Below are 53,798 nucleotides of genomic sequence, written 5' to 3' on the forward strand. Positions count from 1 at the left end.
CCGGGAGCCTCCCACTACGAGGAGAATTACCGCCGACGCATCCTGACTAATCTCCAGCGGAGGGCAAAGTCGCTTGGGTATGTCCTACAGCCCGCGCCAACGCCCGCCTGATTGTTTCTTAGGAATGCCGCAAATATGCGGCCGACAGCGACCTTCTCCATATCGCCAAAGTCCGCTAGCGCCTCAATTGCGTGCTCGCCAGCCGACATGGCATAGCTATCCATCAGGCCGTCGGGGCGCTCTTCGAGATACTGCCTGACCATCAAGGCCAAAGCACCGAGGTTCAGGCATTCTTCCGTTGCGTCAAGCGATTAACGCAGCGGCCAGACGGCAATCAGCGTCGGCACGCTGACAATGACGATCACCACCGAGAGCGGCAGGCCGAGGCGCGGATAATCACTGAACTTGTAGCCGCCGGGGCCCATGACCAGCGTGTTGCACTGGTGGCCGATCGGGGTCAGGAAATCGCAGCCGGCACCGATCGCCACAGCCATGAGAAAGGCTTCGGGGCGGTAACCGAGCGTGGTCGCAAAACTGGCGGCGATCGGCGCCATGACCAGCACGGTCGCGGCATTGTTGAGGAACGGCGTCACCGCCATCGCCGCAAGCAGGATCAGCGTCAGCGCGCCGGCAGGCGGCAGGCCTGCGGCAACCGTGCCGAGCCAGCTGGCGATGACGTCGGTGCCCCCCGTGGTGCGGAGCGAATCGCTGACCGGGATCAGTGCTGCCAGCATCACCAGGATCGGCCCATCGACCGAGCGATAGACGTCGCGCAGCGGAATGATGCGGAAGACGACCATGGCAAGGGCTGCGGCGAAGAAGGCGATCGGGATCGGCACCAGGCCGACGGCGGTCGAGCCCATGGCGGCGGCGAGAACAAGAAGCGGCAGCGTCGCCTTGCGGATGGTGCCGAGCAGGATCTCGCGCTGGGCGAGCGGCAGGCAGCCGAAATCCTGCAGGAACGACGGCAGCTCGCGGCGCGCGCCCTGCAGCACGACGATGTCACCGGCCCTTAAGCGGATGCTGCCGAGCCGCTGCTTCAGTCGTTCGCCCTGCCGGCTGACGGCGAGCAGGTTGATGTTGTGGGTGTTGAACAGCGCCAGGCGCTGCGCGCTCATGCCTTCGAGCGGCGAGCCGCTGACGATCACCGCTTCGACAGCCTCGATCTCCGCACCGGTCTTGTCGCTCGACGACGGCGAACGGTCGCCGGAGATCTTCAGCTTGGCCTGCGAGACGATGCGGTCGAGCGCGTCCGGGCCGCCTTCGAGCAGCAGGATGTCGTCGGCCTCAAGCTTGATGTCGGGCAGCGGCGCCACATGCAGGCCGCGCCGGAAGACGGCGATGACGACCGCGCCGCCATCGCCGATCTTGACGAGGTGGCTGAGCGATTTGCCGATGACGGGAGAGCCGGCCGCGACCACCGCCTCCGAGGTATAATCGGTGATCTCGATCGCCGCCTGCACCGAGACATGCTGGCTCGTTCGCTGTGGCACCAGCCTGTAGGCAAACAGCAGGAAGACGACGCCGACGGCAGCAAGCGTGGCGCCGACGGGGGTGAAATCGAACATGGTGAAGCTCTCGCCCGTCAGTTCCTGGCGCACGCGCGAAACCACGATATTGGGCGACGTGCCGACCTGGGTCATCAGCCCGCCGATCAGCGAACCGAACGCCATCGGCATCAGGAACACCGAAGGCGTGACGCCGGAACGGCGGGCGAACTGGAAAGCGACCGGGATCATGATCGCCAGCGCGCCGATATTCTTGATGAAGGCGGAGAGGATCGTGACCGTGATGACGAGCAGCGCCAGCTGCGCCCGGACCGAGGATATATTCGGCAGAAAGCGCTGGATCGCCGCATCCACGACACCGGAGCGCGCCACCCCGGCGCTGACGATCAGCGCGCTGCCGACGATGATGACGATATCATCGCTGAAGCCGTCGAAGGCGTGATCGAAAGGCACGATGCCGACGGCAACCGAAAGCATCAGGGCGGAACAGGCAATCACGTCATATCGAAACCGCCCCCAGATGAAGAATGCCATCATGGTGCCGATGACGATAAACGCGAGTGACTGTTCGGCGGTCATGCAATACCTGTTGGGCAGAAGGACTGGGCGGTGGCACCGAGCACGCGACAGGCGCATGGGCCTAACGCGCAATCCGCGGGGAAGTTCACCCAAGGACTACCGCATGTTTCGCCAAATCGGAATTCGCCCCGGCGACAAATCTGGGTATGAGGGCGAAACGCCCCGTGGCTGGCGGGCAACCTCGGGGCCGGCCCGAACGCCAGAAGAGCCGGATCGGCAGATGCAACGATCCACAGACGGCCTTCCGCCCGCATCCCTTATAACACACGCTCAATACACAGGATTCCGGCACAAGACCGGAATGAGGGGGAACTGGATGAGCCTCTCGTCAAACGGGCATTCTCAAGATTTGTCAGCAATCTCAGGGCCGGGAGATCCCCTCTCCCGGCCCTGTCTCTGGTTGAATGCCTCCTGCGTGGCTCGCCGCGCGATCAGTTGGCGGTTTCCGCAGCCTTCTCGATGAGATCGGCGACGGCCTTGGGATTGGAGACATAGATGGCATGACTGCCGGGCACTTCGACGACGGTGGCGCCTGCGCGCTTTGCCATCATCAGCTGGGCGGCCGGCGGGATCATGCGATCCCCACCCGCAACCAGATAGTAGCTCGGCTTCGTCTTCCAGGCCGGGTCGGTCACGGCACCGGCCAGCGCTTCAACACCCCACGGAACCTGGGAATCGGCCATGAATGCAGCCGTCTCGGCATCGACGTCCGCGGCAAACGATGCGGCGAACTTTGCCTTGTCGAGGAACAGGAAGCCATCGACCGGGGGCAGGATCGGCGGCACCGGCGCGCCGGCCGGCGGGTTGGCGATCAGGGAGGAGACAGACTCGCCCTTATCCGGTGCGAAGGCGGCGATATAGACAACCGATTGGACCTTCTCATGGGTGCCGGCTTCGCTGATGACGACGCCGCCATAGGAATGGCCGACCAACACGACCGGCCCCTCACTCTTGTCGATCGCCTGCCTGGTGGCCGCAACGTCGGCAGCAAGCGACGTTGTCGTGTTCTGGACGATGCTGACGTTGTAGCCGTCCTTCTTCAGGATGTCATAGACCCCCCTCCATCCGGTGCCATCGGCGAAGGCGCCATGAACCAGAACGACATTCTTTGCCCCCGCCTCTGCGGCGAACGCGGTGGTGCCGGTAGCGGCCAATGTCAGCGATGCGGCGGCGGCAAGCAGAGTCTTCTTCAACATTTGCGCAACTCCTTAATTTGTTAGCGCGACAATCATTATCGCGATAATTATTAATTACGCCTCGCTGAACCGGCTGTCCAGCATTTTATTATCGCGATAATGGTTTTCGTGCTAAGCTGATGAAAAGCCACGGACAAAATTGGAGATGACCGATGACCACCCCGGCGCCGCTTCCACTCGACAGCCAGCTCTGCTTCTCGATCTACTCAGCTGCGATCGCCATCAATCGCGCCTACAAGCCGATGCTCGACGCACTCGGCGTGACCTATACGCAGTATCTCGCCGTCAGCGCGCTGTGGGAACAGGACGGCCTGAGCATATCGGCGATTGCCGACCGGCTCGGTTTGGAGCCGAGCACCATCACCCCCGCGGTCAAGCGGCTCGAGGCGGCGGGCTTCCTTTCAAGACGAAGAAGCACGGCCGACGAGCGGCTGGTCGAGGTCTTCCTGACTGAGAAGGGCAAGGAGCTTCACCCCAAGACCGCATGCCTCACCGACACACTGCTGCGTCGGTCCGGGTTCACCGTGCCGGAGATGATCGATCTCAACGAAAAGGTCCAGATGCTGCGCGACGGCCTGACACGGGAAGAAGAGCCGAACATCCGCGGTTAGGTCTAGGGTCAGGACCTATTAAATTCATCCATTCTGTTCAGGTCCATGGGATTGGATGGAAGGAAACAAGCGCAAGGCAAGACCCGAAGGTCTTGTCGAGCATTGTTTGCGATCAGACGGCCCATGGAGCTGAACCCGAAGGGCGAGGCGGATTTCGCGCCTGACCGCGTCGGAAAGATTTGAAAATGTTCACGCATTTCCTGCATCTTCCCTCCTTGTCAGACACGAAATCCACCACGCAGAATGAATGAATTTAATAGGTCCTGACCCTAGCTGCGCGGCGCAAGGAGGCAGTCATCACCGGCAACCGCGCACTCCCCGAACTTGGAAATTTCCTTTGGCGCGCTACACTTTAGAGAACGGTGTTGGACAAACGCCCGCGAAAGCGGGAATAAATCGCGCGCCCTGAGAGTCGCACATGGCGTCTGGCAGAAATCCATTCCGCATCCTGCATCATCGAGGATCGTCGACATGAAACACGCCCTTGCCGCCCTTACCGTCGCCCTGCTTCTCAGTGGCTGCACCACCGGCGTCCAAACCTATGGCTACTCGCCGAACCTTGAGCCCATCCCCGGCAGCATCACCTATGGCGGCCAGCCGCGCACCAAGCTGACGAAGGCGCCGGTCGGCAGCATCGTGCCGCACCAGTTCTTCGACCAGTTTGGCCGCCAGGTCTTCGAGACCTATGTGATCGAACCGGATCGTTCTTTGCGCCTGACCAGCCGGCGCTGGAGGAACATCGACGTCTTCGGTGACTTCGACTGAGCTTCACCATGCTCGCCACGACCAGCTGGGGAACCCGTCCCCCGAGCTGAGCCCTGTCGCAGCCGCGTGCTCTTTTTAACCGCGGCTATGCGGCTTCAACGATTCCCGCCCTTGAACTGCTGCAGTACCCAATCCCTAAGCACCTGCGTTGCCGGCCTCTCGGCCGCCCGCGGACTATAGACGAAATCATAGCGGTAGCTTTCGAGCGACAGCGCAAAAGGCTGGACGAGAATGCCGGAGGCGAGCTCCTCGGCAACCAGTGTCAGGCTCAAAAGTCCGATGCCCTGCCCGGCAACGACCGATTGCACCGCATGGATCTCGTCGGTGAAGGACAGGCCGCCAGCCGGGTCGATGCTGCCGACGCCGGCGCGCTCCAGCCATTGACGCCAGACGGGCGCCCGCGCGTCGTCGCGCCGGGCCGGCCCCCAATCGAAATGAACGAGCGTCGCCTCTCTCAGTGCATCAAGAGACGCCGGCACCAGCCGCGGCGCGCAGACCGGCGCGAAACGATCGGCAAAAAGCGGTTCGCAAAGCAGGCCGGGATACTGCCCGTCGCCATAGCGGATGGCCGCGTCGGCATCCGCGTCGAGGTCCACCGTCCTGTTCGAGGCATCAAGCCGCAGGTTCCAGTCCGGATGGGCATCGCGAAAGCTGCCGGCGAGCGGCGCCAGCCGCTTCGCGACGAAGGCGACGGTGGAGGTCAGCCGCGCCACATTGGTGTCGCGGTTGCGCCTGACTTCGCCGATCGCCTGCTCGAAGCGGTCGAGCCCGTCGCGCAAGACAGGAAAGAGTGTGTGCCCAGCCTGCGTCAGCCGCACCTGGCGCGTGCCGCGCTCGAACAGCTTCACCTCCAGCAACTCTTCGAGCTGGCGGATCTGATGGCTGACGGCGGTCGCCGACACGTTCAGCTCGTCGGCCGCCTGCTTGAAGCTCAGGCGGCGCGCTGCCGCTTCGAAAACCCGCAATGCGCCCAGCGGCGGCAACTTCCTCATGATCCCCTACACATGATCTGAATTCATCTGTCGGCTGAAAAATGGTCTTTTGTCAGCCGGGCAAGACCTCATCATATTGGGCTCAACAGCCAAGGCAACGATGCCGAGCTGAGAAAAACTCAAGCATAGAGGGATAAGCCCATGTTTCTCGAACAGGTCATCACCAAGCCAGATCCTTACGCGCCGTTCCTGCTGTCGCAGGCCATCAAGGCCAACGGTTTCGTGTTCGTCTCCGGTCAGGCCGCGATCGGCGACAACGGCGAAATCGTCGGCGAGGACGATTTCGACCGACAGGCCGAGCGGGCCTTCCGTAACCTCGACCGCGCCTTGACCGCCGCCGGCTCCGGCCTTTCCAAGGTGGTGAAGGTGACGATCTTCCTGCGTTCGATGGAGAACTTCGGGAAGATCGTCGAGCTGCGCCGCAAATGGTTCTCAGCGCCCTATCCCGCCGACAGCATCATCGAGGTCTCCTCGCTTTATTCGCCGAAGGCGATGATCGAGATCGAGGCGATAGCGCTGGCTGAGGATCGCTGAGATGAACGCACACAGCACTGTCACCTCGCCGGTTCTGACCGGCACGACGCTCAAAGGGCTGACTCTTGCAAACCGGCTTTCCGTCGCGCCGATGACCCGCATCAGCGCCACTATTGCCGGCGTGCCGACCGAAAGGATGGCGCGCTACTACCAGCGCTTCGCCAAGGGTGGCTTCAGTCTCCTGACCACCGAAGGCATCTATCCCGACAAGGCCTATGCGCAGACCTATAAGGACCAGCCCGGGCTTGCCGACCGGGAACAGGCGGAAGGCTGGAAAAGGATCGTCGATGCCGTGCACGCTGCGGGCGGGCGCATCTTCGCCCAACTGATGCATGGCGGCGCGCTTGCCCAGGGCAATCCCTTTCGCAGCGACACCATCGCGCCCTCGGCACTGAGGCCGAGAGGCCAGCAGATGGTCTCCTACTACGGTGCGGGCCTCTATGCCGTGCCGCGGGAGATGGACGAGGCGGATGTTGCCGAAGCGATATTAGGCTTCGCGCAGTCGGCCACACTTGCCATCGAGGTCGCCGGCTTCGACGGTATCGAGATCCATGGCGCCAACGGCTATCTCCTCGACCAGTTCTTCACCGATTACACCAACCGGCGGCAGGACCGTTGGGGCGGCGACATCGGCAAGCGGTTGGGTCTCAGTCTCGCGGTGTTGAATGCGGTGCGCAGCGCCGTCGGCGATGCGGTGCCTGTCGGCATCCGCCTGTCCCAGGGCAAGGTCAACGATAACAAGCATAAATGGACGGAGGGCGAAGAAGGCGCCGCCATCGTCTTCAAGGCACTGGCGGCCAGCCCCGCCGACTTCGTGCACCTGACCGAGTTCGAGGCCTGGCAACCGGCCTTTTCGGCGGGTGGCAGATCGCTGGTCACCCTTGCCCGCCAGCATGCGCCGGATCTGTTCGTCATCGCCAATGGCGGTCTGCACGATATGGCGCGTGCCGAGCAGGTGCTGCAGGCCGGCGCCGACATGATCGCGCTTGGCCGCGGCGCGCTCGCCAATCCCGACTGGCCGCGCATCGCCGCCGGGAAGCGCGAGGCGCGTCCGCTGGAACTGGAAATGCTGTCGCCCATCAGCGACATCAAGGACGGCGAGCTTCAGCTTTGAGACGACAAAGGGCGGCGCCACTAGGTGGCGCCGCCTCGGCCTTATGGCAATCGAAAAGGCCTGCTTTGAGCGCAGGAACATCGTCGGCATGCCCCCCCTCATCCAACGTTGGGCCGGTGCGTGTAGAGGCAACCGCGACCTCGCCCTGCCCCTACGACCCCGCCACGAAACGATAGCTGGCGCCGTTCCGCTCGGCCCGCCCGATGCCGGGATAGCTCCAGTGGTAGCCGAGCAGCGTCAGTTTCTCCGTGGCCGCCCGGTCGATCAGCGTCTTGCGGGTCTTGAGCGCCAGATCCGGCTCGGTATCGAAGCCGAAGTGCCAGTCCGGGTGCTCGAAGAAGACGATGTTGCTGGTCGCCGCATCACCTGAAATCACGAGCCCGTCGCCGCCGGCAAGCTCCAGCGAGATATGGCCCGGCGTGTGCCCGCGCGTGTCGAGCACCTGCATGCCACTCACGATCTCGTCGCCCGGCTTGACCAGCGTCAGCCGCTCCTTGACCGCGAAGAGGTCCCGCTGCGCGCCGCGGGCAAAGCCATGCAGCGCCTTCGGCATGACCTTCTCGTAGTCGGGGTTCGTCCAGAATGCCCATTCCCGTTCCGAGACGAAATATTGCGCGTTCGGAAAGGTGAGTTTGCCATCTGCCCCGACCGTGCCGCCGGCATGATCGGGATGGACGTGGGTGAAGACCACCCTGGTCACATCAGCCGGATCGATGCCCGCTGTTGCCAGATTGGCGGAAAGTTTGCCGGCGCTCGCCTGAAAGTTGCCGCCCGATCCGTTGTCGACGACGATCAGGTCGTTGCCGGTGCGGATAAACGGGATGTTGGTGTGGAAGGGCGCGCCCTCCGGCGTGCCGCCGAGCCGGCGCATGATCCCGTCGCGCTCCTCCGGTGCGGCATCCGGCAGCACGATACTGACCGGTAGCGTCAGGAAGCCGTCGCTGACGACGGCGATATCGAAATTCCCATGGGTGAAGCGGTGGGTGTCTGCGGCGTAAACGCCCTTCGGCAGCAGCGGCAATGCGGCGCCCGCCACCGAACCGGCGAGAAAGGAACGGCGGTCAAGGCTCGAGGGCTTTTCGTCAATGCGGGTCATGGATCGGTTCCTTCTGCTGTGACGGAGAACGACCGGCCGGTGGCACTTTTCGGCGGCACCGGCCGGCACCAAGAGGTTCAGGACCGGGCGAACTCGAGCAGGTCGGCGTTGAGCTGGTCCTTGTGGGTGTCGGTGATGCCATGCGGGGCGCCGGGATAGACCTTCAAGACCGCGCTTGGCACCAGTTGCTTCGAGGCGCGGGCGGCCGCATCGATCGGCACGATCTGGTCGTCGTCGCCATGGATGATCAGCGTCGGCACGTCGAACGTCTTCAGGTCCTCGGTAAAGTCGGTCTGCGAAAAGGCGACGATCGAGTCATAGGTGTTCTTGTGCCCGCCCATCATGCCCTGCAGCCAGAAACTGTCGATCATGCCCTGCGAGGCGACGGCACCCGGCCGGTTGAAGCCGAAGAACGGACCCGAGGCGATGTCGCGATAGAGCTTGGAGCGATCCTTCAGGCTGGCGGCCTGCAACCCGTCGAACACCTCCTTCGGCAGGCCGCCGGGATTGCTGTCGGTCTTGACCATCAGCGGCGGCACCGCCGAGATCAGCCCGGCCTTGGCGACGCGGCTCGTGCCATGGCGGCCGATATAGCGGGTGATCTCGCCGCCGCCGGTGGAGAAGCCGGCGAGGAAGATGTCCTTCAGGTCGAGCGCATTGATCAGGTCGGCGAGATCGTCGGCATAGTGATCCATGTCGTTGCCGTCCCAGGGCTGGGAGGAGCGGCCATGACCACGGCGGTCGTGGGTGATGACGCGGAAGCCGTTGTTGGCGAGATGGAAGGCCTGCGCCTCCCAACTGTCTGATGACAGCGGCCAGCCGTGGCTGAGCACGACCGCCGGGCCATCCCGACGCCCCCAGTCCTTGTAATAGATCTCGACGCCATCGCGAGTGATGATGCGGCTGCCCATAACTGTTACTCCCAGAGTGTTGGTTGCGGCGGTTGTGTTGGCGGGTGTGGTTTCGGCTTTCGCCGGACGAACGGCCGGAACGGCAGCGGCGGTCGCCGCAGCGCCAAAGGCGGCCGAAAGAACTGTACGGCGCGAAAGGCCAGTGGAAACTGCTTTTGCTTCAATCATTGTCCTGCCCTCTTCCATCTCGGTTGACCGGCGATCTCCGCTCCGGAGCGCTGGTTGAATTGATAGAATGACCGGCCTAACCTCTCGACCGGCAAAGCTGACAACGATGGGGGCAGAAGTGACAAAACCACTCGAAAGCGAACCGGCGGAGATCGGCATCGTCGTCTATCCGCGGGCGCTGAAGTCGGCTGTCCATGGGCTGACGGACATGTTTCAGGTGGCTGGCATGCAGGCGACAGAACAGGGCGGCGCCAACGCACCGCGGATCCGCATCACCCACTGGCAGCTTCAGGAGGATGGCTCGGTCGAAAGGACGCTCGACACCCATCCCGGCCCCTCCTCCGGTCTCGTCGCGCTGATCCTGCCGCCGACACTGGCGGAGCTGCCGGTCGGCGGGCGCATGGGCCAGCTGCCCGCCTTCGTGCGCGAACAACATGCCGGCGGCACCACCATCTGCTCGGTCTGCGGCGGCGCCTATCTGCTGGCGGAATCCGGGCTTGCCGCCGGCCGCACCATCACCACCCATTGGTCGCACCAGGACCTGATCGCCGATCGCTATCGCGATGTGCGCATCGACACCGACAAGCTGCTGATCGACGAAGGCGATATCATCACCGCCGGCGGCATGATGGCCTGGATCGATCTGGGATTGAAACTCGTCGACCGGTTCCTCGGAACCAACGTGATGCTGGCAACCGCCCGTTTCATGATCATCGATCCCGGCGCCCGTGAGCAGAGCTACTACAGCGTCTTTGCGCCGAAGCTCGACCATGGCGACAGCACCATCCTGAAGATCCAGCACTGGCTGCACGGCGCCAACACCAAGGGCGTAACGCTGCAGATGATGGCCGAGCGCGCCGGGCTCGGCGACCGCACCTTTCTCAGGCGCTTCCAGAAGGCGACCGGCTTCAACCCGACGGAATATTGCCAGCGGCTGAGGATCGCCAAATCGCGCGACCTGCTTGAGCGCTCGCACCTGTCGATCGAGCAGGTGGCCTGGCAGAGCGGCTACGACGATACCAACGCCTATCGCAAGATCTTCCGCAAGATCCTCGGCCTGTCGCCGCGGGAGTACCGGTTGCGCTTCTCGGTGTCGGACGGCACGCGCCGCCCGGCCATGGCGGGCCTTGCCTCCGCTGTACCCGCCTGATCAGCCTGAAACCAACGACGGCAACCTTTCCGCGCGCCGTTAATCGGCGCTCGGCTTTCGCCCCAGGATCTGCCGCCTGCCGCTCTTTAAAAATGGCTGCACCAACTGGCCGATAAAGCTGCGCGATACTTTGCCGATGATGCCGATATCGGCAGAAGACGGCCGGTCGGGATTGAAGTAGGTGCCGAACAGCTGATCCCAGAGCACGATGTTTTCACCGTTGCTGTTGGCCGTTGCCGGAAATGCGCTAATCCTCGTCTTGCGGATAGTACCGCTCCATCAGCTCGTCGCAGGTGCGGGCGTGGCCATCGCTGAAACGACCGTCGGCGCAGATCCTCCGCCGCCGCTCGGCCCAGCTCACCCCTTCCCGATGCCTTCGCCAAACGGGGTCGCCGCCGCTCTCTTCGAAGCGGCTGTGTTCCATCTGGGACGGCACCCCGAACAGGTGACATGCCAGCAGACCGATTCTGAGAAGACACATGGGATGACGCCAATCCTCATTGTTGGAGCATTGGCGGCAAACTCGACTGATTTCATTACACCAGCATTGCACTGACCCACGCTGCCGGTTTCGCCCGTGCATGCCTTGCCGTTGGCCCGACCTGCCCTTCGAGCATGGCGATTGCGGTTCAGGCGCTGGCCATCACCCGACAGGGACGCGATCAGGCATCGTCGATCGCGACGGCCCGCCCTAGCACATGTCGCGCAAAAGCGCGCAGCGGCTTTTCGATAAAGACATACATAAAAACAATAGCTTAAGGTGCTTTGAGCGAATCTGAAGGATCGTGCAGCGCTTTAGATCCAGCGGTCGATCTGCGCCGTGCGCTCGCCACCGGCATGGCCGGTGTTGAGAACGCCACGCGGTTCGATCAGCAGCAACCGCACCTCGCTCTCTGCGAACGGCTTGTGCTCGACGCCCCGGGGCACGACGAACATCTCGCCCGGGCCAAGCCGCACGGCGCCATCGCGGAAATCGATCCGCAGCACACCGTCGAGCACGATGAACGTCTCGTCGCTCTCCGGATGGTCGTGCCAGATGAAATCGCCCTCGATGCGCACCAGCTTGAACTGGTAGTCGTTCATCTCGGCGACCACGCGCGGTTGCCACAGTTCCGCAATCATCTCCAGCTTCTCGGAAAAATTGATTGCCTTGCGATCGATCGTCTCGATGCTATCCGTCATGTCGTTCCTCCTGTCGATGGAGCGCCAGCATGCATAAAGCACAGATGCAGATCTTGAACGATCGTGCGCGTGGCGGTTCGGTGTTTGCGCAAACACGCGCCGCAGGAATGGCTCACATCGCTCGGCGACCGGCGCAGGCGAATATTTCCGTATTGCCCCGTATCTCGACTGATGTATCCTCTCCTCTTTCGGCATTGGCTATGAACGTCCATGAAGGAGGTTCTAATGCATGATCTCCCGCAGGCTTCGGGCAGAGAATTGAGTCCGGATGACATCGAAATGCTGCAGCGGGTATTCGACGCGACCTGCTTTGCCGCACGCGTCCCACGCCGCGGCGAGCGCGCCAACCGGCTGGCCAAGTTCATCATGGATGAATTTCGTCTCGGCAACGGCGACGAGCGCCGGCTGCTCGAATGCGCGCTGTGGCGCGAACGGCGCAGGATACCGCCTAAGACAGAAGAGATGGAAACGGTCGACATCTGGGTCGCCCGACCCGCTCGGCGCAGCCCGCATCACCGCTGAGGCGGTGACAAAAAAATGCGGCCTCTCCGTGGATAAACGAGACCGCATTCAAGATAATGTGTAATAGCGCATTCTATTCCGATCTCGCTCGCAGAACCACAACTGCAACGGGCCGTGTGTGGCTATTTCTGGCCTACCGCAGAAAATTCTCGACAACCGTCAGTCGCGAGGCTGCCTCCGCAGACGGATTTTCACCGAACACAAGGCGACGCGTGCTGTGCAGGCGCCTCCGCTGCACCGCCTGATGCCGCACCCATGATCTCAGGCCGTAATCGCCCTCCAGCAAATCACTGCGCCATCCTCCGCATCCGCGCGCTGCGCCTACTGCATGTTTCCTTAAATCGTAGCCGATTTAAGGACAAAAACATGCAGCAATTCAAAGTGCTACAGCGACCTTTGCGCGTCTGATAAGACGCGCGGCGCTGTAGCCTCCCACCCCGGAGGCGCGGTGACGAAGGGTCCGCCGTCCGGCCCTGCTGCGCCGCGGGCAAGATGGCGCTCCGCGCATCGAGAGCAGGGTCTGAACGCATTTTGAGACGGAATTTTCAGTGCAGTGGAACCACCGTTCGCATCGTGAATTTATCCTCCAGAACGGGAGGTTCATTATGTTTGCGTCAGACACGAAAGGACAGTTCGGCCGAGTCGTCAAAAACTGGAACACTCGATACGATCTGGAGGAGTTTATCGCCGCCTCCGGCCTACCGCCGCTGGAGGCCCGTGAGGTTTTCGCGAAGCACGGACCGTATAAGACGGACCTCGACCAGCTAATACGTCAGCGCGCGCCGATACGAGCCGACAAGGCAAAGTAAGAACCGCCGCAGTCGCCCATGGGAGGTTCAAATGCAGCATCATTCCAAGCGTCTGGACTGTGCGTTCAGCCCGGCTGAGATCGCCATGCTCCAGCGTGTCCTCAATACCGCCTGCCTTGCCGCAAGGATGCAACGCACCGACTATCGCGCCGATCGCCTGGCGAAATTCATCATCGGCGAATTTCGCTGCGGCACGCGTGACGAGGCAGCCCTGTGCGAGCGGGCTTTGTGGTTCGAGCGCAGAAGCGCGCCATGGTCGGTGGCACCCGACCAGTGATGCGGTCGAAGCAGCAAGGACGATCGGCGCCGGCACGAATTGCAGGCGGTTCGCCTGCCGGCTCACCGTTATCAGCATCACGACGTGCAAAAGAGGCCGGGGTTGCAAAGCAACCCCGGCCGCACCTATCCTATTGTATGGTAATCGCCTTTCGGCCTATCAAGACGTCAAACCGCCCTTGCCTGACCAGCCGCGCAAATGCAGCCTCCCCACACAGGCAAAGGCCAGGGACCGTCACAAGATTGGTTCGCTCACTCAGGACATGTTATAAACGCTCATGACCCAAACAGAAGAAGACCTCGAGCTTTCGGAATTGTCCGGCGAGTTTGCCGACGACGACGTCGTCGTCCATATCCGCATATCACGCCCGACGGGCTCCAATCTCGACTGGACGCTCGAGGTAATCGACGAGGAAGGCTACTCCACCGTATGGGAAGATTCCTTCCCCACGGACCGAGAAGCCTATGAAGAGTTCCTCGCCACCATCGAACGCGACGGCATCCACACCTTCACGGAACACCCGGTCCAGACGCTTCACTAGGCTGCGCGTAGGTTGGGCCAGTCCCGATCGAACCACTCGGCTACTCATCTCGCCCGTTGACACCGTCCGGCCAAGGCGAACCAGTGCCCGCGGACGCCGCCGTCACCCCTTGCCGATAATGACCAATACGATCCGCCTTATCGCCTCCGCGAAGCTGACACCCAACGCCATCGCTGCAATACCGGTGACGCCGAGCGCGCCGATCCCCATCGCTTCACGTCGTGCTTATGCTGTACCAAAATCGAATATCAAAACGGCTGTCTCGTTGAACACTCAGTTTCAGAGACGTCACTAACCTCATGAGTTTTAATAACGAGGTCAGAACGAGGGTAGGTTTCAACAACGACAAAGCCCATTCTCTGACAGGCTGCGACGCACCGCGTCACATTTGGAGGCGGGCTCTTATCTTGTCCGAGAATGCCCACTCCATAAGTTCCACTTGAGCATTCAGCGGTTGCGCGATCGGAAGCTCGATGCATTATGACGCTGTCGAACGTCTCCCCCACACAACCGGCTAACGTGATCACCGATGCACTAACGATTACAAAACTAATCCCCCTCATTGAACAGTCCCGCCTCATTTTAAAGCCATTTTCAGATTTGCGTGTTATGCCGCTTTGAGCTTTCCATTCTCTGAATCCGCCACGTAGTGTTACGAATTCTCGTATCTACCCCTTCCCTATGATGACGAACACAATCCGCCTTATCGCCTCGGCGAAGCTCACTCCGAGCGCCATGGCGGCGATGCCGGTAACGCCGAGTGCGCCGATGCCCATCAGCTTCCAGCGCTTGACGTCGTCGGTGACGGGCTTCATTTCCGCCACGTCACCACCGAGCGTGGAAACGGAGGTCTCCAGATCGCCGACACGATCAACCAGCTGATCCATGCGTTGATGGACGCCGGCCCGGCTGCTCGTCGCCTTGTCTTCGGCACGCTGCGCGCCCTCCTCGATCCGGCGGATCGATTCCTGCAGGCCGCGCATGCCCGCGACCAGTTCGCCGAGTTGGCGATGCACGCTGACGTCGATGTCAGCGGGAGACATTCTGACGCCCTCCATGCCGTGCGCAGTCCGCCTTTGACCAGACAGCCGCCGCGCACAGTCCGACGACTGTCCTGTCTATCTTGCGTTGGTCTACCGGCGTCGCGCCGCGCGCGCCGACAAGGTCGACGCCGACGACGCTTTTAAGGCCGATGGCATTTTCCGGCCCCGAAATCCCACAGCCCGCCAGCATCAAGACAGGAATCGTAATCAAGGCGCTTCTCCTGAGCGCGGTTCGCAGCGTCATTGTTCTGCCTTTCGATCGCGTGAAGAACGGACCGGGCGCCATCCGCCCGGATCTCGAGCACGGCCCAGGTGATGGCAGCGAGCATAAGCCCGCCGAAAAGGATCTTCGGCCAGGCGATCATGCCGGATCGAGCCGCTTGCGAAGGAAGAGGAAGGCGCCGATGGCGAAGGCAACGGCAATGATGCCGGCAAATGCCCATTGCAGCGGGCCACTGCCCGTAAACGCGAAGCCGAGCGAGGAAAGAATGCCGGCGAGCCACGAGATGTTCTCCTTGCTCACCACTTCGGGCGGATTCGGCGCGGCGGTAACGGTGTTGGAGGCAACGAACTCGCCCTTGGCCCAAAGCCCGGCTTCAGCAGACCGGCGATTGACCAGTCCCTTCACCCGCCTGCCGCCGGCATTGACCCATTTCATCAGCTCCAGCGGCACGGCGTCGTAGTCACCGGCATTCAGCCTTTTGAGCAACGTTGATTTGCCGAGCCTGCCGGTGTTGAAATCGAAGGAGACAAGCACGGCGAACTGGTTGTCGGTAAGCGGCACCTTGACGAGGCGCGACACCCGCTCTTCGAATGTCGCCAAGTCCGTCCTCAAGATTTCCTCTGCCTGCGCCTCGGTGATCGCCATTCCCGGCTTCACCATCGGAGCGCCCGCAGCGCTGGTGTGGCCATAACCGATGGTCCAGATGCCGGCGATGTCCCGATAGGTCTTCGTCTTCAGGCCTTCCCACTGTTTGACGAGCGAAAGGCCCGCCACATTGATGCGTCGGTTCATGTTCATGTCGTTTGTCCTGTTTAGATTGGGAACCAGAAGCAACGGTAATGCGTTGCTAGGCGATCAAAGGGGAGATTTCGCCATGATGGATGCCGCATTCGTGAAGATGACCGCACTGGCCATCGTGCTTGTCAGCTGTGTCGTTATGGTACAGCCCTACTGACACGCCGGAGCTCGTAGGCAATACCTTTACAGCGCCGCGCGTCAAATATGACGCGCAAAGGACGCTGTAACGCTTTGGACTTGCTGCATAAGTTTCTCCTTAAATCGGATCCGATTTAAGGAATTATGCAGTCGCGCGCGCCGCGCTTCGCGCAGGCGCCATGGGCAGCCGTGTTCGATTGGATGGTGGGTAGAAGCCGTCCGTCTAGAGCATTTCCAGGAAAAGTGCGAAGCGGTTTTCCGTCAGGAAATGCTTAAAAACAAAGAGATAGAGCGTTTCCGCGACTCCGTCTAAACCGGAAACGCTCTAGGAAACGGACGGCGGCTTTGGTGGCGACAACGAACCCAACAGCTTCTTGAGACTTTCGCTGTCGGCGAGGTGTTCTTTCTCGCCGCGGTCGTCGCTACATCTCGAGCGCAGGCCACGCAGAAACAGGGCGACATCGGAGAGTTCGCCGACCTCCACGCGCACCTGCGCCTCGATCGTCCTGTAGATTTCGTCCAGCGCCGATGCTTCATCAGCGTCGACGGAGGCGGAAAGGGCCGAAACCCTCATCTTGAAGTCGTCCAACAACCCGTCGAACTCGCTCGCGTCGCGCGCGGCTTTCGCCTCCAGGCTTGCAATCAGCATGTCGAGAATATCCAGGTGCCTGCGCTCCACCGACTGCATGTCGAAGGCCGCGCGCAGGTCCTTGCGGGTGCGTTCGCCCTTGCGCAGATGCGCCTTGAGGCGCACGCCGTTCTCCGCGCAACGCTTCCTGATTTCATCGATGGAGAACTGCCCCTCTGCCAATTGGTCGAGAAAGGGCCGGATAAGCGCCGGCGGTACCGTGACATTCAGTGCGGCCGAATAGAGGGCCAGGTCGATCGAAGCATCCGGCATGCGCTACCTCCGCCTCATATGAGCCACATGACGCCAGACTAGCAGCATACAGAATGCGGAAGCATAGTTTTGTCGACAATGCTTTCCTATTTGTTAAGCAGAATCGCCGATCGTCCGCGTCACGATATAAAAGTCGGCGGAACAAGACGATGAGCTACGATTGGACCGGCGCACGCCGTCGCCGCATCACAGTGGCTATATACGGAGCCGCCCTCCTGATGGTCACGCTTCTGGCAATGCTTGCGATCAGAATGGTGTGGATCTGATAGGGTACGGCTTGGAGCAGGCGCTCCAGGGACACCCACGCTATCCGCCTTTTGACGAGTTGGGCCGCCACAAGCTTGCTCGTTCGGTCAGTTGCCACCAAAAGGTTAAGCTTGCCCTCGGGCGCCTGCACTTCGGCGATAGCGATGTGAAGGAAGCCGATGGGATAGCGTTTGAACCTTTGGCATTTCGGCTTGTCGCCATCCACCCCCGGCAAGCGGCAAATGCCGAGCCGCTGTAGACACCGACGCAGCGCCAACCGTCAGATGCAGGATCATCGAATGCAGCGCAGAGAGGCAGTCATCCAGCAGCGAAGCGCATGCCGCCGCAATATGCAGCAACGACCGTCGCCTCCTCAGCCTCGCTCAGGACCGATGACCTTGGCCCTTCAGCCCAGTCTTGAGATCATTAACCGAAGCCCGCTTGCGCCATTTGGCGCCTGTCTTGATGTTGATGCCATGCTGCCTGCTCTGCGCCACGATCGTTGTATCGCAGCTCGGACCGCGTGGGTGGTCGTGGAGCAACCGTGACGAACCTGCCCCATGGCGCTTCCCTCCATTCCGGCGAAAGGGTCGCACCATCAAACCGCGTGAGCTACAGTTGCATTGCAGCACGCCACATGGCGTCAATCTGCATATCAGTCAAATTGAGCGCGGCGCCAACGGTCGCGATCAGCGGATGCATGCGGCTGAAGGTGGTCGCATACTCCCACTCGATTTGTGCCTTCTCCTTTTCGGGGCCGGGAGGCATAGCCTCGATGGTCACTGTCACAGACGAAAGGGATATGCCGTGGCCGACGAGGCCAAGCCGAAGTTGGCGGGCCGTCAGGGGCGGCATTTGCGCCCGAAGCTCCTCTAAGGTCGGCGGCGGGGGCGGAGCGTATGCGCCAATCGGAAATTCCGGATGATCTTCGATCCAATCCTTCAATACGGGACTGAGACCGTGCGGGTCATCCGGAGAATATCCGTGTTCGACTGGGTATTCAACGCCACTGATTTTGATAATTCCTTTGACGTTGAACATCGTATTCGATGACGTTCGAGTGATGTTCTCAATTGATACAATTTCAATCATTTGTATTCCCTTATGCAATGCGCTGCATCAACATTATGTTATTTCCGCTGCTGTATTGAAACGCACCACGTCCAACCCATGTACCTGCCAATTGCGCGCCAGCAGAAGTGTTGATAGTAAAACCACTGGTCGCGGAAGTCAGAATGTAAACAGCATTACCAGCATTGCGGTTTACTTGCGCTCCACCCCCATACGCTAGAATAATTGTGCCGATTGGATAGTTGGTTAATAGGTGGTCGCCGCCTTTGTAGATTTGAGCCAAGTCAATGGCGTGATAGCCATCAACGGTATCGGCGTTGCCCGAGCTGCCCGCGTAACCGGCCGAATTGGCGTAGTTCACGCTGAAATTGGAAGGGCTGTAGACGTACATGTTGGCGCCATCGTTACCGCCCCAGAGCCACGACGGCTGACCACCCTGACCACTCCAATTGAAGTTGAGATCGCCGCCGCCAACACGCCGAGGATAGGCGCGGCCATCGGTGGTGATCTTGGAATTGAGGACGGTAGAGAGATATGCCCCGGCCCACTGCATATAGATGTTGCCATCCGTCTGGAACCGGGATGCGCCGCCAAGAACGATGTCACCATTGTAGCCTAACTCGGCCGTGGCGCCGCCGATATAGAGGTCTCGACACCAAGCCCCAGAAGAATTAAACATGCTGATGATCATGGCGTCGGCCGCCTGATCGTGGCGAACGATGCCGCGCGGAACACCGGCAGCCGAGCGGAAATAGAGACGCCGGTCGCCGGCGCCGTCGATGAGCATGTCGCCAAGAGCCTGCACAAAGCTGGTGCTCTTCATCCCCTGAATAGTGGCGCTGCCGGTATAGGTAACCGTGGCGGCGGAAACCGTCAGCGTACCAAGTCCCACGCCAGCTGCGCCGCCGCTGGCAATGAGCCGCACATCATAATCGTTGACGTTGGCTGAGGAATGGAAGTCGAGGAACGGCGTGTTCGAGACGCCCTGCGGGCCGAGCTCAATCCCGTTGCTGGCCCCGGTGACGGATACAGTCGTCTGAAACGTGGTGGCGCCGGTGAACGTCTTTCCGCCCATCGTCGTCGGCAACCGCGCGTCACTGACGGTACCGGCCGTCAGGTTCGACGCATTGTTTGCTCCGAGCGTCGCGCGTGCCGTTACCGCGTCCCCATCGTCCAGCACGGTTTTCATGAAATCCGAAACGCCGAGGGTGGTCAGCGCAGTTGCCGCGTCCGCGTCATCAAGCAGCGTTCGAGCAAACGGCGTCAGCGCCGTCGTGGCATACGCGTCCAACGCGGTCGTGTAGATCATTTGATCAGCGACGGTCACCAGACCGGCGATCGACTGCAAGCCTGCATCATACGCCTGCACGTTGGTTCCGATCTCGACGCCGAGCGCTGTTCGGGCGCCGCTCGCCGACGTCGCGCCGGTACCGCCGGCCGTGACCGGGCGTGCCGCATTGGCATCCGCCGCCAAGTCGTCGATCAGCGTGTTGTAAGGCACGCTCTGGATGGTCGTGTTCGGCACGCCTTTGGTGCCGGCGGGGGGCGAGTAGACGCCGCCTGTTCTGGGCATGGGTTTTCTCCGTAGAAGCACCCCTTTCAGGGGCCTGCCAAGTCGTTTGATTGTTGGGTAGATGGGCCGCGGCGCTGCCCGGTAGTGCAGAGAGCACTGGAATCTCTGCTTGCTGCATCACATCCCCGTTGGCTGGAAATACCGGCGACCGGGTCGGAGATCGGATCGAAAGCCGGCTGTCGGCCCTGCCGGCATCTCGCGCTGCCTCGCATGTGGCCCGCAGACACGATGTCTGCGCGGACGGCCGGTCACGTCAAATGCCTCCGCCGGCGACAGGATGCGATGGCAGGCCCACCTCATGCATGTCGCGCAAAAGTGTGCAGCGGTCTTGCGATAACGGCATGCGCAAGAACAACAGCTTAAGGCGCAACAAGCGAATCCTAGAGATCGCGACGCGCTTTAGCCGTCGGTCGCTGCGGCGACAAGCTTTCGTGGCGTATCAAGCACCGCAAGCGGCCTACCGCTTCTTCCTCCCGGCGGAAAACAGCCGGCCGTAGTCGACGCGGCGCATGCCGTCCGGGTCGCGGCTGACGGCGTCGGGGCGGGTCTTCTCCACCTCCTGCGCCATCACGCCGATGTGCTTGGCGCCGCGCTGCGGCTCGCCCTTGTAGCGATATTCGTAGAGCGAATGCCCATCGAGCTTGCCGACTTTCTTGATGTCCTTCTTGAGACGGCGGTCTGAAGGCTTCGGCAAGGCCCCGAGGATGCTTCCAAGTACACTGCTGATGCCTTCGCGCTTCTGGTTGTAGGCGGCCACTCGGTTCTGATAGTCCTGCTGCACCAGCCCGGTATAATCCACCGGCTCGATCCGCTGCCCCTGCGTCGGCACGAAGTTGGGGTTGCTCACCTGGGCGCCGGAAAGCAGGCTGGAGATCTCGTTGATCGGCTGGTTGCGCTGGGCATACATCTCGTTGAGATATTGCGCCCTTGCCGCGTTCTGCGCGGCCAGTTGCGCCTGCTGGGCATTGTAGGTCTGGTCCTTCAGCGCATTGTTGGCAGCTGTCGCCGACTGGCCGTTCTGGTGCATCTGCTGCTGTGCATCGTTGCTGAAGCCGGCGGCCGCCAGCGCCTGGTTGAAGTTCTGCTGCTGGGCGGCGTTCATCGCCTGCTGCTGCGCCTGGTTCTGGGCAAAGAGCTGCTGCTGCGCAGCATTCGCCTGCTGCATGGTGTTGGCGTTCTGGGTGTATTGCTGGTTCTGTGCCTGGTTGGCGAATTGGCCGCTCGTCAGTGCCTGGTTATAGGCCTGCTGCTGGGCGTTGTTCTGGAAGCCGGCCGCATCCCGCGCCAGCCCAACGAGCCGCGATTGTTCCTGCCCGGCATTGAGAATGGCGCCGAAGCGCGCATCGTTCGCCTGCCGGCTCGCCTGGTCGATGGCCCGGTTATAGGCTTCCGACCCCGGCTGCAGGCCCTGGTTGGCCAGCTGCGTTTCCAGTGCCGCACGGTCCCGCTCGAGCTGCGGGTTCATCCGCGACATCAGCGCATCCTCGTAGCGCTTGGTGTCGAAGTTCGTTTCGTAGGAGCGGCTGATGTCACCGGCATTGCCGAGAGACGCCTGAATGGTACCGGCATTGCCGACACCCTTCTGGATGTCGCCGGCCCCGGCGATAGTGTTCTGGATCGTGCCGGTGTTGCCGAGGTTCGTCTGCAGGCTCGGACCGCCGCCGTATTGCGCATAGTTCGGCAGGCTGATCGAGGCCGGATTACCGGCGGCCGGCGCGCCGGAAAGGTCGATCGGTTTGCCGAGCAGGTCGTTCAGCCTTCCCGACTGGTTGTTGGCAAGCGTCGCCAGGTTCTTTTCCGCGGCGTCCGTCTGGTCCTTGATCGCCTGTTGTGCCGGCGAGAGCGTCTGCGTCGCCGTCACGGTCGGCAGATCGTAGATAGCGCCGCTCATCGGGTCACGCCACTTGTTCGTGCCGGTCTGCGTATAGGTCAGGCTGCCATCGGGCGTGACCTGGTTGACGTTGCCGATATAGCCGTTCGCCACTGCGGTGGCGATATTCGTCGAGGTTTGCGCCGCCGCGGTTTCGCGCGGATCCGGCGGCTTCGGTGCTTTGGACTTGCCCATGTTACCTACCTTTGCCCATGTTGATTATCTTTGATTGACCGGATGTGCCCGCCAGTCGTTGTCAGTGAGTGTGAAGATGATTTCCGCCTCATCCCGCCCGCGCAGGCGCGGGATGCGGTAGCTGTCAAAGCCGAAGCGCCTGGCGATGGCGATCATGCCCGTGTTGCGCTCGGAAACGCGCAGCACCACCATCTGGCAGCCGACCTCGTCCAGCGGATAGCCGAACATCGCATTCAGCACCGGCCGCGTCAGCCAGCGCCTGCTGGTCGAGGCGGAGGAAAGCTCGATGACGCCGGCCTCCGGCGCATAATTGTGAAAGACCACACCGGCGATCAGCGTGTCACTTTCGGTCACGCCCATGGTCGTGAAGTCGGCAAAGCCGCGTTCGCAGCCGTCGATACGGCCGGCAACGAAATCGGCGATCGCCTGGTTTGTCGCCGGGTTGCCGGCGCCGCCCCAGATGATATTCATGTGCTCGCCTCGCCGGCTGCCACCTGCAACGTCGCAAGATCCACCTCGAGATCGAGCTTTGCCGGACCGCCCGAGGTGATGACGCAACCAACGGCCAGCATGTCGCCGGCCGCGCGCACGTTCTGGCGAAAGCTGTAGCGCTGCTGCTGCGACAGACCGTCCCAGACGCCGACATCCCAGAGCCCCACGTCCCACTCCGATGACGCGGCATCGCCTGCGGTCACAGTGGTGAAAGTCGGTATCGCCTTGTCGTAGTCCGCGCGGGCAAAGAGACGGACCTTCGGCTCGGATTTCGCCCGGAAATACATGTGTGCCATCGTCGCCGCCGTGCGCTGGCCGAACTGTCCGGCGGGCGCAAACTGCGAGAGATAGGCGGCGGTAAAGGTCAGCCCGTCATCCGTGCCCGTCGTGTCTCCCTGCCAGCACAGACCGTTGAGCGAACCGAAAAACAGGCCGCCCTGCAGGGTCTCGTAACAGGTCGCCTTCCAGTTGCTGATGGTCGACCAGCGGCCGTTCAGCACGTTGAGCACGAAAGTCGTGTCGCTGACCACGGCATTGGCCGGAAAGGCGATGAACACCAGGTTCTGCTCGGGCCATTGCTTCACCACCCAGCCGGCGCCGGTGGCGTTTGCCGCCCGCCGCCAGTCGTCCTCGATCGGCCGCGAAACCGATACCTGGCTCAGTGCCTGCCGGTCGCGCTGAAACACCTGCGAGATCGGCGTCAACCCGTCGCTGGTGGCGATCAGGATGTCACCGCCGGCACGGATCCAGGCATTTTTGCCGAGTGGCCGGCCGATCTGGTAGACGCCCTTCAATGCGAAACTATTGGCATCACTCGGGTCGGAGCCAGCATAAACGGCCACCTCTCCTTCGGTCGAGACGAATACGCAGAGATCGGAAAGACCGTCGCCGCTTTCCAATGACCAGGAAAAGCCGGTCAGGAGTGAGCCCCCCTTCTCCACCCCCCCGCCAAGCGAAAAAACCGCCGCCCCCCCGCCGATGGCGTTGACGGGCAGGTAATAGGCGTCGAGCGTCGCATTCTTCAGAAAGAACTGACGGTTCTTGAAGAGCCAGCCGTAGTTCAACTGCGCCGCAGTTGTCGCATCGGTAAAGGTAATCGCCGGCGTCGTCGCCCATGTGCTGCCATTGTAGACGCGGCGCTGGTCGGCGCCGTTGAGGCAGATGAGGAAGGAGTTGCCGGCGTTGGTGTGCTGGAACGTGCACCAGTCGCCGCTGGTCAGTCCGCCCGTCGCCGCCGACATCGTCGCCGGCGGCGCTGCCAGCGATGTCATGTCGTAGATCGCCGTATCGGTTGCCATGAACAGCTTTTCGATCGCGCCATATTTGTATTTGAACGCGCTGCGGATCGTCCCGCCGTCGAGAGCCTTTCCACGCTTCTGCGATCCGCCGCGAATGCGGCAGCCCACCAGCGTCGGCAGGAAGTTGCGCAGCACAGTGGCCGAGCCCGGCTGTTGCGAGGCCATGTCCGCCGTCGTCACCAGACCGTTCTTCGGCGCCGGAAAGGTAATCGGCTGCGATGTCTGCTGCCGCCCGATGGCGACCGCACCGCGGTTGCTCTTCCCGATCCGGCCGGGCCTCACATCCATTCTCATGATGCCCCCCGGTCGGCGTTGATCTCCTGGATCAGATCGGCCTCGAATTCCGCCAGGCTGTCGTCATAGGGCAGCCCCTTCTGGCGCTTCCATCGCCACAGGATGCCCTTGGTCAGCAGCCGCTCGGCAAACAGCGGCCGGTCGTCATCGGCCTTCAGCGTGTCGCGCTCCTCGAAGGGATCGCCAAGCACCCAGTTCCTGGAGACGTAGTCGATGACGGCAGCCGCGCCGGCAGAAGCTGGAGACAGATGGATCTGGTTGTCCCTGATGAAGAAATAGGGTTGCGCTGGAGCAGCGGCGGCAATCACCGCCCACTGCGAACTGTTGGTGATCGGCCGGAAAAAGCTGCCCGTGGCGGTGCGGATAGCGCCGCCCGGCGTCAGGCGCTGGTAGTCTGCCGGCAAGTTCTGCGGCAAGGCAATCACCACATGCTGTTTCAACATGCGTTGCCAGTCACCGCGGCGCGAGATCTCGTCTCCGGCCTCCTGCGCCAGCGCCACCATCGTCTGCGCATTCGGGTCGTTCGATCCGTAGACGCTGTCGAAACGGTCGAGCGAAACGATGTCGCAGACCTCGTTGATCGCGGAAATCAGGGTCATGGTGTCGCTCCTCCCACCGTCATCTGCGCGTCGCCCCAGCGGGCCCGCTCGTCGCCGATCTTCAGGCCCGAAAGCGCCATCAGCTTCAGCTCCTGCGCCGCCCCCGCCTTGCCGGCGTCGCGTTCCCACACGGCAATTTCTTCTACCAGTGCGTAGAGGTAGACATCGGCCGCCTTCTCAAGCAGCCAGTTCGTCGGGTTGACAGGCGAAAGTGGCGGGATCTTGCGATAGTAAGTCATGGTCAGCCCGTGGTCGCCGCCGGGCAAAACCTTGATCCGGTTGCCGACGATGACATAGCCGAGCGGCGGCCCCGCCCCGGCTTGAGCGTTGATGGCTAGCTGCTGCAGCGCCACGGCCCGGATCGGCAGACCGCTCGCGGAAAGTACCTGCCGTGCCTCGAGGAAGTCCATCGGCAACGGCGCCTCACCATCGACGACCGCAATCGGCGCCTTGTGTTCCATCTCGCTCACACGCAGCGCGCGGTTGAGCTTCAGCTCGGCAAGGCCGAGGAAGCGGGGAAAGAGATGGGCGATGTCGTTGCGCCCGCTGTATTCGCCGGCATCGACGATTAGCGAGGCGTAGTCGGAAATGGTCATAGCTGCCCGTCCTTCGTGCGCCAGGCACGGTTGTCGCCGTCGTTGAGAAAGCGTTTGACGAACCGGTCGTCACCCTGCGAATGCGCCTCGACGAGGCCCGAGGAATGCGCGACGTTGAGAGGAATGGAGGCAACGCGATGCCAGTCGCCGCGCCAGGCCTTTTCGGCGCTGTTGCGCACATCCAGGTTTTCGCTGATCAGGTTGTCGACGGGATAATCGACGCGATAGACGTCCTTCTCCCCGTCGAAGTGGTGCCAGACGCACCGGCCGCTCGCCATGTCGTGGTCGTAGAGCGTCCACGCCCCGTCACGGATCAGCATGGTCACTCCCCCGGCAGCGGATCGGCACGCTCGGCCTTGCCGGCCGCAATCAGCGCCTTGGCCTCGTCGAGACCGACGGATACGACCGCGCCCGCAGCCGTGCGCTCGCCCTCTTGGAACCAGACGTCATAGACGAGACGAACTGGCACCGATTTCTTTGTTTCGGACATCAAAATTCTCCATGAAAAAAGGCGGCTCCGAAGAACCGCCTTGCCAAGATTTGTTCGTTTGAAGGTGTGAAGCGCCCCACCCGCACATCTCAATCCAACCATTCATCGATCCACGCCCGCCAGCGGTTCCTCCAGGTATCGAAAAAGAGATCGGCAACATCGGGCAGAGACCTGATGTCACCAACCATTCGGGAACTGCACTCCAGATTGGCGCCGGTTTCCCCCCGCAGTCTCGTCTCCGTGATCATGAAGGACTTGATTCGGGTATCAGTCTCCGCCGGCACCAGCCTGGAAGACGTTCCCCTGAAAGGCTGTTCGCCAGGAAAATGCTCCCGAAGCGCAAGCGCCACGGTCATCGGCACCTCGGCCGACTGAAATCCCCAGGTAACGACAACCGGCTCGCCACCATAGTTCATAGACGTCTCCTGTCTGTAACTTGTCAAGCGAAGGCCAAGCGCCTGCACGGGCGGGTCAAACTCGATGATGTCTATACGCTGATCCTCGTAAGAGACTGTCATGACTTCCGATACGCGGAACGCCGTGCGTTCACTTCTCAGGACTTCGAAAAAGTCGGTGTTGCAGGCGAACAGCGCCTTGACTGCTCGATCCGCCCCGGCCTCGGCCGGCGAGGCAAAACCGATAAATGACAAGGCGGCAACTGCCGATACAATCGCTCTGAACAAGACCCCTCCTCGGCCTGCGCCGGACGTTTATGAACTTATGTGCGGCGTGTCCTCAGCGCGTTGCGCAAGCAATGGACCACCCGGAAAAAGTGTAGAACATTTCAAGAACGAACACAAGGAGGCACTCCGGTTCTCTGGCAAGGCGATTACCAGCGACATACCGTGCGCGTCACCGGTGACCGGAAATGCGCACGGGGCAGGTCGTCATTCGAAGATCCTCAACGCATCGCGCAGCGATAAACCACGGCGGTTTGGCGAAGAGATTCCGGGCTCCCAGCGGTACTCCCCTTCGGGCTCGGGGGCCGGCTTGTGCTTTCGTTCAGGCGCTTCGCTCGCAGAGGTTTCAGGATCGTATTCGGGATAGGAGACGTTCAAATCAGCCGACTGGCCAGTCTTTTTGTAGAAGTCGGCGAAATTGTCCATCTGGCCGGTCAGATCAATGCATCCGGCCGAACCGGGCGCCGATCCGCCGTGGATCGAGAAGCCGCTTCTATGGGCGCCGCTGGGATCAATATCCGCTTTTGGATCAAGCCATGTCCGCGACCGCCCCCACGCATAGCGGCCGCCTGGCCACCCCCCTTTTGAGACACCGACAGCCTTCAGCATACCGAGGGCTTCGTCCCTCAACCCGATGTGTTGAAGTGGTCCGACGTCATATGTTCCTTGCGGTATTGGTCCCTCGCCCGCGTCACCCTGCCACTCCGGCGTTTGATGGCCCGGCCTGCCACTCACGCCATCCCAGCCGCCGGCGTAACGGCCGTTCTCGGTGGCATTCAGCCGCTTCCCATCAAAGTGAAGCTTGATTCTGTTGCCGTTGTTCCTTTGATCCATCGCATCGTTCCTTGTTGGAGCCTGTGAAATCGCCGATTTAAGCCGGCCGCATTGACGGCGACGATCATCGTCCTCGCGCGGCAAACGAGGATGATGATGCGGGCGCGAACTCTGAAAATCAGCTCGCCGCGCTCAACCCAAACAAGTCGGCCGCAACGCCCGGGCCCTATTCGTTGTGCACATTCAGCGTGCCCTCGCCGATGATTACGCCCTTGTCGGCGTCGCCGGTCTTGGCCACGTCCTTGTCTTCCTGGATGTTGCGCAGCCAGAGGAAGGACAGCATGTCGGTGTCGAGGAAGAAGGCGTTGCGCGCGAGTTTCGTGGTGCCCGCCTGCACCCGGTTCGGGTGGATCATCACGGTGCCGAACGGACCCTCGTAGTAGTCGGCGGTCGCCACGATCGTGTTGCGTTCGCCGCCTTGCGAGACCGCGTAGCGGAACGGCGCCACGTTGGCGTCGGACATGAAGGTGACGAACACCGATTTCACGTAAGGCGAAACCGAGACGTGGCGGAAGTTGGCGCCGTTCTGGTAGCCGGTCTGCATCACCTGGTCGAGAATCGCCTTGGTGAAGGGGCGCTGCGTGCCGTCGGTCGGCGTCAGCGCAAACCCCTTCGACCTAAAGATATCCTCTAGTCATTACTTCCCATGTTCGTTCCGAAAGAGGTCGACCGGCTCCGGCGGTGTCTTGCCGGAAGCGAGCGGTGTGGTGCAACCGATGAAGCCGTCAGCGAAGCCGAGTGCCTCAGAGGGCGTATAGCCGGTCGCTTCCGCTTCCAGGTCGAGCGACCAGCCTTCGTTCTCGACATAGCTGCTTCCCGTGCGGTTCTCAGCAACACGAATAAGGTCGTCTTCATTTCCCGGCGTTTGGAAACCCCAGATCAGTTTCGGCTGGCCGGCGACATCAACACGCTGCTGAATGTACCCGGTCAGCATAAAGCCCGAGACATAGACCGGCTTCTCGAACGCCACACGCAGCGCCGCCCGAGCAACGCCTCCAGGCTCTCGATATGTCCCCATGGCATCCTTGAACGTCATCTTGCCGAAAGAGTCCTTCTCCTCACCAAGGGCCGCGAAGAAGTCCTGCCGGCATTGCAGCAGCGCGTTCACCAGCCTGTTGCCTCGGATCAGCGGGGGCGGCCCAAGTTCCGCCAAGCCGAAAGTCTCCTCCGCCCACGGCAAGCGGAAGTCCTTTGTTTCGCCTTCATCGGGTTCACAGGTTACGGTTGCCTGCTCGTCAGGATCAAAATAGGAGCTGAAATCCAGGTGTTTCGAGACCGGGCCGACGGCGGCATCCCTGGAGCTCAGCAAAGAGAAATTTCCCCAGAATCTCACCCGGTATCGCTCAGCAATGGCACGCGCGACCTCACGGGGCGGTGCGTTCACCTGAAAGGCCCAGGCAAAGCGTGTCGGCTTGCCCTCCTCTATCGTCCTTCGCTGAAAGAAGCGCACCACGGAAAAATCGCCGATCTTGACGGGGCGCTCGAACGTCACGCTTTCGTTATAGGTATTCACGGCTTCGGGAACATGAGGCTTGTTGCCTGGGCTTTCAAAGGCTTCGACGCGGACCCGCGGAAAGGTCTTTCTTTCGTCCCACAGCACGTTGAAGAACGAGGGCTTGCATGCGACGAAAGCGTCGAGAATTTTATCGGCTTTAGCCGGTACTTTCACTGACGGAAACAGGTCCTCCGGTGAAGGCAAGCGCTTCCTTCCCGTCTCCTCGTCGATTGCCAGACCCGACATCCGATCCTTGGAAGCGTCGCACATCAAAAGCGTCCGCGTGGGATCGTTCGCTTGGCGTATGACGATTTTCCTGTAGCTGTCCTCCGGTGCGACCGATGTGTCGCTGCGCTGTGCCTCCGGCTCGGTGCTGAGCTTCAATTCGAGCAGATGACCATCTTTGGCAACGAACCTGGCGCCCGGCAGCAGCGCCTCGATCGCATTGGCAACCTCAGGCACATTCCGCTCCACCTCGAAGCCCCATGCGAAGTGCGGAACCGCAATGCCAACGGCCTCGAACTGGACATACCTGCCAAGCGGCAGTCCAGAAGCAACGACAGGCGCCGCGAACGCGATGTAGTGCCCGTTTACTCCGTCCGCCTCGTGATCGTAAGGGGTAATCGTTAATGCACGGAAGTCTGCCTTGTCGCTCGTGAGAAGAGAAAAGATGTCGTCCTTGCACGCCAAGAATGCGCCAAACACTCTTTCCGCATCGCCCCGCTCAACCGCCGCTGCAGGCGTCGCAAGCACGAGCAGATAGAAGACCGCGCAAAGACGCTTGAGAATGTTGGACCCCATCTGCCGAACTCGCCTTGTGACCTGAATAGTGTTGCTCGAACGCGTCGGACAAACGCCTCGAAACTGTCTGAGAGGGTTGGAGAACCGCCGTTTCTTGACATCACGTCAACGCAACCAGAGCAGATTCACATCAATTGATAACTCGCCATGTTTGTAGAACATTACAAGAACATACGCAACGGAAATTTGGCGACGAAACTCGGCAGCGCTGTACAGTCAGCGACGCGTGATGAACGGCATATTGGCGTCTCCTGTGGAAACGGGCCAGCGGTTCGGGCCGTCCCGTCCCAACCACGGGCCCATTTAGCCGTTACCTTACAGCACGGCGAGTACCAGGGCCGGCCGTCGACGGGCGCGGTGTCGGCACGGGTGGCTCATAGTCCGGAAGGCTCATGGCACGGCGCGCCAGCTTTTGACGCTCGGCAAGCTTCGGTTCGCCTGACCTCAGATATACTCTCTCGATGATGCGCGCGGCCTCATCGGCATTGTCCGCCTGCTTCAGTTTCTCCGGGACTTTCTTTTCCGGCGTGTTCAGAAGCTCGTGCTCCAGAAAGCCGAAGCTCGGTTCATACGCCTGTTCGATCGACCGTTCGTCGTAACCGTTCTCCTTGGCCCAATTCTGGAAAGCGTCCCGTCGTACTCCGTCCCATTGAAAAGTGCCGAGGGCATTGCCTTTGTCCCGACCAGTGTCGTGACCGTGTTGCCATAGATTGCCACGCAACGCTCCAAACCCACCACTCTCATGGTCAGCATTTCCAACAAATCCTGCCGCGACGTGTTCAGGCATCAAGCCATCCTCAAAGCCAGGCCCACCCTCCAGGAGACGCAGTTGCAGATCCCGCTTCATCCGTGCGGCAATATTGTCCGAGAGTTTGTCGCGCGCCGTAGTCGCTTTGAGGCGGTCAGCTGGCAACACTTGATGGTTGTTACTGAACCTCGTTGTATCAGTCAGCGTACCCCGATAGTGCATCGGCGCCTTGCGAAATTCACCGCTCATGAGTTCGCCCTCCGGCGGATGCCGGAAGCGCGCGCTCTCGCCGCGCGGCGCCTTCACTTCGGCAATGGGCTTGCTGCCCGTCAATGCCGGACTCTCGTCGAAATACTTGATCGCCTCCCGAACGGAATGAATTCGGGCGGGTAGCCCCATCGAGTTGAGAAACTTGTCTTCCAGGTTCATTTCACACCTAACGTGCTTGGGATTTGTTCTGCGCACCTCGTCCCGACCTGCGCATGCGTGACCCGTCACGAGGCGCCGGCGAAAGACAGCGGCTCCTTGAAGCCGCTCAAGCCGCCCTGCGGTCAGGTTCCAGCCCAATCAGCTCGCCGCGCTCAGCCCAAAGAGGTCGGCCGCAACGCCCAGGCCCTTTTCATTGTGCACCTTCAGCGTACCCTCGCCGATGATCACGCCCTTGTCGGCGTCGCCGGTCTTGGCCACGTCCTTGTCTTCCTGGATCTTGCGCAGCCAGAGGAAGGACAGCATGTCGGTGTCGAGGAAGAAGGCACTGCGTGCGAGCTTGCCAGTGCCCGCCTGCACCCGGTTCGGGTGGATCATCACCGTGCCGAACGGGCCTTCGTAGTAGTCGGCGGTCGCCACGATCGTATTGCGCTCGCCGCCTTGCGAGACCGCGTAGCGGAACGGCGCCACATTGGCGTCGGACATGAAGGTGACGAACACCGATTTCACGTAAGGCGAAACCGAGACGTGGCGGAAGTTGGCGCCGTTCTGGTAGCCCGTCTGCATCACCTCGTCGAGGATCGCCTTGCAGAAGGGGCGCTGCGTGCCGTCGGTCGGTAGTTCTACTGCGCTTTTCCCGTGTCTTCGTTCCGGAAGAAGTCTACAGGTTTCGGCGGCTCCTTGCCGGCAGCGAGCGGTGTCGTGCAACCGACGAAACCCTCGTCAAACCCGAGATCTGGAGAAGGCGTATATCCAGTTGCTTCCGCCTCAAAGTCGACACTCCAACCTTGTGGATCTTCCCAGCTGCTACCGGTGCGCAGTGCTACCACGCGCATGAGGTTGGCGGAGTTTTCCCGTGTCTGGAAACCCCAGCGCAAACCCGGCGCACCGTTCACCATCTGAAGCCGCTGGATGTAACCGGTCAGTTCGATGCCCCAAGCGCGGACGGGCGTCTGAAACTCCACGCGTGTCAAAGGTGATGCATGGTCCCGTCCCTTCGGATACGGCCCGCTCTCCTGCTTGAACTTGAGCTTGCCGAAGGCCTTTCTGTCAAAAGCCAGTCGTTCAAAAAAATCCGATCGGCATTGCGCCAAGGCATTCATCAGCAGATTGGGGTTTATCAGCGGCGGCGGCCCGAGTTGCGGCCAACCAAAACTCTCTGCTGCGACCGGCAATTTGAAGCCGCCCGCTTCCGCCTTGTAGAGACGACAGGAAATTGTGGCTCCAGCTTCGCCGGGCTCAATGAGCAGGCTGCCGGATACGCCGCTCTTTTCGCGCACTTTCTCGGAATCCACCACCCAATCGCGATAATCCGCCTTCAATGGGGCACCGTACTGCGTGATCAATAGCTCGGCCACGTCCGATGGTGACGCGGCGACTTCGAATTGCCAGCGGAAATCGGAGGGACCATCGTCCTGAACGGTCGTTTTCTGGCTAAACTCCAATACTGATAAGCCGCCGACGTCTATCGGCCTCGCGAATGTCACCTCCTCCACGAACACGTCCTTGGCCTCGCGAACATGCGGAGTGTTGGATGGCCATTCGTAAGGCACGATCCGCACCGGTGCGAAGGAGCCGCGTCGCGCCTGCAGCACCGTGAAGAACTCCGGCTTGCAGGTGATCATGGCGCTGAGCAATCTATCCGCGGCATGGGCCGAAGGGGCAAAGATGCTTGCGGCAAGAACGGCCAAGGTCACCAAAACTGATCTGAACAAGTCTCGATTCTCCGTCTGCAAGAGTGATGCGACCACCGCATGCACGCCATGCATGCGCCGCAAGCGTTAGAACATTACAGGAACAAATTCAAGTAGAGATGCAACTTCGACGCGCGAATTCAGGGAGCTTGGGCAAGCGCCGCGCGTTCAACATTGCTTACCGGGTTGAGGGAGGTCTTGCATTTGGATTGCGCATTGGAACGGGAATTTCGACAGTATAATCGGGAAGATCCAGAGCTCGGCGCGCCAGCCTTTGACGTTCGGCAAGTCTCGGCCTCCCCGACCGCAGATACATTTTCTCGATGATGCGGGCGGCATCATCGGCAGTGTCTGCCTTGTTCAGCCCCTTCAGGACTTTACCTTCCGGCGGGTTCGTTAGCTCATGCTCCAGAAAGCCATAGCTCGGCTCATATGACTGTTCGATCGACTGGTCGTCGTAACCGTTCTCCTTTGCCCATTTCTTGAAATCCTCCCGCCGTACTCCGTCCCATTGGAAAGTACCGAGAGCATTGCCTTCGTCCCGTTTCGTGTCGTAACCGTGTTGCCACAGATTGCCGCGCAGCGCTCCAAACCCGCCGCTTTCATGGTCGCCATTTCCGACAAACCCCGCCGCTTCGTGTTCACGCAACAAGAGACGCTGCTGCAGGTCCCGCTTCATCCGCAACGCGATGTTGTCCGAGAGCTTGTCATGCGCCGATATAGGTTTGAGGCGGTCGGTTGGCATGGGCTGAGGTTGCTTGCTGAACCGAGTGGTATCCGTCAATACTCCGCGAAAGTGCATCGGCGCCTTGCGAAAATCTCCGCCCATGAGTTCGCTCGGCGGCGGGTGCCGGAATTGCGCCCCCTCGCCGCGCGGTGCCTTCGCATCTGCAATGGGCGCGCTGCTCATCAACGCCGGGTTCTCGTCAAAATACTTGATCGCCTCTCGAACGGATTGAATTCTAACGGGTAGTCCCATCGAATTCAGCGGTTTGTCTTGCTTGGCCAAATTGCACCTCTCATGGGTCGGTTTCGTTTTGCGCGTGCCGTTACTTGCAATCACGCGTACCGCCGACGAGCGAGAGCGGCTCCTTGAAGCCGCTCAAGCCGCCAAAGCTGCGGTCAGGTTTCAGTGCGCGAGCGAGGATTAGCCCGATCAGCTCGCCGCGCTCAGCCCGAACAGATCGGCCGCAACGCCCAGGCCCTTTTCGTTGTGCACCTTCAGCGTGCCCTCGCCGATGATCACGCCCTTGTCGGCGTCGCCGGTCTTGGCCACGTCCTTGTCTTCCTGGATCTTGCGCAGCCACAGGAAGGAGAGCATGTCGGTGTCGAGGAAGAAGGCATTGCGTGCGAGCTTGCCAGTGCCCGCCTGCACCCGGTTCGGGTGGATCATCACCGTGCCGAACGGACCCTCGTAGTAGTCGGCGGTCGCCACGATCGTGTTGCGCTCGCCGCCTTGCGAGACCGCGTAGCGGAACGGCGCCACGTTGGCGTCGGACATGAAGGTGACGAACACCGATTTCACGTAAGGCGAAACCGAGACGTGGCGGAAGTTGGCGCCGTTCTGGTAGCCCGTCTGCATCACCTCGTCGAGGATCGCCTTGGTGAAGGGGCGCTGCGTGCCGTCGGTCGGCGCCACGGTCAGGCCCGTCGTCGGGTTGTAGCCGCCATTGGCGCCCGCTGCCCCGCGCGAGACGTTGGTGGTGATCCAGGTCGGCAGCGAGCCGAATTCGCGCGTGGCGCCGGAGACGGAAGCGTTGGTGTCGACGATGGCGTATTCGATGTCCTTGCGGATCTCCACGCCCTTCTTCAGCTTCTGGTACTTGCGCTTCTGCACGTTGCCGGCCTCGGAGACGACTTCCTGCGTCGCCGAGATGATCCAGTCCTTGCGCATGATCTGGGTGTAGTTGCCGAGCCTGGTCGGCGCGATGATCGTGCCGAAGGTATATTCCTCGCCTTCCTGGCGGATGTTTTCGCCGGGCGAGGCCAGCTCGTCGGTTTCCCATTCCGGGTGGTGCGTCTTGCACGTGCCCTTTTCGATCAGCGAGTAGATCGGCGTGTCCTCGGGCGTGATGCGGGAAACGACGTCGGAGAGGTCCTCGCGGTTGCCCACGGCCTGCGAGGTCGTGAAGGTGTTTGCTACAACAGCCATGATAGTGGTCCTTGAATGTTGGGATGGATCGCACGCGCTGACGTGAATTGAGCGCGGGCGGTGAGGATCGGTTTTAGGTTGGGCGCCGAAGCGAGCGTTTCGCGAAGAATTGCGGGCGGCCACGCCTCCTCAAAAGAGGAGTGAAGACAAAGCGCTAGAGCCGTTTCCGGACTCTGTTTATGCGCTTTGCGCCAGGCATCATCAGTCGAAGTCGACCGCCATCGCGTCGCGGATCGAGCCGGTTTTCGAAAGGCGCTTCATCGCTTCCAGGCTTTCGCGTGGTGAGCGTTCCGTCTTTGCCGCCGGCCGTGGCCGCGCCACCGGCGACGGCGCCCTTTTCAGCTTGGCCATCGCCCGCGTCTTTGCCTGTTCGGCCGCCAGGCCGAGCCGGGCATAATGCGCGAGCTTGAACATGCGGTGGTCGGCGACCTCGCGCACTTCCTCTTCGGAAAAGCCGAGGACCCGCGCCACGTCGAAGGCACCGGAGAAGAAGGCAAGACGTCCTTCTTCGTTGGCAGTCTCAGGAAAGGCTTCGATCAGCTTGGCGTTTTCGGCCTCGAGCTCATCGTCGCTGGCTGCAGACGCCAGCGCATCGACGACGTTTGCCGGCCCTTCGGCAATCGCGAGGATCTCGTCGATCCGTTCCAGCCCCGCCTGATGCAGCCCCCATTGGCGGCGATAGCCGTCGGGGTCGAGCGCCGCCATGTGTTCCGGCGGCTCCGGCGGGATCTGGCTTGCCAGCAGGTTGGCGAAGGCGTTGGCGGATTGGGCGACACGGTTGGCCATGCCTTCCAGCGCCCGCCCGCGATTGGCGATGTCCTGCGTCTTGTGGCGGTAGTCGCGATCCCGCATGTATCCGAGCTTCAGCTCCGAAAGCGGCACGTCTTCGCCGCCCTTGAGCCGTACCAGGAAATCCTCGGCGTCGTTGGCCGCCTCGTCCTCGTCAGGCTCGGCCGGCTCGTCGTCAAGGTCTGCGGGGTCACCGGATGTCAGGCCATCGTCGATGGCCGCATCCGTCTCGCCGTCATCGTCCGGCCCGTAGAGCTCAGGGTTGGCCCAGTCATCGACATGCGGCTCCCGGAAGTTCAGGTTTTCGGGGTCGTCCAGATCGGTCGAGCGGTCAACGTTTTTCCTCCCGCCGTAAGGCAGGTTGGCACTATCGTTCATCATGGGGTGACCTTTTCGAAAGGTGGTTCAATGCATCGGGTCATTCCGGCGAAAGCCCGGAACGATAGAAAGCGCTTGCCCTCAGGCGGGTGCGCCCTTGCCGTCAGCCTTGGCTTGTTCGGTCAGGAACTTGAGCTTGGCTCGGAAATTTCGGATGGCACGGGTCTCGGCGGCGTAGGCCGCGCGCCCGGCGTCGTCGGTCGGGCCGGCATGGATGCAACCATTGATCGCCGCCCACTCCAGCTCGCTCATCAATTCGTCGAAAAAAGGCACGTCGAGAATGGCGCGTGCAGCGGCGGCTCGTTCCTCTGGTTTCATCCTTTAGACCCCGGCTGGAGAATGGCGCTTTCGATCGATATTTTGCGTCGAACGCCGCCTTGATTCTGCTTTTGTTCCGCGCTACCGATGTGCGAAGCAGAGCGATTTGCTACCCTAGGTCGCTTTCACGAATACCAAACGAGATTTTGCCTGCCCGGCCATTTCCGCGTCAGAAGCCTCGCTCCGGGTACCCGTCCCAGCGCAAGGCCCGAGCGGAGCAGATGGCCGGCGCAGTCACCGATACGCGCTCACCTATCGAATGAGGAACCTCGTGAGAAGATTATCGAGCTTGATACTGTCCGCCCTGCTTCTCGCTGCCACCGCTTCGCCGGTCAAGGCGATCGGCCAGTCGGGAGAACCGCGCTTCCTCGTCAAGGCCTTCCTGCTGAAGACCGACAAGACCTTCGATCACGCGACAAGCTGGTGCGGCCATGACAGCGTCTGCAGCCTCACGGTCGGCGATTATAAGGTCGGCTTACGCTTCTTCTTGAGCGGCAGTAGCTACCGCCTGCGTGTTGCGCCGTCCTGGGATGGCGCCGATCCCTGCTGCTTCTTCAAGGATGGAAGCGACGAGACCTCCGTAGCAAACGGCCAACCGCACGACGTAGAACTCTATTACAGGACAGCCTCTGGCCGCCTGGAACTCGGCACACTCTACATCGCGCTCGAAAGCCTCGAATAGCCCAAGCCGTTCAGTCCCTCCATAGGTCGAGCGCGTCCCTGAGGGAAATGGGCTGCTCCCGCGTTGGATTGTTCCAAGGCATATCTTGCCAGTTCTTTGGCAACTGCGGGTGGTTCATAAAGGGATCCTCGTAGAAGCTCTGGTATTCCTTCAAGTTCAGCTGTTCTTGCAACGATTGAATGGACGAGACGATGTCCTTCAAAGTTGCCGTCCCGTCGTCGTTCGAGACCTTGGACCGGAGTAAGTCGAGTTCGGTCTTTACGTCTTCAAGATTTTTCTGCATTCCGCTCAGGCCCTTGCGTGGTCCGGCGCTGTAGGCATCGTCGCCACGTGGATCCTTCGACAATGCGCCCAGGGGTTTCCGTGATCCCTCCGCCGTGTAGGCTTCCGGCCCCTCGCGAGCGCTGCGCAGCAGCTCGTAGGCATAGGCTCTGGCGTCGTCGGGGCTTATATAGCCCGCGCCAAGGCTCGGCAGATTGCGCCTCTCAACGGCTCCGGAACCGGGCTTCGCTCGACGCGGAAAAATGAAATCATCCATGGCATTGTCCTTTCGAAATGGCGTTTGCTGGCCAGGAATTGCTTGCGCTCCCGCGTGCAACGCCGGCCAATCTGAATTGGCTGGCGGCTCGCGAGGCGTACCGATCGTATGCGGGGTTGATTCTGCTTTTGTTCCGCGCTACCTGTAGGCGAAGCTGGAACTGAAATACCCTTACCCGGGCAGCGCGGTGCGGCCTTAAAGATCTTTCCGGCAGGACCTCGCGATGGAAAAGCAAAGCAAGAAACGATGGTTCGAAAGCTTCGCGCTCGACGGCGCCTTCTGGCTGGCGATGGACAACATCGGTTGGCTGGTTGCCGAGTTTTTCCTCTACGGAACCGCGCGCCTGCTTGTTCGCCTTTTCAGTTTCGGCAGACTTGTGGTCGAAGATTTCTACGACAATCAGTCTGGGTTTAATTGGTTCGGCCTGAAACGTGGGGCGGATGGACGTCTGTTGATGAGCGCAGGCGTGGCAAAGATCATAGCCGTCTGCTTCTGGGCCCTGTGCCTCGCAGCCATTGGCTTTACGGTTAGAGGAATTGGTGCATGAAGAAAGTCGGAGTTGCATTGGACGCCATCGCCGGGATCGTGCTCAACATTCTCGATATCCTCGTTCTCGGCTTTCTCCTGCACCGCGTAGCCCGTTTGATCGTTCCACTGTTCAGCTTCGGTCGGCTGCAGGTCGAGGATATCTATGCCTCCGGCACCGGCTTCAACTGGCTGGGCCTGAAACGCCAGGAGGATGGGCGCTTCCTCTTGAACTCCGACATGAGCATGGTCGCAGCCGCACTCTTCTGGGTTCTGTGCCTGGTCGCTTACCTCGCCGTCACCCGCGGGTTTTAGCGAAGAGCGATTGGCACCTCGGACTACTCACGCCATCGGCCCTGCGCCTCTCGCAGCGACGATCGGCCGGGGAACAGCCCGTCCCAAAAACCGCCGCCCTTCGCCGGCGGCTTGTCAGAAGGCGCCGCTGGCAGCCGGGCCGTGCGGGAAACAGGCGCCATTTTCGGGCCAGCCCTCGATGCGTTGGGATCGCCCCTGTACGCATCCTCCCAGAATCCAGGATTCTTGCCATAGATGTCATAGGCGTCGTGCCATTCGTTGCCAAAGTCCTTCGCAATTCTGTCCGCGTAGGCTGTGGGCAGATTCTCGGCCGCCGCCTGCGCCTCCTTCTGCCGTCTCTGCATTACATCATTCGGTTGCGCCGCGGCCCTACCTTGCCGTGATCTATCCGGCCTCCAGCCACCAACCGCATCATCGCCTGAATAACCCCAATAGCCCGGATAGTCTCGCTCCGCTGGCGTCATGACGCCGCGCGCCACGGATTCAGGAACCGGTCCGTCTAGCTGAGACCCTAGCGCCTCACCGGCTTTGGAACCGAGGTACCGTCCTGCCCACTTGCCAAACTCGCCCAAAGGTAACTTGCTGCCCAGGACACCGCCCAACCAACCGCCGGCAAGGCCGCCCATAGCTCCCCCCGGTCCATTCACCGCAACCTCAATCGCCCTACTGGCATCGCGCGCATTTCCGCGTTCCCTGTCCAAGTTCGGCAAACGGCTGCTCACTTCTTCACCGAACGCGCGTAGCTCCGGCAATGTCTGTGCACTCAGAGCGTTCGCATAAGTTTCAAAGGGTCGATTGTTCGTTCTGATCATCCGGTATTCCTCCGATCTGTGCCGCAGTCAGCGACATGCCTTCGGCCGTTGGGCCGAATTCCATTGCTGTTTGAAGGGTTTCATCCTGCGTGGGCGCGACAGAGCTTCAATGCGTCACGCGGCAGGGTCTGGCAAACTTGGCAGCGCGGCCCCAACGTCGGGCCGTTCTGGTCGTCCTTTTTGGCATGAGTGAGGGTTTTCCAGACCGGTCACTCACCCGTATCGACAACTCGCCATCTGCGTGCAAATATCACCCGTCGCTGTGTCAGTTCAGGTCGCCAATGCCCGAAAAGTCTAAAAAGTTTGAATTTTTCCGCGTGGCGATCGGTCTTGCCCTAGTCATATTGGTTTCAAAGGTCATCGATCATGCTCTTCCGGAATCGTCGTTGTGGATCCGAATGGCAGCGAGCCTTGCCGTAATCCTGCCGGTCGGCCTTGCGCTCGATGCGGTACTCGTCTTTGGGTACAAAACTTCGCGACGCCGCTAGCAGACCTCGGTCGCTGCGAGCCTGGAACGGACCGCACCATCGCCTTTTTATACGTCAGGTCCTCACTCGATACTTCGCCAACAGGAAAGTCCAAGGAGCGCGTCGATATCGCGGCCGCCTTGTCCCGTCTCGGCCGTGTCGTAAAGCGCATGCCCCGTCTCATGGGCGAGAACAAGCCGCCTTTCTCTCTTGCTCAATTCCTCGGCCAGGACGATCTCGTGTGGAATGCCATCGTGCAAGATGGTGACACCCACATCACCACCCAGGTCTTCGGGTTGGCCATGCGGGTGGCATGTCTCTCCCGCAACCTTCTGCCGGCTTAGTTCTTAATCGGCCAGCCCGGACAAATAGTCCCTTGCGCGCACCAGTTTGGCGCGCATTGCCTCCGCGTCGTAAAGGAATTCACCGCCTTCCGGACGGTACATCGCCAGCATGCCCACCAAGTCCTGAACATAGTCGTTATCCGGATAGGTATCATCCAGCGCGACCTCGATCTCGTTCGCCAGGAGAATGCTGGGGCGGTCCGCGGCAATGAACTCGTCCAGCATCGCCTCAATAGCCTTGTTCATCGGACTACCGCCTCTTCGGATTTATTACCGTAACGGCACGTTTACCCGTTTTTTCGTCGACGACAACCTGCGGTCTCCCAGGCATGTTGCGGTTCTCGACTTTAAGAGTCGAGCCTAGCGGGTGATCCGCGCGACCTACGATCCGCGTTGCTCCGTCCAGGACGCTATCAACTTCCTCTGGTGACATGATCGCCCGTCCGCGCGGCGGATTGACCATTCGATCAGCTGCGTGAATCGTTATTTGCCGACCATGAGGAGTTGTTGACCTTCCAAGAAGGCGACGAACCGCATCGTCGCTTTGGCGCTGAGCATAATCGGTGTCAAAGGGAGCAAGGCTTCTGGAATCCGCACGCAAAGATCCTGACGGTGATTGAAGTGGCAGCCTGACGCCCGGATCATGCATCGGCAAGCGGACGATCGGCTGCTGGTTGTTCTGCCAGTAGAGATTGTCGAACGTCTGGATGTTACGCGGCTAGTTTGTGGAGCCTGCCAAAGATGCAGCCACTCGGGCGGAACATTCCCGCTCGAAAACCTCGCGCTCACGACGTTCGCATTCGGCGTACCAGCACTGAGCAACGATACTTCTGTAGCGTTCGCAAAGGCCAAGCCACCTCTTCGCTGCCGCCGGGTCGGAAGTAGCCGGATCGGCGGCTTCGCGGTGGGCGCGGATCACTTCAGCCTTGGCCTCGCAGAGACATTCGAAGTCACGCAATTGCTCGGTGAGAGCATGCAGGTCGTTGAGGTAGGCAGATATTCGCCGGGTATCAGGATAGATATCACCGCCACAGCCAGGTTTTTCGAAAAGCTTGCGCCTCCGTTCGTTGAGTTCATCGAAATAATTCTTCTGTTCGCGCTCGACCTGATCCCGCTTCGCCCGCAAGGCACGCACCGGCGCATATTCATCGCATTCGAGATACCAGCGCTTTTCGCTTTCCGGGTCAGCTTGAATACGCTCGGAGCGTCGACGCCTGAATAGGCGGATCTCGGCTTCTTTCTCCGGCCCGATATTCATAAGAAGCCAGGGCGGAGGGGCGGTCTCACCGGTATTATTCATCGCTTCCACCTCCGCATCTATAGGCTGCAAGCCCTACGCGTTGATCCAACTCAAAATAGGAATAACACGCGTAAGCGCACCGGCCTACTGCATGTTTCCTTTAATCGTAGCCGATTAAAGGACAAAAACATGCAGCAATTCATAGTGCTACAGCGACCTTTGCGCGTCTGATAAGACGCGCGGCGTTGTAGTCATCCCCGCGCTATCCGATCGCCACGACGCCGTGGGAGCCGTGTTGCAAGCGCGGCAGTTTCGGATCAGCGCCCCACCTCATACAGTCTGCCAAAAGTTCCGCCAGCGGCCGCAGACTTTCCGTCATCCGGTTTCGCAAATTGCTGATATCCCATGCCCACAGGGGCAGCGTAGGGAAGAATCTTGCCATTGAACTGGATGACGTTCCGAAGGTAGGGATTTTCATTCACGTAAGACCGAATGCGTGCGGCCGTCTCCGGCGCCATCGTCTTCATCGTGTTCGGGTTGGCCTTATACATATTGATGGCTTCGGCCATGTACTCAAACGGCGCCTGCTCATCTGTATAGCCCCGATCTTGCGGGCGCCATGCTTCTCCCGCCGCCTTCCGTTCCTTTATCAGACTGTCGTAAATCAGCCCAAGCTCCTTCTCCAACCCTCGGGTAGGGATGCGGGCAACATAGTCGATGAGGTGTCCGCTTTCATGGCCCAATACGCGGCGCACGTCGTACGCATGAAGGTCGTCAGCCACTCGAATGCTTCGGCGCAGCCCCTCTTGCGTCCACTTGACACTAAACCTGCCATGATCGCCGTCGATTTCTTTGCGCGGTACCAGTTGATGTTTCCGCCCCATCAAACGTTCGGCTACGCGCCCAACATCTCGGTGGTCAAGTGCCGAGTCCGGCTGGTCTTCCCATCGGCGTCCAACCACAACACCGCCATGAAGTTTCATTTCCCCATTGGCCAGTGCGCATCGGCGCTATTCCAGGGCACTAATGTTGCCCTGCCAGCCTAATCCCGGATTCGCGCGCTTTCCTCGCCCGGCCTCTCGATCGCCACGGCCTTCGCCCGGATGGTCGTCCTAACAGTGGTGTATTTTCCGGCCTCGTCACCGTGGCTGAGCTCGATCATCACTGTGAAGCAATCGTTGTCGTAACCTAGGAATTCGATGTTACCGATTGCGTCATTCGGAACTAAACCGGGCGGATCAAAGGAAACGTGATCGACTCCTTCGAACACCAGAAAACCATCTTCCACATCCTCGGCTGAGTAGAAGTCCCAGGTCTCCGACCGCCGTCGGGAAATTAGGTTGATCTGAATCCTGACCTCGTCCTTCCACCCGTCGAGCACGATGACCTTGCACGCACGATCGCCAAGATAGACACTACTCAAGAATTCGTCCGGCTTCATTTCACTTCCTTATCGGCCAATGCGCATCGGGGCTGCTCCAAGGCACAACGTTCCCGTGTATATCAAGCGAAGGCCCTTGGCCTCTCATCTTTGGACCGGTCCCCATGGGATGTCCATGTCCATGTGGGATTGGGTTATCTCGGTGGCCCTGCGGATTTAGCCTGTGATAGTTCGATCCGTTCGGGTAGAGCGTGTGCGTCTCGCCTGAATTTGGGCCGGGAACGGTGCTCCCTCCCGGCGGCTCGAACATGATGTTGCCCCTGGCGTCGCCGATGTACCGCTGAATGAGCAGCCCCGTGCGGGGATCCGTGATCGGGCCTCTTTGAAGCTCGCCCAACCGCTGCTGCAGATTGTCCCTGGCCTGCACGGAATAGGATCCACCCGGCGGCTCCAGAAACGCCTCGTTGCGGCTGAGGCGCCGTATCTCCCTCTGGAGTATGCCGATCTGGTCGGCTATCTGTTGTTGGCTGGGTGTCCTCGCCGGTTGACCGCGCCGCGCCGGCGGCCGAGCCTGGGCAAGCTCTACCCCACCCCGCCGGTCTTGGCTCGCGCTTTGCCCCCAGTTCGGTAAACGGCTGCTCGCCTCCTCACCGAAATCGCGCAGCTCCAGCGCTCCGCCTAGGCCGATCGGCGCTTCGTAAAAGTCGTCGAAATCGCTGATCCGTTTCATCCCGGCAGTCCTCCAATATGCGCTGTGCTCAGCGCCGTGCCGCCAGCCATTTCGGCCAGGTTCTGCTGACGTTTGAGGTTGAGTTCGGCGTCGATCTGGTAGCGTTTCAGCGCGCCGTTCTGCTGGATCTCCGCAAGCTTCGGCTCGCGCCCCATCTCCAGCTTGCGCCGCGCAGTCTCGCTCTCCATGCGGGTCTTCTCGGCGGCAAGCTGCGCCTCCATCTGCAGCCGCTGCATCGCCGCATCCGGCTGCTGCGGCTGCGTCGCCTGCATCCGCCGCTGGATGTCTTCCGGCGTCGGCTTGGTGAAATAGAGGTCGGGCGATTTCAGCCCCGCCGCCTCCACCGTCTTGGCAATGCCGTTGTAGAGATTGTCGGGCGAGACATAAGGATTGTCCGGCCCGAGCGTCACTACAGCGCCGCGCGTCTCATGAGACGCGCAAAGGTCGCTGTAGCACTTTGAATTGCTGCATGTTTTTGTCCTTAAATCCGCTAGGATTTAAGGAAACATGCAGTAGCAGCTTTTCCTGCAATTGCTGGATCATCTGGATCATCAGCATGTCGCGCTCGCGCGTGCCGGCGCCAAGGCCGGTGTTGACGGTCGCGTCCATGCCGGCGTTCCAGTGACGCGGATCGAAGGTCACCCATTGGCCGCGAAGCCGAACCGCCCGTGGCCGGTCCTGGTGCTTGATGACGAGGCCGAGCAGGCCCTTGAACACCCGCTTCAGCCCTTGCGCAAAGGTGCGCACCATCAGCTCCGTCTGGCCGATGCCCGCCTGCTCGACCAGCGCCGTCGCCTTCGCCGTCATGTTCTGCAGCGCGTCCGGCGCCATGCCGCTCAAGGCGTTGGAAATGCCGATGCGAACGTTGTCTAATCCCTGATCCGCGCGCCTTCTTCTCCCGGCTTCTCGATCGCTACGGCTTTCGCCCGGATGGTCGTTTTGATGAATCCGTAGTCACTAATTTCGTCGGCAGCGCCCAATTCGATCACGATCGTAAACCTCTCGCCGTCGTAACCAACGAACTCGATGTTGCCGATCTCATCGTTCGGAATTCGGCCAGGCGGATCGAAGGAAACGTGATCGACTCCTTCGAAAACAAGGAAGCCATCGCGCACATTCTCGTCCACGTTCCACGTTCCCGAACGAAGACGCGATATGGAGTCGATCTGGATCTTGACCTCCTCCTTCCAGCCATCAAGTACGATCGCCTTGCAGGCGCGATCGCCGAGATAGATCGTGTTCAGGAAATCGTCGGGCTTCATCTACTTCCTCACTGGCCAGTGTGCGTCAGGGCGGACTGCATCACGAGCCTAGTTCCTGATCCGCAGGCCTTCTTCGCCTGGCTTCTCGATTGCCACGGCTCTCGCTCGGATCGTCAGCTTGGCATTGTGAAAGATGACGTTGCCGTCCTTCTGTTCGGCATAGCCGATGTCTATCGTCACGAGGAACCGCTCGTCGCCATTGGCAACGAACTCAATATCGCCAATCTCTCCATTCGGAATCGGGCCTGGAGGGTCAAAGGATACGTGATCGACTCCTTCAAACACTAGGAAACCGTCTTCCACATCCTCAGCGGAGTAAAAGTTCCATGTCTCCGACCGACGTCGGGAAATCAGGTCGATCTGGATCTTGACCTCGTCTTTCCAGCCGTCGAGTACGATCGCCTTACAGGCGCGATCTCCGAGATAAATGCTGTTCAAGAATTCGTCCGGTTTCATCGTTCTCATCTCATCGGCCAGTGCGCATCAGGGCTCTTCCAGGGTACTATGTTGCACTGCCAGCCTAATCCCTGATCCGCGCGTCTTCCTCGCCCGGCTTCTCGATTGCCACAGCCTTCGCCCGAATGGTCGTTTTGACGGTGGTGTATTCGCCAGCCTCATCGCAGTGACCAAGTTCAATCATCAACGTGAAGCGATCGCCGTCGTAGCCCAGGAACTTTCTGTCGCCGATCTCGTCGTTTGGAATGCGGCCAGGCGGGTCGAAGGAAACGTGATCGACCTCTTCGAACACCAGGAAGCCATCCTCCACATCCTCAGCCGAGTAGAAGTTCCATGTCTCAGAACGCTTTCGGGAGATCAAATCGATCTGGATCTTGACCTCGTTTTTCCATCCGTCGAGCACGACAGCCTTGCAGCCGCGATCACCAAGATAAATCGTCTTCAAGAACTCGTCTGGCTTCATTTCACTTCCTCATCGGCCAGTGCGCATCAGGGCTATTCCAGGGCACTATGTTCCCGTCGATATCTATTGAAGGGCCTTGCCTGTTTCTTCCGGTGCCCGTGCCCATCAAATGTCCATGTCCATGCGGCGTCGGATCATCCGGGTGTCCTTGCGGGTTCATTCTGTGATAGTTCGATCCGTTTGGATAGAGCGTGTGGGTGTCAACCGGATTTCGACCGGGAACGGTACTTCCTCCCAGCGGTTCGAAGACGATATTGCCGCGTGTATCGCCTATGTATCGCTGAATGAGCAGCCCCGTGCGGGGATCCGTGGTCGGTGCCCTTTGAAGCTCACCCAACCGCTGCTGCAGATTGTCCCTGGCTTGCGCGGAATGGGATCCGCCCGGCGGCTCCAGAAACGCCTCGTTGGGGCTGAGGCGCCGTATCTCCCTGTGGAGGATGCCGATCTGGTCGGCGATCTGTTGTTGGCTAGGGGTCCTCGCGGGTTGACCGCGCCGCGCAGGTGGTCGCGCCTGGGCAAACTCTTGACCGCCCCAGCGATCCTGGCTTGTGCTCCGCCCCCAGTTCGGTAAACGACTGCTCGCCTCCTCACCGAAATCGCGCAGCTCCAGCGCGCCGCCGAGCCCGATCGGCGCTTCGTAAAAGTCGTCGAAATCGCTGAGGCGTCTCATCCCGGAATTCCCCCGATATGCGCCGTCGTCAGCGCGGTGCCACCGGCCATTTCGGCCAGGTTCTGCTCGCGTTTCAGGTGGAGTTCGGCGTCGATCTGGTAGCGTTTCAGGGCGCCGTTCTGCTGGATCTCGGCAAGCTTCAGCTCGCGCTCCATCTCCAGCTTGCGCCGCGCAGTCTCGCTCTCCATGCGGGTCTTCTCGGTGGCGAGCTGCGCCTCCATCTGCAAGCGCTGCATGCCAGGATCCGGCTGTTGCGGCTGCGTCGCCTGCATCCGCTTCTGGATGTCCTCCGGCGTCGGCTTGGTGAAATAGAGGTCGGGCGATTTCAGCCCCGCCGCCTCCACCGTCTTGGCGATGCCGTTGTAGAGGTTGTCGGGCGAGACGTAAGGATTGTCAGGCCCGAGCGTCATCAAGAGCTTTTCCTGCAATTGCTGGATCATCTGGATCATCAGCATGTCGCGCTCGCGCGTGCCGGCGCCAAGGCCGGTGTTGACGGTCGCATCCATGCCGGCATTCCAGTGGCGCGGATCGAAGGTCACCCATTGCCCGCGCAGCCTCACGGCCCGCGGCCGGTCCTGGTGCTTGATGACGAGGCCAAGCAGGCCCTTGAACACCCGCTTCAGCCCTTGCGCAAAGGTGCGCACCATCAGTTCCGTCTGGCCAATGCCCGCCTGCTCGACCAGCGCCGTCGCCTTCGCCGTCATGTTCTGCAGCGCGTCCGGCGCCATGCCGCTCGAAGCATCGGAAATGCCGGTGCGGTCGGTCGCCTCCTGGTCGAGATAGCCGAGCATGGAGAAGGATTCGCGCGCCACGAACGGCACCGCCGTGTAGCCGACGGCGCCGCGCACATCGACGCCCTGGCCGACGCGGATCGGCTGGCCGAATTTTGGGTTCAGCACCGATTCCGGGTTCTGGATCACGCCTTCCTGCACGATCGGCTGCTGGTTGTTCTGCCAGTAGAGGTTGTCGAGCGTCTGGCGCAGCAGCACCGTCTTCACCCGCTGGATCTCGGCCATGTCGTCGGTGACGGAGTTGCCCTCGCGCTGGTGCGGACGGCGCTCGGTGATGAGGTCGGCAAAGGGCACCTCGTCCCATTCCTCGTCTTCGAGCAGGTTGTCCGGCCCGGTGCCTCCGGCAAAGACCAGGCGGCGCAGCTCGGCGATGCCGTCGTCGTCGGCATCCACCTTCACATAGAGCTCGTAGTATTCCACCTCCTGCAGCGCCGTGGCAGTCGCCTCGCCATCACCAAAGACGTCGCGACGACGGGTGAATGCCTCGTCGTCGCCGTCATGGTCGCCGGCGACAGTAAAGCCCTCCACCTTCGCCCGGTCATAGCCCATGGCGATCAGGTCGGAGCGGCGCATGCGCAGGTTGATGCCGGTGATCGGGCTGTCGTCGATCGAGATCGCATCCGGATGGATGAGGAATTCCTCCAGCGGCACCGCTGCAAGCCGGGTCGTGCCGCGCTCGCCGGTGCGGCGGATCTTCACGTTGAAGACCGGCTGCTCCACCCGCCCCGTCGGCAGCTCGATCGCCTCGACCGATTGCGACTGCTCGAGCACCTCCACCGCATCATCAGCGATCAGTTGCACCAGCGCCTGTTCGTCGAGCCCGGTATGGCTGGAAACCTCCACTGTCTGCTTCTTCTCGTACCACCAGCGGATCACGCCGTTCCTGAGCTTCAGCGCATCGTGCGCGGCGTCCTGCACCGCGTCATAGCCGTCGCTTTCGGGAAAGACGATGTAGTTGATGTAGTCGGTCGCCTGTTCGGCACCCGCCTCATCGCCCTGGTTGACCGGCTCGTACTCGACCACCTTGTCATTGCCGAGCACGGTGCGGATCAGCGAAGGCAGCACCTTCTTCACCGCCGCGCGCACGTCGCGCGAAACCACCTTGGAACGGTTGCTGTCGGACGGCACGTCCTTCATCACCCCGTCGTAATATTCCATCGCCCGGATGCGATCGACCGACAGCGCGTCGCGGTAGGTCTCGCAATCCCTGACGAGCTGGCTCACCATGTCCGTCAGTTCCGGTTTCGTCATCGCTGCCATCAGAGAACCTTCCGATTGAAACTCTAGTTTGTGTTTGCTTGCGTTCGCTTCGGCGGCAGTGCCGGCGTGAGGTTCAGGAAGAACAAGCCATGATCCGAACCGAGAACGCAGTATCGCCAAATCAGGCGCAGCAGCCGGTCGTCATTGCTTCGTTCGCCAGCGTTCATCTGGATAATGTCGGCCAATCATGCGATATTTCCTGAGCCCTGCGGAGCAGTCCGAAACAACAGAAATGCCGGCAGTTGCCGGGCCGGGCCGAAACCAGGCTCTGAGCAGACAAGCCCGGCGGGAAGGCATCGCGGTCGGCGATGAAGGGGGACCTTATGCGTGTCATGGATCTGGCTATTGCATCTGTCTTTGCCGCAACCATACTGGCTTCGGCACCGGCGTTCGCTGTGGAGAAGAAGGCGGTGCCAGGAGGAAGCGTAGGCATCCGCAAAGTCGCGCCGCCGATTGCTGCCGGCAACACGCTCGAATGCGGGGGAAAGGCGTACAAAGTGAAGACCGGGACAAATGCCGGGACTTGCAAGCAGTCGAAGGACAGCGCGGGTAACGTTTATCAGGTTATTTGCAACGACGGCGAGAACCATGCATCCGCCAGCTGCAGGACGGGCTGCGGGGAAACCTCGGGCGCCGGTGACTGCGATATCAAATAGGTGCGTTCCGTCGGGTTTGCTACCTCAGCTCCCGCTCAGCCACGACACAAAATGCACGTTGAGCGGCTGCAAGCGTGAGGCTGACGAAGGGCTGATCGTCCAGCTTGTTCCTTGAAGCGCTCTTCCGGGCCCGTTCAACCCAGGCGACGCCACGACGCGCCATAGCCACAAAGAAATCCTCGACGTGATCGCTACGTTCGGCGAGGCCTTGCGAGACCGGGCACAAGCGCTGTTGACGACCCCGAATCCGTTTTCGTCATCGCTGCCATCAGAGAACCTTCCGATCCCTGAATTTCCAGGCGGCCCCGTCGGTCTTCGCCCGGGCAAAGCGCTTCATCATCAGCGCGTAGCGGCAGGCCGAAAGAATGTCGTCGCGCTCCTTGACGATCCGGCCGTCCTTGCGGTGGTAGAGCCTGAATTCCTCGAACCATTCGCCGCAGGTGGAAAACACCTTGAAGCGGCCGGTCTGCATGCGTTGCAGCATGTCGGAGATCCCCGCCTCGACACCGTTGGTGCCGTCGTCGAAGGTCGCCCGCTCCTGGAGCATGGCGAGCCCCTGCCCGCGATATTGCGCCGCCAGTTGCTCGCCCGAGCCCTTGTCGTGCTGCAGGCCGTCATGCGGCCATGCCCAGGGCAGCCAGGGCCCCCAAGGTTTCAGCGCCGCCGCATGGATGATCGGCGTCGCCTCGCGCTCGCGGTAAACCTTCGTCACATAGAAGACATCAGCATCCCGGTCCCAGGCGCAGGCCGCTGCGGCAAAGGGGTGGTCCCAACCAAAGTCGAGCCCGCCGATCTGCACCCAATGTTTTGGAAGCTCGAACGGATCGATGCGGATCTGCTCCTCGGTCACGGGGAAAATCCGGCCGGAGCCCAGCGTTGGCACGCCCTTGGTGCGCGCTTCCTTCTCATGCGCCGGATAGCTCGCGACGATCTTCGCGCGCTCCTCGGGCGTGTAATGCTCGGCATCGTCGATCGTCATCGTCACCACCGTCCTGTCGTCGGAGGGCTCCAGCAGGTAGCGGCTGACCACCGAGCTCATGCCCTTGAGCGGCGTAAACGTCACGGCGACGGAGCCGCCAGTCGCATTGGTGCGGGTGATACCCTCGAAATAGACGTCCTCCGGCGGTTCCTCGTCGAACCAGACATAGTCCACCGTGTTTGCCTGCCATTTGGCGCGGCCCTGTTCGTATGCCTTTAGAAGCAGCGTCGAGGTGCCGCCCGTCGCGTGGCGCACCGTCACGCTGTCGAGCGCGCCGGACGCGCTGGATCTGCGTGTCCACCCGGCAATCGCCGCCTTCGGGATATAGCCGGTGCCCCAGTCCTCCTCGTTCATCGGCGGGCCGACGAGCAGCCGCTGCACGCCATCGCGCGTCAGCTCGTGCGATTCCGAGCCGCCGATCATCACGATCGGCCGCTCGAAGCGTCGGCCCGCCCACCACAAGGGATAGTCGCCGGTCAGGTGCATCGCCGCTTCGGCCGCACCGGCCAAGGTCTTGCCGAGCTGGTTGCCGGCCATGAACAGCCGCTCGCGAAATGTGGCGCCCGCCTCGTGGAAGGTGGTCTGCCTGGCATAGGGCCGGTAGTAGCGCAGCCTATTGCTGCTCTGCCGCCGCCCGATCTCCATCGCCAGCTCCATCCGCTCCCTGAGCAGCGAGGAAAGGCTTGATGGTTTGGTCGAGTTTGCGGATCCGCTCGAGGAGTTGCTCATCCGTCATCTCGCCGATCTGGTTGACATTGACATTCACGTCCTTCGGCATCAGCGAGGCCACGGCCTTGAGGAAATCGTGCGGGCTCTTTTCGATCAGCGCATGGATCGCGGCCGCGCCCCGGCTCTCCCAGGCCGAAAGCATGTCTTCGAGAAAAAGCTCGCCGAGCTTGCTGCGCACCGCCTTGCGCGCACGCGTCCGCGCAGGTGTCTCTGCCCCGATGGGTGTCCCCACTCCTGGTACGCGCGGCAGGAAGCGCCCGGTCTTCGGGTCCTTGGCTGGTTTGCCGATGCTCATGATGGTGGCTCCCTGTGCGACGTCGCAGCTGCCATTGAGTTCTCTAAAGCTGTCAGACAATCGGGCGGATGATGTCGGGAAAACGGGCAGCGGCCACTGGAAAACCGCGGGAAACTTCGCTCACCCACTTGACCTCAGGTTGCATTCTGTCACCAATATGAAATTGGACGCCGCGCATACGTGGCGGACGAGGCAGGCACGGGCGCCGCACGCCGGGCATGACAGGCAGGAAACGCATGTCGCGCAAAAGTGTGCAGCGGCTTTGCGATAACGACATGCGCAGGAACAAGAACCTGAAGCGGCAAGCGAAACTGAAAGATCGTGACGCGCTTCAGAGACATAACACTTTCAAAGTGCAGCATAATTTGTCCGTTCGATCGATCCAGATTTTAAGGAATTATGCGATGAAAAAGACGGGTGCCTGATGATCCAGAACGCAGTCAGAAGGTTGAAGACCATTTTCACGCCGCGGCTCTCCGCCGCAAATGTCTCGCCAAGGTTGCTCGAACTCGCCACGTCAGGAAATCTCGAGGCCCAGGCGGCACTCGGAGACATCTATTTCAACGATGGTCGCGCGGAAAATTACGCCGCATCCTACCACTGGAATGGACAAGCCGCCCGCCAGGGCCACGCCGCATCGCAGGCTCGCCTCGCAACGATCTATCACAAGGGTCTCGGCGTCGAGCCCGACCCGCAGGAGGCGTTTCGCTGGTGGCGCAGCGCCGCACGCAAGGGTCATCACGGCGCGCGGTTGATTGTGGACCGCCGCCAACGAGACGACAGCAGCGTCGAAACGAGCACGGCACCGGCCGGCTTCTCGGCAGCACTTCATCCTGGGGGAAGACGCGAAGGACCAACCGAAGAAATGCCGGCGGAGAACCTGTCAAAGCAGGTGCTCGAGATGGCCGAAGACGAACAGAGAGATGTCGGGCGCAGTTGAGCGCAACGAGACGCCGCCGGCAGCGGACCGCCGGAAGAGTGTGAAGCCCACTCGGCCACCGCCTCCATTTTTAAGCGAACAGGAGGTCGCTGGCATGATGGACGACGCGGCGCCCCGTGAAGGGTGACAGAGGTTGCCACCATCAAACTCCAGGACTTGCAGCACCTGTCGGAAACAAAACCGCAATGAGCGCAGTCGCGCTCTTTAAGCGCGGCGCAGATAGCCAAGAGGAAGAGGAAAGCCGATCGTGTGGAGCGCAACAGGCACAAACGTTGCCGCGCCGCTTGCCCACAAAATGAAAAAGGCCGCTTCGATTACGAAACGACCATCCTGTAATATCCTTAGCCCGCTTCCGGGCGCATGGCAACCCCCTCGGACAAAATTTGTTCTGGCTTTGTTCGATTTTTCTCGAACATCGCTCCCCGCCTTCGGATGTGATCTTCCTTCACCGATCGCCAGCGCATTCGGCGGCGCCGCCAGGACGCTTCGGTTATCGCCCCGCGGATCCTTTCCGGCGTTGGTGCCGTATAAAACTGTGGCCCGGCATTGCCGCCTCGCCGCGCACCTCCCCGCGAATAATGTATATTAGCATCTCGATATTCGCATCGGGCTGCCCCGGCGCACCTGCCAGATAGCGGCTCGTTCAAACCGGAACCGGCGCCTCGTCCCGGACAGCCAACAGAGCGGGCGGTCGCCGGGCGGCAAAAGGAAGATGTAACGCCGACACAAATTACCTGCGCGGCCACGACGGCTGCGCCAAGTCAGGCCCGCACAACGTCAAGGCGCATCGCTTTACCGCCGGGAGGCGGCGTAGCGCCTATAGAATGGGAGGAAAACATGAAACATCCTTTCCTGATCCTCACCCTCGTGATCGCGCTGTTCTCGCTCGGCGCCTGCACCAGCTCGCAGCCGAGCCGAAATGCCGGCTCCGCGCCGAGCGAAATCAGCCGCGACAGCGGCGGCTCCGGCTACTGAACCGCCGTGCACCTATGGCATTACGCCTTAGGTCCGGATCGGCTTTGAGGAAATTATGCAGGAAATTTAAAGCGTTACAGCGCCCTTAGCACATCACGATTGACGCGCCGCGCCGCAATGCGTCTCGCGCGAATGTCCGCGACGGTTTCGGGACGACGACATGCATAACCTGGGCCCAAAGCGCGTTGCACGGCCCGGTTCTCAGGCGACGTGTTTTTGAGACGCCGGAACAATGTATGTGCCGACCTCGTTGCACGTTCGGGTTTGAGGACCCCGGTTCTCGCGCGCGTGCGCATATTTGGTTGTGCGCGTCCGATTGTGTTATCATCCCCGCCGGGAGGAGAATGTCATGGAGAATTTCTTCGCACTACTCGCCGTTGTCGTCGGTTCCGCCGTGCTGGGGCTTGCCCTCGCCTACGGCATGCGCCGCCAGAAGGAAGCGCACCGCCCACCCGAACATGACGACGCCCGACTGAAGTTCTAAACCCGCCACAGCTTTCCGATAAATCGGGTAAACGGCCGAGGCATCCGCTTGCGCCTGCCCTTCCATTGCAGCAGCCACCAGACGGCGTGACGGCGCCGACGACAGCCTTCCCAAGGCCGGCATCCGTCGGTTGCAGGCCAGGTGGAGCGCCGTGCAGGAAGCCCGCCAGCCAATTTCGACCGGCGGGCCTGATCCCGTCAATAATACGGCGAGTAGCACGGCTGCCGCGGTCCGCCATAGGGCTGGAACGAGTTGTCCCAGGCGCGGTAGGAGCGGTAGCGGTCATAGCACCAGTTGCTATGCCGCGGATTCACGCCGGATTCGACGCGGCGCGGTGGAGCGGCGATCGCGCCGCCGATGATGGCGCCGGCGCCGAAGGCTGCCAGCGGATACCACCAGCCGTCATTGTGACGGCGATATCCGTCACGGTATCCCCGATAGCCGCGATGGCCATTGTACCAGCCATAGCGGTACCCGCCGCCGCCATGCCAGCCCGGCCGCGGACGATAGCCGCCATCCCAGTGCGGGCGCGGGCGATGGCCGCCATCCCAGCCCGGGCGTGGGCGGTAGCCGCCGTGCCAGCCCGGGCGCGGCCGATATCCGCCATGGTTCCAGCCCGGCCGCGGCCGATGCCTGTTACCGTTCCACTCGCGGTATTGCACCCTATCGACGTCGCTCTGCTGCGCCAACTGAATGGCGGCAACCGG

The 53,798-nt window shown here is 61.1% G+C and carries 64 protein-coding genes and 3 pseudogenes (1 of these 67 running past the window's edge); 17 read left to right on the forward strand and 50 right to left on the reverse strand.

All coding sequences use genetic code 11. The annotated features are described in order from the left end of the window. Positions 1-311: 311 nt before the first annotated feature. The gene (locus AC244_RS30265) at positions 312-2,087 is read right to left on the reverse strand and encodes an SLC13 family permease (protein ID WP_053252538.1); all 1,776 of its coding nucleotides are present in this window, start codon (positions 2,085-2,087) and stop codon (positions 312-314) included. Between the two features lie 431 nt (positions 2,088-2,518). Next, positions 2,519-3,283 (reverse strand): alpha/beta fold hydrolase, encoded by a 765-nt coding sequence (locus AC244_RS30270; RefSeq protein WP_082367272.1) that lies wholly within the window; start codon positions 3,281-3,283, stop codon positions 2,519-2,521. A 152-nt stretch (positions 3,284-3,435) separates the two neighbouring features. On the opposite strand from AC244_RS30270, the gene AC244_RS30275 reads away from it, so the two are divergent. Both AC244_RS30275 and AC244_RS30280 read left to right on the forward strand, forming a co-directional pair. Then, a complete protein-coding gene (locus AC244_RS30275) occupies positions 3,436-3,894 on the forward strand; it encodes a MarR family winged helix-turn-helix transcriptional regulator (protein ID WP_053252539.1) in 459 nt (152 codons plus the stop codon). Between the two features lie 471 nt (positions 3,895-4,365). Further along, positions 4,366-4,659, forward strand: coding sequence for a hypothetical protein (locus AC244_RS30280; protein ID WP_053252540.1), 294 nt, complete (start codon positions 4,366-4,368; stop codon positions 4,657-4,659). Positions 4,660-4,754: 95 nt separating this feature from the next. Here AC244_RS30280 and AC244_RS30285 read toward each other — a convergent pair whose 3' ends face one another. After that, positions 4,755-5,651: a LysR substrate-binding domain-containing protein gene (locus AC244_RS30285; protein ID WP_053252541.1), complete on the reverse strand. Its 897-nt coding sequence runs from the start codon at positions 5,649-5,651 to the stop codon at positions 4,755-4,757. A gap of 141 nt (positions 5,652-5,792) precedes the next feature. Between AC244_RS30285 and AC244_RS30290 the strand changes: the two genes are divergently transcribed. Both AC244_RS30290 and AC244_RS30295 read left to right on the forward strand, forming a co-directional pair. Then, positions 5,793-6,185: a RidA family protein gene (locus tag AC244_RS30290; protein ID WP_053252542.1), complete on the forward strand. Its 393-nt coding sequence runs from the start codon at positions 5,793-5,795 to the stop codon at positions 6,183-6,185. A 1-nt stretch (position 6,186) separates the two neighbouring features. Beyond that, positions 6,187-7,299, forward strand: coding sequence for an NADH:flavin oxidoreductase (locus AC244_RS30295; protein ID WP_053252543.1), 1,113 nt, complete (start codon positions 6,187-6,189; stop codon positions 7,297-7,299). Between the two features lie 151 nt (positions 7,300-7,450). On the opposite strand, the gene AC244_RS30300 is transcribed toward AC244_RS30295, so the two are convergent. Next, complete coding sequence (locus tag AC244_RS30300; protein WP_053252544.1) at positions 7,451-8,395, reverse strand: MBL fold metallo-hydrolase; 945 nt, start codon at positions 8,393-8,395, stop codon at positions 7,451-7,453. Between the two features lie 77 nt (positions 8,396-8,472). Beyond that, positions 8,473-9,474 (reverse strand): alpha/beta fold hydrolase, encoded by a 1,002-nt coding sequence (locus AC244_RS30305; RefSeq protein ID WP_053252545.1) that lies wholly within the window; start codon positions 9,472-9,474, stop codon positions 8,473-8,475. A 118-nt stretch (positions 9,475-9,592) separates the two neighbouring features. Between AC244_RS30305 and AC244_RS30310 the strand changes: the two genes are divergently transcribed. Further along, the gene (locus AC244_RS30310) at positions 9,593-10,624 is read left to right on the forward strand and encodes a GlxA family transcriptional regulator (RefSeq protein ID WP_234717071.1); all 1,032 of its coding nucleotides are present in this window, start codon (positions 9,593-9,595) and stop codon (positions 10,622-10,624) included. Positions 10,625-10,663: 39 nt separating this feature from the next. On the opposite strand, the gene AC244_RS35870 is transcribed toward AC244_RS30310, so the two are convergent. The 3 genes from AC244_RS35870 to AC244_RS30320 form a co-directional block, all read right to left on the reverse strand. Then, a complete protein-coding gene (locus AC244_RS35870) occupies positions 10,664-10,831 on the reverse strand; it encodes a hypothetical protein (RefSeq protein WP_414735968.1) in 168 nt (55 codons plus the stop codon). Between the two features lie 40 nt (positions 10,832-10,871). Beyond that, positions 10,872-11,105, reverse strand: coding sequence for a hypothetical protein (locus tag AC244_RS30315; RefSeq protein ID WP_053252547.1), 234 nt, complete (start codon positions 11,103-11,105; stop codon positions 10,872-10,874). 314 nt (positions 11,106-11,419) lie between these two features. Beyond that, positions 11,420-11,806: a cupin domain-containing protein gene (locus AC244_RS30320; RefSeq protein WP_053252548.1), complete on the reverse strand. Its 387-nt coding sequence runs from the start codon at positions 11,804-11,806 to the stop codon at positions 11,420-11,422. A gap of 29 nt (positions 11,807-11,835) precedes the next feature. On the opposite strand from AC244_RS30320, the gene AC244_RS36890 reads away from it, so the two are divergent. The 4 genes from AC244_RS36890 (at position 11,836) to AC244_RS30340 (ending at position 13,955) form a co-directional block, all read left to right on the forward strand. Beyond that, entirely contained in the window at positions 11,836-12,039 is a 204-nt protein-coding gene (locus AC244_RS36890; protein WP_152976174.1) for a hypothetical protein, read from the forward strand. Beyond that, positions 12,032-12,328: a hypothetical protein gene (locus AC244_RS30325; RefSeq protein ID WP_053252549.1), complete on the forward strand. Its 297-nt coding sequence runs from the start codon at positions 12,032-12,034 to the stop codon at positions 12,326-12,328. The genes AC244_RS36890 and AC244_RS30325 overlap by 8 nt, the downstream gene beginning before the upstream one ends. A gap of 840 nt (positions 12,329-13,168) precedes the next feature. After that, complete coding sequence (locus AC244_RS30335; protein WP_053252551.1) at positions 13,169-13,414, forward strand: hypothetical protein; 246 nt, start codon at positions 13,169-13,171, stop codon at positions 13,412-13,414. A 277-nt stretch (positions 13,415-13,691) separates the two neighbouring features. Then, positions 13,692-13,955: a hypothetical protein gene (locus tag AC244_RS30340; RefSeq protein WP_053252552.1), complete on the forward strand. Its 264-nt coding sequence runs from the start codon at positions 13,692-13,694 to the stop codon at positions 13,953-13,955. Positions 13,956-14,057: 102 nt separating this feature from the next. Here the strand turns inward: AC244_RS30340 and AC244_RS38970 are convergent, their stop codons facing one another. The 25 genes and pseudogenes from AC244_RS38970 to AC244_RS30460 all read right to left on the reverse strand — a co-directional run bounded on the left by AC244_RS38970 (position 14,058) and on the right by AC244_RS30460 (position 36,097). After that, complete coding sequence (locus AC244_RS38970; RefSeq protein WP_082367273.1) at positions 14,058-14,165, reverse strand: DUF1515 family protein; 108 nt, start codon at positions 14,163-14,165, stop codon at positions 14,058-14,060. A 458-nt stretch (positions 14,166-14,623) separates the two neighbouring features. Further along, positions 14,624-14,998 (reverse strand): DUF1515 family protein, encoded by a 375-nt coding sequence (locus AC244_RS30345; RefSeq protein WP_053252553.1) that lies wholly within the window; start codon positions 14,996-14,998, stop codon positions 14,624-14,626. Continuing rightward, positions 14,985-15,242: a hypothetical protein gene (locus AC244_RS35880; protein WP_082367274.1), complete on the reverse strand. Its 258-nt coding sequence runs from the start codon at positions 15,240-15,242 to the stop codon at positions 14,985-14,987. Before AC244_RS35880 ends, AC244_RS30345 begins: the two co-directional genes overlap by 14 nt. A 117-nt stretch (positions 15,243-15,359) precedes the next feature. Further along, positions 15,360-16,013 (reverse strand): lysozyme, encoded by a 654-nt coding sequence (locus AC244_RS30355; protein WP_053252605.1) that lies wholly within the window; start codon positions 16,011-16,013, stop codon positions 15,360-15,362. Between the two features lie 469 nt (positions 16,014-16,482). Continuing rightward, complete coding sequence (locus AC244_RS30360) at positions 16,483-17,058, reverse strand: hypothetical protein (protein WP_053252555.1); 576 nt, start codon at positions 17,056-17,058, stop codon at positions 16,483-16,485. 858 nt (positions 17,059-17,916) lie between these two features. Next, the gene (locus AC244_RS30370) at positions 17,917-18,396 is read right to left on the reverse strand and encodes a hypothetical protein (RefSeq protein WP_053252556.1); all 480 of its coding nucleotides are present in this window, start codon (positions 18,394-18,396) and stop codon (positions 17,917-17,919) included. A 10-nt stretch (positions 18,397-18,406) separates the two neighbouring features. Beyond that, complete coding sequence (locus AC244_RS38395; protein ID WP_234717072.1) at positions 18,407-19,948, reverse strand: hypothetical protein; 1,542 nt, start codon at positions 19,946-19,948, stop codon at positions 18,407-18,409. A 457-nt stretch (positions 19,949-20,405) separates the two neighbouring features. Then, positions 20,406-22,013, reverse strand: coding sequence for a tail fiber domain-containing protein (locus AC244_RS30380; RefSeq protein WP_053252557.1), 1,608 nt, complete (start codon positions 22,011-22,013; stop codon positions 20,406-20,408). Between the two features lie 24 nt (positions 22,014-22,037). Continuing rightward, entirely contained in the window at positions 22,038-22,484 is a 447-nt protein-coding gene (locus tag AC244_RS30385; RefSeq protein WP_053252558.1) for a GNAT family N-acetyltransferase, read from the reverse strand. Beyond that, complete coding sequence (locus AC244_RS30390) at positions 22,481-24,091, reverse strand: hypothetical protein (protein ID WP_414735969.1); 1,611 nt, start codon at positions 24,089-24,091, stop codon at positions 22,481-22,483. The genes AC244_RS30385 and AC244_RS30390 overlap by 4 nt, the downstream gene beginning before the upstream one ends. A 2-nt stretch (positions 24,092-24,093) precedes the next feature. Further along, positions 24,094-24,696, reverse strand: coding sequence for a hypothetical protein (locus tag AC244_RS30395; RefSeq protein ID WP_053252560.1), 603 nt, complete (start codon positions 24,694-24,696; stop codon positions 24,094-24,096). Continuing rightward, positions 24,693-25,292: a hypothetical protein gene (locus AC244_RS30400; protein WP_053252561.1), complete on the reverse strand. Its 600-nt coding sequence runs from the start codon at positions 25,290-25,292 to the stop codon at positions 24,693-24,695. Before AC244_RS30400 ends, AC244_RS30395 begins: the two co-directional genes overlap by 4 nt. Then, positions 25,289-25,612: a hypothetical protein gene (locus AC244_RS30405; protein ID WP_053252562.1), complete on the reverse strand. Its 324-nt coding sequence runs from the start codon at positions 25,610-25,612 to the stop codon at positions 25,289-25,291. Before AC244_RS30405 ends, AC244_RS30400 begins: the two co-directional genes overlap by 4 nt. A 2-nt stretch (positions 25,613-25,614) precedes the next feature. Next, positions 25,615-25,782, reverse strand: coding sequence for a hypothetical protein (locus AC244_RS37745; RefSeq protein ID WP_167590792.1), 168 nt, complete (start codon positions 25,780-25,782; stop codon positions 25,615-25,617). A gap of 89 nt (positions 25,783-25,871) precedes the next feature. Next, positions 25,872-26,465: a hypothetical protein gene (locus AC244_RS30410; protein ID WP_053252563.1), complete on the reverse strand. Its 594-nt coding sequence runs from the start codon at positions 26,463-26,465 to the stop codon at positions 25,872-25,874. A gap of 204 nt (positions 26,466-26,669) precedes the next feature. Continuing rightward, a complete protein-coding gene (locus AC244_RS30415) occupies positions 26,670-27,296 on the reverse strand; it encodes a L,D-transpeptidase (protein ID WP_053252564.1) in 627 nt (208 codons plus the stop codon). A 166-nt stretch (positions 27,297-27,462) separates the two neighbouring features. Then, positions 27,463-27,906: pseudogene (locus tag AC244_RS30420) on the reverse strand (DUF5309 family protein); the annotation flags it as partial. A gap of 27 nt (positions 27,907-27,933) precedes the next feature. Beyond that, entirely contained in the window at positions 27,934-29,592 is a 1,659-nt protein-coding gene (locus tag AC244_RS30425; RefSeq protein WP_053252565.1) for a hypothetical protein, read from the reverse strand. A 310-nt stretch (positions 29,593-29,902) separates the two neighbouring features. Further along, positions 29,903-30,769, reverse strand: a complete 867-nt coding sequence (locus tag AC244_RS30430; protein WP_053252566.1) for a phage tail tip lysozyme — start codon at positions 30,767-30,769, stop codon at positions 29,903-29,905. A 138-nt stretch (positions 30,770-30,907) separates the two neighbouring features. After that, positions 30,908-31,387, reverse strand: a pseudogene (locus AC244_RS30435) (DUF5309 family protein); the annotation flags it as partial. 2 nt (positions 31,388-31,389) lie between these two features. Then, the gene (locus AC244_RS30440) at positions 31,390-32,481 is read right to left on the reverse strand and encodes a hypothetical protein (RefSeq protein WP_152976176.1); all 1,092 of its coding nucleotides are present in this window, start codon (positions 32,479-32,481) and stop codon (positions 31,390-31,392) included. Between the two features lie 157 nt (positions 32,482-32,638). Then, a complete protein-coding gene (locus AC244_RS30445) occupies positions 32,639-33,469 on the reverse strand; it encodes a phage tail tip lysozyme (RefSeq protein ID WP_053252568.1) in 831 nt (276 codons plus the stop codon). Positions 33,470-33,616: 147 nt separating this feature from the next. Continuing rightward, positions 33,617-34,612, reverse strand: a complete 996-nt coding sequence (locus AC244_RS30450) for a DUF5309 domain-containing protein (protein ID WP_053252569.1) — start codon at positions 34,610-34,612, stop codon at positions 33,617-33,619. Between the two features lie 201 nt (positions 34,613-34,813). Beyond that, complete coding sequence (locus AC244_RS30455) at positions 34,814-35,782, reverse strand: hypothetical protein (RefSeq protein WP_053252570.1); 969 nt, start codon at positions 35,780-35,782, stop codon at positions 34,814-34,816. Positions 35,783-35,860: 78 nt separating this feature from the next. Beyond that, entirely contained in the window at positions 35,861-36,097 is a 237-nt protein-coding gene (locus AC244_RS30460; RefSeq protein ID WP_053252571.1) for a hypothetical protein, read from the reverse strand. Positions 36,098-36,386: 289 nt separating this feature from the next. Here AC244_RS30460 and AC244_RS30465 point away from each other — a divergent pair, with 289 nt between their 5' ends. Further along, complete coding sequence (locus AC244_RS30465; protein WP_053252572.1) at positions 36,387-36,779, forward strand: hypothetical protein; 393 nt, start codon at positions 36,387-36,389, stop codon at positions 36,777-36,779. A gap of 10 nt (positions 36,780-36,789) precedes the next feature. Here the strand turns inward: AC244_RS30465 and AC244_RS30470 are convergent, their stop codons facing one another. After that, positions 36,790-37,317, reverse strand: a complete 528-nt coding sequence (locus AC244_RS30470; protein ID WP_053252573.1) for a hypothetical protein — start codon at positions 37,315-37,317, stop codon at positions 36,790-36,792. Between the two features lie 223 nt (positions 37,318-37,540). On the opposite strand from AC244_RS30470, the gene AC244_RS30475 reads away from it, so the two are divergent. After that, positions 37,541-37,864 (forward strand): hypothetical protein, encoded by a 324-nt coding sequence (locus tag AC244_RS30475; protein WP_053252574.1) that lies wholly within the window; start codon positions 37,541-37,543, stop codon positions 37,862-37,864. Then, entirely contained in the window at positions 37,861-38,157 is a 297-nt protein-coding gene (locus AC244_RS30480; protein WP_053252575.1) for a hypothetical protein, read from the forward strand. The genes AC244_RS30475 and AC244_RS30480 overlap by 4 nt, the downstream gene beginning before the upstream one ends. Before the next feature lie 23 nt (positions 38,158-38,180). Here the strand turns inward: AC244_RS30480 and AC244_RS36900 are convergent, their stop codons facing one another. Together AC244_RS36900 and AC244_RS38975 are read right to left on the reverse strand one after the other, a co-directional pair. Next, a complete protein-coding gene (locus AC244_RS36900; protein ID WP_152976177.1) occupies positions 38,181-38,969 on the reverse strand; it encodes a hypothetical protein in 789 nt (262 codons plus the stop codon). Positions 38,970-39,519: 550 nt separating this feature from the next. Next, positions 39,520-39,696: an ImmA/IrrE family metallo-endopeptidase gene (locus tag AC244_RS38975; protein ID WP_414735970.1), complete on the reverse strand. Its 177-nt coding sequence runs from the start codon at positions 39,694-39,696 to the stop codon at positions 39,520-39,522. Between AC244_RS38975 and AC244_RS37310 the strand changes: the two genes are divergently transcribed. Beyond that, positions 39,619-39,780: a hypothetical protein gene (locus AC244_RS37310; RefSeq protein ID WP_210168148.1), complete on the forward strand. Its 162-nt coding sequence runs from the start codon at positions 39,619-39,621 to the stop codon at positions 39,778-39,780. The two genes, AC244_RS38975 and AC244_RS37310, sit on opposite strands and share 78 nt — an antisense overlap. 3 nt (positions 39,781-39,783) lie before the next feature. On the opposite strand, the gene AC244_RS30500 is transcribed toward AC244_RS37310, so the two are convergent. From AC244_RS30500 to AC244_RS37315, 11 genes and pseudogenes are all read right to left on the reverse strand, one after another. Beyond that, the gene (locus AC244_RS30500; protein ID WP_053252579.1) at positions 39,784-40,026 is read right to left on the reverse strand and encodes a hypothetical protein; all 243 of its coding nucleotides are present in this window, start codon (positions 40,024-40,026) and stop codon (positions 39,784-39,786) included. 472 nt (positions 40,027-40,498) lie between these two features. After that, entirely contained in the window at positions 40,499-41,080 is a 582-nt protein-coding gene (locus AC244_RS30505) for a hypothetical protein (protein ID WP_152976178.1), read from the reverse strand. A 257-nt stretch (positions 41,081-41,337) separates the two neighbouring features. Beyond that, entirely contained in the window at positions 41,338-42,003 is a 666-nt protein-coding gene (locus AC244_RS36905; protein ID WP_152976179.1) for a hypothetical protein, read from the reverse strand. 59 nt (positions 42,004-42,062) lie between these two features. Further along, positions 42,063-42,461 (reverse strand): DUF6258 family protein, encoded by a 399-nt coding sequence (locus AC244_RS30520; protein ID WP_053252583.1) that lies wholly within the window; start codon positions 42,459-42,461, stop codon positions 42,063-42,065. A 666-nt stretch (positions 42,462-43,127) separates the two neighbouring features. After that, a pseudogene (locus AC244_RS38980) lies at positions 43,128-43,992 on the reverse strand (hypothetical protein); the annotation flags it as partial. 8 nt (positions 43,993-44,000) lie between these two features. Beyond that, on the reverse strand, positions 44,001-44,393 hold the full coding sequence (locus AC244_RS30540; protein ID WP_053252587.1) for a DUF6258 family protein: 393 nt from the start codon (positions 44,391-44,393) through the stop codon (positions 44,001-44,003). 48 nt (positions 44,394-44,441) lie between these two features. Continuing rightward, positions 44,442-44,849: a DUF6258 family protein gene (locus tag AC244_RS30545; RefSeq protein ID WP_053252588.1), complete on the reverse strand. Its 408-nt coding sequence runs from the start codon at positions 44,847-44,849 to the stop codon at positions 44,442-44,444. 64 nt (positions 44,850-44,913) lie between these two features. Continuing rightward, a complete protein-coding gene (locus AC244_RS30550) occupies positions 44,914-45,312 on the reverse strand; it encodes a DUF6258 family protein (protein WP_053252589.1) in 399 nt (132 codons plus the stop codon). A gap of 1 nt (position 45,313) precedes the next feature. Further along, entirely contained in the window at positions 45,314-45,982 is a 669-nt protein-coding gene (locus tag AC244_RS30555; RefSeq protein WP_053252590.1) for a hypothetical protein, read from the reverse strand. Continuing rightward, positions 45,979-48,033: a hypothetical protein gene (locus AC244_RS30560; RefSeq protein ID WP_053252591.1), complete on the reverse strand. Its 2,055-nt coding sequence runs from the start codon at positions 48,031-48,033 to the stop codon at positions 45,979-45,981. The genes AC244_RS30555 and AC244_RS30560 overlap by 4 nt, the downstream gene beginning before the upstream one ends. A gap of 23 nt (positions 48,034-48,056) precedes the next feature. Continuing rightward, positions 48,057-48,218 (reverse strand): hypothetical protein, encoded by a 162-nt coding sequence (locus tag AC244_RS37315; RefSeq protein WP_161807920.1) that lies wholly within the window; start codon positions 48,216-48,218, stop codon positions 48,057-48,059. Between the two features lie 138 nt (positions 48,219-48,356). Here AC244_RS37315 and AC244_RS30565 point away from each other — a divergent pair, with 138 nt between their 5' ends. Continuing rightward, the gene (locus tag AC244_RS30565; protein WP_152976180.1) at positions 48,357-48,689 is read left to right on the forward strand and encodes a hypothetical protein; all 333 of its coding nucleotides are present in this window, start codon (positions 48,357-48,359) and stop codon (positions 48,687-48,689) included. A 268-nt stretch (positions 48,690-48,957) separates the two neighbouring features. Here the strand turns inward: AC244_RS30565 and AC244_RS30575 are convergent, their stop codons facing one another. Together AC244_RS30575 and AC244_RS35890 are read right to left on the reverse strand one after the other, a co-directional pair. Next, complete coding sequence (locus AC244_RS30575; RefSeq protein WP_053252594.1) at positions 48,958-50,397, reverse strand: terminase large subunit domain-containing protein; 1,440 nt, start codon at positions 50,395-50,397, stop codon at positions 48,958-48,960. Next, the gene (locus AC244_RS35890) at positions 50,282-50,692 is read right to left on the reverse strand and encodes a hypothetical protein (RefSeq protein WP_202596141.1); all 411 of its coding nucleotides are present in this window, start codon (positions 50,690-50,692) and stop codon (positions 50,282-50,284) included. The genes AC244_RS30575 and AC244_RS35890 overlap by 116 nt, the downstream gene beginning before the upstream one ends. 424 nt (positions 50,693-51,116) lie before the next feature. Between AC244_RS35890 and AC244_RS30585 the strand changes: the two genes are divergently transcribed. The 3 genes from AC244_RS30585 to AC244_RS38655 all read left to right on the forward strand — a co-directional run bounded on the left by AC244_RS30585 (position 51,117) and on the right by AC244_RS38655 (position 53,091). Then, positions 51,117-51,632, forward strand: coding sequence for a tetratricopeptide repeat protein (locus tag AC244_RS30585; RefSeq protein WP_053252596.1), 516 nt, complete (start codon positions 51,117-51,119; stop codon positions 51,630-51,632). Positions 51,633-52,469: 837 nt separating this feature from the next. Then, positions 52,470-52,607: a hypothetical protein gene (locus AC244_RS37320; protein ID WP_161807921.1), complete on the forward strand. Its 138-nt coding sequence runs from the start codon at positions 52,470-52,472 to the stop codon at positions 52,605-52,607. A 349-nt stretch (positions 52,608-52,956) separates the two neighbouring features. Then, positions 52,957-53,091: a hypothetical protein gene (locus AC244_RS38655; protein ID WP_268750794.1), complete on the forward strand. Its 135-nt coding sequence runs from the start codon at positions 52,957-52,959 to the stop codon at positions 53,089-53,091. Positions 53,092-53,288: 197 nt separating this feature from the next. Here AC244_RS38655 and AC244_RS30590 read toward each other — a convergent pair whose 3' ends face one another. Then, positions 53,289-53,798 carry the 3' portion of a BA14K family protein gene (locus AC244_RS30590; RefSeq protein ID WP_053252597.1) on the reverse strand. 72 nt of this gene lie beyond the right edge of the window, so 510 of the gene's 582 nt are visible here — the last part of the coding sequence; its start codon lies off the right edge, out of view; its stop codon occupies positions 53,289-53,291.

Source organism: Ensifer adhaerens (genome assembly GCF_001270265.1).
Lineage (GTDB): Bacteria > Pseudomonadota > Alphaproteobacteria > Rhizobiales > Rhizobiaceae > Ensifer > Ensifer adhaerens_B.

Coding starts and splice junctions, on each gene's coding strand:
- AC244_RS30360 (WP_053252555.1), bottom strand. CDS start 17,058: ATGCCGGATGCTTCGATCGACCTGGCCCTCTATTCGGCCGCACTGAAT.
- AC244_RS30340 (WP_053252552.1), top strand. CDS start 13,692: ATGACCCAAACAGAAGAAGACCTCGAGCTTTCGGAATTGTCCGGCGAG.
- AC244_RS30400 (WP_053252561.1), bottom strand. CDS start 25,292: ATGACCATTTCCGACTACGCCTCGCTAATCGTCGATGCCGGCGAATAC.
- AC244_RS30475 (WP_053252574.1), top strand. CDS start 37,541: ATGGAAAAGCAAAGCAAGAAACGATGGTTCGAAAGCTTCGCGCTCGAC.
- AC244_RS30275 (WP_053252539.1), top strand. CDS start 3,436: ATGACCACCCCGGCGCCGCTTCCACTCGACAGCCAGCTCTGCTTCTCG.
- AC244_RS30370 (WP_053252556.1), bottom strand. CDS start 18,396: ATGATTGAAATTGTATCAATTGAGAACATCACTCGAACGTCATCGAAT.
- AC244_RS30300 (WP_053252544.1), bottom strand. CDS start 8,395: ATGACCCGCATTGACGAAAAGCCCTCGAGCCTTGACCGCCGTTCCTTT.
- AC244_RS30305 (WP_053252545.1), bottom strand. CDS start 9,474: ATGATTGAAGCAAAAGCAGTTTCCACTGGCCTTTCGCGCCGTACAGTT.
- AC244_RS30380 (WP_053252557.1), bottom strand. CDS start 22,013: ATGGGCAAGTCCAAAGCACCGAAGCCGCCGGATCCGCGCGAAACCGCG.
- AC244_RS30480 (WP_053252575.1), top strand. CDS start 37,861: ATGAAGAAAGTCGGAGTTGCATTGGACGCCATCGCCGGGATCGTGCTC.
- AC244_RS30280 (WP_053252540.1), top strand. CDS start 4,366: ATGAAACACGCCCTTGCCGCCCTTACCGTCGCCCTGCTTCTCAGTGGC.
- AC244_RS30540 (WP_053252587.1), bottom strand. CDS start 44,393: ATGAAGCCCGACGATTTCCTGAACACGATCTATCTCGGCGATCGCGCC.
- AC244_RS30265 (WP_053252538.1), bottom strand. CDS start 2,087: ATGACCGCCGAACAGTCACTCGCGTTTATCGTCATCGGCACCATGATG.
- AC244_RS30555 (WP_053252590.1), bottom strand. CDS start 45,982: ATGAGACGCCTCAGCGATTTCGACGACTTTTACGAAGCGCCGATCGGG.
- AC244_RS30500 (WP_053252579.1), bottom strand. CDS start 40,026: ATGAACAAGGCTATTGAGGCGATGCTGGACGAGTTCATTGCCGCGGAC.
- AC244_RS30355 (WP_053252605.1), bottom strand. CDS start 16,013: ATGAACCGACGCATCAATGTGGCGGGCCTTTCGCTCGTCAAACAGTGG.
- AC244_RS30395 (WP_053252560.1), bottom strand. CDS start 24,696: ATGACCCTGATTTCCGCGATCAACGAGGTCTGCGACATCGTTTCGCTC.
- AC244_RS30270 (WP_082367272.1), bottom strand. CDS start 3,283: ATGTTGAAGAAGACTCTGCTTGCCGCCGCCGCATCGCTGACATTGGCC.
- AC244_RS30545 (WP_053252588.1), bottom strand. CDS start 44,849: ATGAAACCGGACGAATTCTTGAACAGCATTTATCTCGGAGATCGCGCC.
- AC244_RS35890 (WP_202596141.1), bottom strand. CDS start 50,692: ATGAGCATCGGCAAACCAGCCAAGGACCCGAAGACCGGGCGCTTCCTG.
- AC244_RS30325 (WP_053252549.1), top strand. CDS start 12,032: ATGCATGATCTCCCGCAGGCTTCGGGCAGAGAATTGAGTCCGGATGAC.
- AC244_RS30315 (WP_053252547.1), bottom strand. CDS start 11,105: ATGTGTCTTCTCAGAATCGGTCTGCTGGCATGTCACCTGTTCGGGGTG.
- AC244_RS38655 (WP_268750794.1), top strand. CDS start 52,957: ATGGAGAATTTCTTCGCACTACTCGCCGTTGTCGTCGGTTCCGCCGTG.
- AC244_RS30575 (WP_053252594.1), bottom strand. CDS start 50,397: ATGAGCAACTCCTCGAGCGGATCCGCAAACTCGACCAAACCATCAAGC.
- AC244_RS30415 (WP_053252564.1), bottom strand. CDS start 27,296: ATGGATCAAAGGAACAACGGCAACAGAATCAAGCTTCACTTTGATGGG.
- AC244_RS30425 (WP_053252565.1), bottom strand. CDS start 29,592: ATGGGGTCCAACATTCTCAAGCGTCTTTGCGCGGTCTTCTATCTGCTC.
- AC244_RS30560 (WP_053252591.1), bottom strand. CDS start 48,033: ATGGCAGCGATGACGAAACCGGAACTGACGGACATGGTGAGCCAGCTC.
- AC244_RS30450 (WP_053252569.1), bottom strand. CDS start 34,612: ATGGCTGTTGTAGCAAACACCTTCACGACCTCGCAGGCCGTGGGCAAC.
- AC244_RS30285 (WP_053252541.1), bottom strand. CDS start 5,651: ATGAGGAAGTTGCCGCCGCTGGGCGCATTGCGGGTTTTCGAAGCGGCA.
- AC244_RS30390 (WP_414735969.1), bottom strand. CDS start 24,091: ATGGATGTGAGGCCCGGCCGGATCGGGAAGAGCAACCGCGGTGCGGTC.
- AC244_RS30505 (WP_152976178.1), bottom strand. CDS start 41,080: ATGAATAATACCGGTGAGACCGCCCCTCCGCCCTGGCTTCTTATGAAT.
- AC244_RS30335 (WP_053252551.1), top strand. CDS start 13,169: ATGCAGCATCATTCCAAGCGTCTGGACTGTGCGTTCAGCCCGGCTGAG.
- AC244_RS30345 (WP_053252553.1), bottom strand. CDS start 14,998: ATGTCTCCCGCTGACATCGACGTCAGCGTGCATCGCCAACTCGGCGAA.
- AC244_RS36905 (WP_152976179.1), bottom strand. CDS start 42,003: ATGAAACTTCATGGCGGTGTTGTGGTTGGACGCCGATGGGAAGACCAG.
- AC244_RS30455 (WP_053252570.1), bottom strand. CDS start 35,782: ATGATGAACGATAGTGCCAACCTGCCTTACGGCGGGAGGAAAAACGTT.
- AC244_RS36890 (WP_152976174.1), top strand. CDS start 11,836: ATGCATAAAGCACAGATGCAGATCTTGAACGATCGTGCGCGTGGCGGT.
- AC244_RS38970 (WP_082367273.1), bottom strand. CDS start 14,165: ATGGGGATCGGCGCGCTCGGCGTCACCGGTATTGCAGCGATGGCGTTG.
- AC244_RS30295 (WP_053252543.1), top strand. CDS start 6,187: ATGAACGCACACAGCACTGTCACCTCGCCGGTTCTGACCGGCACGACG.
- AC244_RS36900 (WP_152976177.1), bottom strand. CDS start 38,969: ATGATCAGAACGAACAATCGACCCTTTGAAACTTATGCGAACGCTCTG.
- AC244_RS30405 (WP_053252562.1), bottom strand. CDS start 25,612: ATGCTGATCCGTGACGGGGCGTGGACGCTCTACGACCACGACATGGCG.
- AC244_RS30430 (WP_053252566.1), bottom strand. CDS start 30,769: ATGAACCTGGAAGACAAGTTTCTCAACTCGATGGGGCTACCCGCCCGA.
- AC244_RS30585 (WP_053252596.1), top strand. CDS start 51,117: ATGATCCAGAACGCAGTCAGAAGGTTGAAGACCATTTTCACGCCGCGG.
- AC244_RS30290 (WP_053252542.1), top strand. CDS start 5,793: ATGTTTCTCGAACAGGTCATCACCAAGCCAGATCCTTACGCGCCGTTC.
- AC244_RS35880 (WP_082367274.1), bottom strand. CDS start 15,242: ATGACGCTGCGAACCGCGCTCAGGAGAAGCGCCTTGATTACGATTCCT.
- AC244_RS38395 (WP_234717072.1), bottom strand. CDS start 19,948: ATGCCCAGAACAGGCGGCGTCTACTCGCCCCCCGCCGGCACCAAAGGC.
- AC244_RS30520 (WP_053252583.1), bottom strand. CDS start 42,461: ATGAAGCCGGACGAATTCTTGAGTAGTGTCTATCTTGGCGATCGTGCG.
- AC244_RS30385 (WP_053252558.1), bottom strand. CDS start 22,484: ATGAATATCATCTGGGGCGGCGCCGGCAACCCGGCGACAAACCAGGCG.
- AC244_RS37320 (WP_161807921.1), top strand. CDS start 52,470: ATGAAACATCCTTTCCTGATCCTCACCCTCGTGATCGCGCTGTTCTCG.
- AC244_RS30565 (WP_152976180.1), top strand. CDS start 48,357: ATGCGTGTCATGGATCTGGCTATTGCATCTGTCTTTGCCGCAACCATA.
- AC244_RS30320 (WP_053252548.1), bottom strand. CDS start 11,806: ATGACGGATAGCATCGAGACGATCGATCGCAAGGCAATCAATTTTTCC.
- AC244_RS37310 (WP_210168148.1), top strand. CDS start 39,619: ATGGGCGAGAACAAGCCGCCTTTCTCTCTTGCTCAATTCCTCGGCCAG.
- AC244_RS30470 (WP_053252573.1), bottom strand. CDS start 37,317: ATGGATGATTTCATTTTTCCGCGTCGAGCGAAGCCCGGTTCCGGAGCC.
- AC244_RS30460 (WP_053252571.1), bottom strand. CDS start 36,097: ATGAAACCAGAGGAACGAGCCGCCGCTGCACGCGCCATTCTCGACGTG.
- AC244_RS37745 (WP_167590792.1), bottom strand. CDS start 25,782: ATGTCCGAAACAAAGAAATCGGTGCCAGTTCGTCTCGTCTATGACGTC.
- AC244_RS30550 (WP_053252589.1), bottom strand. CDS start 45,312: ATGAAGCCAGACGAGTTCTTGAAGACGATTTATCTTGGTGATCGCGGC.